General features: G+C 64.4%; 55 protein-coding genes and 2 pseudogenes (2 of these 57 only partly in view). 32 read left to right on the forward strand and 25 right to left on the reverse strand.

What is annotated here, in order from left to right; all coding sequences use genetic code 11:
- The 3 genes from BHD06_RS04425 to BHD06_RS04435 form a co-directional block, all read left to right on the forward strand.
- A protein-coding gene (locus BHD06_RS04425) for a helicase HerA-like domain-containing protein (RefSeq protein ID WP_080455781.1) crosses the window boundary here: on the forward strand, window positions 1-1,185 show its 3' portion. It extends 354 nt beyond the left edge of the window; the window shows 1,185 of its 1,539 coding nt (coding positions 355-1,539); its start codon lies beyond the left edge, outside the window; it ends in the stop codon at window positions 1,183-1,185.
- 103 nt (window positions 1,186-1,288) lie between these two features.
- Entirely contained in the window at window positions 1,289-2,455 is a 1,167-nt protein-coding gene (locus BHD06_RS04430; protein ID WP_080455782.1) for an RsmB/NOP family class I SAM-dependent RNA methyltransferase, read from the forward strand.
- Window positions 2,456-2,557: 102 nt separating this feature from the next.
- Window positions 2,558-4,888 (forward strand): ATP-binding protein, encoded by a 2,331-nt coding sequence (locus BHD06_RS04435; RefSeq protein ID WP_254892310.1) that lies wholly within the window; start codon window positions 2,558-2,560, stop codon window positions 4,886-4,888.
- On the opposite strand, the gene BHD06_RS04440 is transcribed toward BHD06_RS04435, so the two are convergent.
- The gene (locus tag BHD06_RS04440) at window positions 4,885-5,529 is read right to left on the reverse strand and encodes a sulfotransferase family 2 domain-containing protein (RefSeq protein WP_080455783.1); all 645 of its coding nucleotides are present in this window, start codon (window positions 5,527-5,529) and stop codon (window positions 4,885-4,887) included. The genes BHD06_RS04435 and BHD06_RS04440 overlap by 4 nt on opposite strands.
- A gap of 194 nt (window positions 5,530-5,723) precedes the next feature.
- Here BHD06_RS04440 and recA point away from each other — a divergent pair, with 194 nt between their 5' ends.
- The 4 genes from recA (at window position 5,724) to BHD06_RS04460 (ending at window position 10,194) form a co-directional block, all read left to right on the forward strand.
- Window positions 5,724-6,803, forward strand: coding sequence for a recombinase RecA (recA, locus tag BHD06_RS04445; RefSeq protein WP_080455784.1), 1,080 nt, complete (start codon window positions 5,724-5,726; stop codon window positions 6,801-6,803).
- A gap of 126 nt (window positions 6,804-6,929) precedes the next feature.
- On the forward strand, window positions 6,930-9,593 hold the full coding sequence (gene alaS / locus BHD06_RS04450; protein WP_080455785.1) for an alanine--tRNA ligase: 2,664 nt from the start codon (window positions 6,930-6,932) through the stop codon (window positions 9,591-9,593).
- A 9-nt stretch (window positions 9,594-9,602) separates the two neighbouring features.
- Complete coding sequence (locus tag BHD06_RS04455; RefSeq protein ID WP_080455786.1) at window positions 9,603-9,887, forward strand: DUF1330 domain-containing protein; 285 nt, start codon at window positions 9,603-9,605, stop codon at window positions 9,885-9,887.
- 19 nt (window positions 9,888-9,906) lie between these two features.
- Window positions 9,907-10,194, forward strand: coding sequence for a DUF1330 domain-containing protein (locus tag BHD06_RS04460; protein ID WP_080455787.1), 288 nt, complete (start codon window positions 9,907-9,909; stop codon window positions 10,192-10,194).
- 5 nt (window positions 10,195-10,199) lie between these two features.
- Here the strand turns inward: BHD06_RS04460 and BHD06_RS04465 are convergent, their stop codons facing one another.
- Window positions 10,200-10,877 carry a hypothetical protein gene (locus tag BHD06_RS04465; protein ID WP_139784630.1) on the reverse strand — a complete coding sequence of 226 codons (678 nt, stop codon included), beginning with the start codon at window positions 10,875-10,877 and terminating at the stop codon, window positions 10,200-10,202.
- Between the two features lie 168 nt (window positions 10,878-11,045).
- Between BHD06_RS04465 and BHD06_RS04470 the strand changes: the two genes are divergently transcribed.
- Window positions 11,046-11,237, forward strand: coding sequence for a hypothetical protein (locus BHD06_RS04470; protein WP_254892311.1), 192 nt, complete (start codon window positions 11,046-11,048; stop codon window positions 11,235-11,237).
- 115 nt (window positions 11,238-11,352) lie between these two features.
- On the opposite strand, the gene BHD06_RS04475 is transcribed toward BHD06_RS04470, so the two are convergent.
- Window positions 11,353-12,606, reverse strand: a complete 1,254-nt coding sequence (locus BHD06_RS04475; protein ID WP_080455957.1) for a DNA polymerase IV — start codon at window positions 12,604-12,606, stop codon at window positions 11,353-11,355.
- Window positions 12,607-12,711: 105 nt separating this feature from the next.
- On the opposite strand from BHD06_RS04475, the gene ybgC reads away from it, so the two are divergent.
- The 13 genes from ybgC to folD all read left to right on the forward strand — a co-directional run bounded on the left by ybgC (window position 12,712) and on the right by folD (window position 25,776).
- Window positions 12,712-13,101 (forward strand): tol-pal system-associated acyl-CoA thioesterase, encoded by a 390-nt coding sequence (gene ybgC / locus BHD06_RS04480; protein WP_080455790.1) that lies wholly within the window; start codon window positions 12,712-12,714, stop codon window positions 13,099-13,101.
- A 113-nt stretch (window positions 13,102-13,214) separates the two neighbouring features.
- Complete coding sequence (gene tolQ / locus BHD06_RS04485; protein WP_080455791.1) at window positions 13,215-13,910, forward strand: protein TolQ; 696 nt, start codon at window positions 13,215-13,217, stop codon at window positions 13,908-13,910.
- Window positions 13,911-13,913: 3 nt separating this feature from the next.
- Window positions 13,914-14,387, forward strand: a complete 474-nt coding sequence (gene tolR, locus BHD06_RS04490) for a protein TolR (protein WP_050663678.1) — start codon at window positions 13,914-13,916, stop codon at window positions 14,385-14,387.
- A 13-nt stretch (window positions 14,388-14,400) separates the two neighbouring features.
- Window positions 14,401-15,531: an energy transducer TonB gene (locus BHD06_RS04495; RefSeq protein WP_080455792.1), complete on the forward strand. Its 1,131-nt coding sequence runs from the start codon at window positions 14,401-14,403 to the stop codon at window positions 15,529-15,531.
- An 8-nt stretch (window positions 15,532-15,539) separates the two neighbouring features.
- Window positions 15,540-16,853: a Tol-Pal system beta propeller repeat protein TolB gene (gene tolB / locus BHD06_RS04500; protein WP_376764838.1), complete on the forward strand. Its 1,314-nt coding sequence runs from the start codon at window positions 15,540-15,542 to the stop codon at window positions 16,851-16,853.
- Between the two features lie 77 nt (window positions 16,854-16,930).
- Complete coding sequence (pal, locus tag BHD06_RS04505; RefSeq protein ID WP_080455794.1) at window positions 16,931-17,440, forward strand: peptidoglycan-associated lipoprotein Pal; 510 nt, start codon at window positions 16,931-16,933, stop codon at window positions 17,438-17,440.
- 20 nt (window positions 17,441-17,460) lie between these two features.
- Window positions 17,461-18,294, forward strand: coding sequence for a tol-pal system protein YbgF (gene ybgF / locus BHD06_RS04510; RefSeq protein ID WP_080455795.1), 834 nt, complete (start codon window positions 17,461-17,463; stop codon window positions 18,292-18,294).
- Entirely contained in the window at window positions 18,291-19,544 is a 1,254-nt protein-coding gene (tilS, locus tag BHD06_RS04515; RefSeq protein WP_139784631.1) for a tRNA lysidine(34) synthetase TilS, read from the forward strand. The genes ybgF and tilS overlap by 4 nt, the downstream gene beginning before the upstream one ends.
- A gap of 77 nt (window positions 19,545-19,621) precedes the next feature.
- Window positions 19,622-21,544, forward strand: a complete 1,923-nt coding sequence (gene ftsH, locus BHD06_RS04520) for an ATP-dependent zinc metalloprotease FtsH (protein WP_080455796.1) — start codon at window positions 19,622-19,624, stop codon at window positions 21,542-21,544.
- Between the two features lie 62 nt (window positions 21,545-21,606).
- Window positions 21,607-22,326 (forward strand): methyltransferase domain-containing protein, encoded by a 720-nt coding sequence (locus tag BHD06_RS04525; RefSeq protein ID WP_376764840.1) that lies wholly within the window; start codon window positions 21,607-21,609, stop codon window positions 22,324-22,326.
- 53 nt (window positions 22,327-22,379) lie between these two features.
- Entirely contained in the window at window positions 22,380-22,985 is a 606-nt protein-coding gene (locus BHD06_RS04530; protein WP_080455798.1) for an MOSC domain-containing protein, read from the forward strand.
- 155 nt (window positions 22,986-23,140) lie between these two features.
- Window positions 23,141-24,817, forward strand: coding sequence for a formate--tetrahydrofolate ligase (locus BHD06_RS04535; RefSeq protein ID WP_080455799.1), 1,677 nt, complete (start codon window positions 23,141-23,143; stop codon window positions 24,815-24,817).
- 68 nt (window positions 24,818-24,885) lie between these two features.
- Entirely contained in the window at window positions 24,886-25,776 is an 891-nt protein-coding gene (folD, locus tag BHD06_RS04540) for a bifunctional methylenetetrahydrofolate dehydrogenase/methenyltetrahydrofolate cyclohydrolase FolD (protein WP_080455800.1), read from the forward strand.
- Window positions 25,777-25,793: 17 nt separating this feature from the next.
- On the opposite strand, the gene BHD06_RS04545 is transcribed toward folD, so the two are convergent.
- Entirely contained in the window at window positions 25,794-26,927 is a 1,134-nt protein-coding gene (locus tag BHD06_RS04545) for a carboxylate-amine ligase (protein ID WP_080455959.1), read from the reverse strand.
- 568 nt (window positions 26,928-27,495) lie between these two features.
- Complete coding sequence (locus BHD06_RS04550; RefSeq protein ID WP_080455801.1) at window positions 27,496-27,951, reverse strand: iron-sulfur cluster assembly scaffold protein; 456 nt, start codon at window positions 27,949-27,951, stop codon at window positions 27,496-27,498.
- Between the two features lie 67 nt (window positions 27,952-28,018).
- Here BHD06_RS04550 and hisI point away from each other — a divergent pair, with 67 nt between their 5' ends.
- Complete coding sequence (gene hisI, locus BHD06_RS04555; RefSeq protein WP_080455802.1) at window positions 28,019-28,387, forward strand: phosphoribosyl-AMP cyclohydrolase; 369 nt, start codon at window positions 28,019-28,021, stop codon at window positions 28,385-28,387.
- 70 nt (window positions 28,388-28,457) lie between these two features.
- Window positions 28,458-28,565 (forward strand): annotated as a pseudogene (locus tag BHD06_RS24705) (hypothetical protein); the annotation flags it as partial.
- Here BHD06_RS24705 and gluQRS read toward each other — a convergent pair.
- From gluQRS to BHD06_RS04570, 3 genes and pseudogenes are all read right to left on the reverse strand, one after another.
- Window positions 28,542-29,303: pseudogene (gluQRS, locus tag BHD06_RS04560) on the reverse strand (tRNA glutamyl-Q(34) synthetase GluQRS); the annotation flags it as partial. The pseudogenes BHD06_RS24705 and gluQRS overlap by 24 nt on opposite strands.
- Before the next feature lie 12 nt (window positions 29,304-29,315).
- On the reverse strand, window positions 29,316-30,674 hold the full coding sequence (gene trmFO / locus BHD06_RS04565) for a methylenetetrahydrofolate--tRNA-(uracil(54)-C(5))-methyltransferase (FADH(2)-oxidizing) TrmFO (RefSeq protein WP_080455804.1): 1,359 nt from the start codon (window positions 30,672-30,674) through the stop codon (window positions 29,316-29,318).
- A gap of 42 nt (window positions 30,675-30,716) precedes the next feature.
- Window positions 30,717-31,502 (reverse strand): enoyl-CoA hydratase, encoded by a 786-nt coding sequence (locus BHD06_RS04570; RefSeq protein ID WP_080455805.1) that lies wholly within the window; start codon window positions 31,500-31,502, stop codon window positions 30,717-30,719.
- 58 nt (window positions 31,503-31,560) lie between these two features.
- Here BHD06_RS04570 and BHD06_RS04575 point away from each other — a divergent pair, with 58 nt between their 5' ends.
- Entirely contained in the window at window positions 31,561-31,980 is a 420-nt protein-coding gene (locus BHD06_RS04575) for a PaaI family thioesterase (RefSeq protein WP_080455806.1), read from the forward strand.
- A 60-nt stretch (window positions 31,981-32,040) separates the two neighbouring features.
- Here the strand turns inward: BHD06_RS04575 and speE are convergent, their stop codons facing one another.
- Together speE and speD are read right to left on the reverse strand one after the other, a co-directional pair.
- Window positions 32,041-32,886 carry a polyamine aminopropyltransferase gene (speE, locus tag BHD06_RS04580; RefSeq protein ID WP_080455807.1) on the reverse strand — a complete coding sequence of 282 codons (846 nt, stop codon included), beginning with the start codon at window positions 32,884-32,886 and terminating at the stop codon, window positions 32,041-32,043.
- Window positions 32,883-33,407 (reverse strand): adenosylmethionine decarboxylase, encoded by a 525-nt coding sequence (speD, locus tag BHD06_RS04585; protein ID WP_080455808.1) that lies wholly within the window; start codon window positions 33,405-33,407, stop codon window positions 32,883-32,885. Before speD ends, speE begins: the two co-directional genes overlap by 4 nt.
- Window positions 33,408-33,766: 359 nt before the next feature.
- Between speD and rplM the strand changes: the two genes are divergently transcribed.
- Complete coding sequence (gene rplM / locus BHD06_RS04590; protein WP_080455809.1) at window positions 33,767-34,231, forward strand: 50S ribosomal protein L13; 465 nt, start codon at window positions 33,767-33,769, stop codon at window positions 34,229-34,231.
- Window positions 34,231-34,722, forward strand: a complete 492-nt coding sequence (rpsI, locus tag BHD06_RS04595) for a 30S ribosomal protein S9 (RefSeq protein ID WP_080455810.1) — start codon at window positions 34,231-34,233, stop codon at window positions 34,720-34,722. Before rplM ends, rpsI begins: the two co-directional genes overlap by 1 nt.
- A gap of 67 nt (window positions 34,723-34,789) precedes the next feature.
- Here the strand turns inward: rpsI and BHD06_RS04600 are convergent, their stop codons facing one another.
- The 12 genes from BHD06_RS04600 to BHD06_RS04655 form a co-directional block, all read right to left on the reverse strand.
- Window positions 34,790-35,158 (reverse strand): DUF2852 domain-containing protein, encoded by a 369-nt coding sequence (locus BHD06_RS04600; protein ID WP_080455811.1) that lies wholly within the window; start codon window positions 35,156-35,158, stop codon window positions 34,790-34,792.
- 88 nt (window positions 35,159-35,246) lie between these two features.
- A complete protein-coding gene (locus BHD06_RS04605; protein ID WP_080455812.1) occupies window positions 35,247-35,864 on the reverse strand; it encodes a TetR/AcrR family transcriptional regulator in 618 nt (205 codons plus the stop codon).
- Window positions 35,857-36,726 (reverse strand): polyphosphate kinase 2, encoded by an 870-nt coding sequence (ppk2, locus tag BHD06_RS04610; RefSeq protein ID WP_080455813.1) that lies wholly within the window; start codon window positions 36,724-36,726, stop codon window positions 35,857-35,859. Before ppk2 ends, BHD06_RS04605 begins: the two co-directional genes overlap by 8 nt.
- Before the next feature lie 37 nt (window positions 36,727-36,763).
- Window positions 36,764-37,738 (reverse strand): alpha/beta fold hydrolase, encoded by a 975-nt coding sequence (locus BHD06_RS04615; RefSeq protein ID WP_080455814.1) that lies wholly within the window; start codon window positions 37,736-37,738, stop codon window positions 36,764-36,766.
- A complete protein-coding gene (metA, locus tag BHD06_RS04620; protein WP_080455815.1) occupies window positions 37,728-38,651 on the reverse strand; it encodes a homoserine O-succinyltransferase in 924 nt (307 codons plus the stop codon). Before metA ends, BHD06_RS04615 begins: the two co-directional genes overlap by 11 nt.
- 27 nt (window positions 38,652-38,678) lie before the next feature.
- Window positions 38,679-39,551: an ATPase gene (locus BHD06_RS04625; RefSeq protein ID WP_080455816.1), complete on the reverse strand. Its 873-nt coding sequence runs from the start codon at window positions 39,549-39,551 to the stop codon at window positions 38,679-38,681.
- A 127-nt stretch (window positions 39,552-39,678) separates the two neighbouring features.
- Entirely contained in the window at window positions 39,679-40,833 is a 1,155-nt protein-coding gene (locus BHD06_RS04630) for a hypothetical protein (RefSeq protein WP_080455817.1), read from the reverse strand.
- Between the two features lie 131 nt (window positions 40,834-40,964).
- Window positions 40,965-41,873, reverse strand: coding sequence for a DMT family transporter (locus BHD06_RS04635; RefSeq protein WP_080455818.1), 909 nt, complete (start codon window positions 41,871-41,873; stop codon window positions 40,965-40,967).
- Window positions 41,861-42,550: a hypothetical protein gene (locus BHD06_RS04640; protein ID WP_080455819.1), complete on the reverse strand. Its 690-nt coding sequence runs from the start codon at window positions 42,548-42,550 to the stop codon at window positions 41,861-41,863. Before BHD06_RS04640 ends, BHD06_RS04635 begins: the two co-directional genes overlap by 13 nt.
- Window positions 42,550-42,822 (reverse strand): putative quinol monooxygenase, encoded by a 273-nt coding sequence (locus BHD06_RS04645; protein ID WP_080455820.1) that lies wholly within the window; start codon window positions 42,820-42,822, stop codon window positions 42,550-42,552. The genes BHD06_RS04640 and BHD06_RS04645 overlap by 1 nt, the downstream gene beginning before the upstream one ends.
- A complete protein-coding gene (gene guaA, locus BHD06_RS04650; RefSeq protein ID WP_080455821.1) occupies window positions 42,813-44,384 on the reverse strand; it encodes a glutamine-hydrolyzing GMP synthase in 1,572 nt (523 codons plus the stop codon). Before guaA ends, BHD06_RS04645 begins: the two co-directional genes overlap by 10 nt.
- Window positions 44,385-44,444: 60 nt before the next feature.
- Complete coding sequence (locus tag BHD06_RS04655; protein ID WP_080455822.1) at window positions 44,445-45,707, reverse strand: OmpP1/FadL family transporter; 1,263 nt, start codon at window positions 45,705-45,707, stop codon at window positions 44,445-44,447.
- A gap of 323 nt (window positions 45,708-46,030) precedes the next feature.
- Here BHD06_RS04655 and BHD06_RS04660 point away from each other — a divergent pair, with 323 nt between their 5' ends.
- Window positions 46,031-47,578: a trimethylamine methyltransferase family protein gene (locus BHD06_RS04660; RefSeq protein ID WP_080455823.1), complete on the forward strand. Its 1,548-nt coding sequence runs from the start codon at window positions 46,031-46,033 to the stop codon at window positions 47,576-47,578.
- Window positions 47,579-47,600: 22 nt separating this feature from the next.
- Here the strand turns inward: BHD06_RS04660 and BHD06_RS04665 are convergent, their stop codons facing one another.
- Window positions 47,601-47,897 carry a DUF6477 family protein gene (locus BHD06_RS04665; RefSeq protein WP_080455824.1) on the reverse strand — a complete coding sequence of 99 codons (297 nt, stop codon included), beginning with the start codon at window positions 47,895-47,897 and terminating at the stop codon, window positions 47,601-47,603.
- Between the two features lie 238 nt (window positions 47,898-48,135).
- Between BHD06_RS04665 and BHD06_RS04670 the strand changes: the two genes are divergently transcribed.
- The 5 genes from BHD06_RS04670 (at window position 48,136) to BHD06_RS04690 (ending at window position 53,655) form a co-directional block, all read left to right on the forward strand.
- Window positions 48,136-49,254 carry a DUF6456 domain-containing protein gene (locus BHD06_RS04670; protein ID WP_080455960.1) on the forward strand — a complete coding sequence of 373 codons (1,119 nt, stop codon included), beginning with the start codon at window positions 48,136-48,138 and terminating at the stop codon, window positions 49,252-49,254.
- A 153-nt stretch (window positions 49,255-49,407) separates the two neighbouring features.
- Window positions 49,408-50,862, forward strand: coding sequence for a glucose-6-phosphate dehydrogenase (gene zwf, locus BHD06_RS04675; RefSeq protein ID WP_080455825.1), 1,455 nt, complete (start codon window positions 49,408-49,410; stop codon window positions 50,860-50,862).
- Entirely contained in the window at window positions 50,859-51,530 is a 672-nt protein-coding gene (pgl, locus tag BHD06_RS04680) for a 6-phosphogluconolactonase (RefSeq protein ID WP_080455826.1), read from the forward strand. Before zwf ends, pgl begins: the two co-directional genes overlap by 4 nt.
- A gap of 5 nt (window positions 51,531-51,535) precedes the next feature.
- On the forward strand, window positions 51,536-53,125 hold the full coding sequence (gene pgi / locus BHD06_RS04685; RefSeq protein WP_376764841.1) for a glucose-6-phosphate isomerase: 1,590 nt from the start codon (window positions 51,536-51,538) through the stop codon (window positions 53,123-53,125).
- Window positions 53,126-53,376: 251 nt separating this feature from the next.
- Entirely contained in the window at window positions 53,377-53,655 is a 279-nt protein-coding gene (locus BHD06_RS04690) for a glucose-6-phosphate isomerase (RefSeq protein WP_080455827.1), read from the forward strand.
- 62 nt (window positions 53,656-53,717) lie between these two features.
- Here BHD06_RS04690 and eno read toward each other — a convergent pair whose 3' ends face one another.
- Both eno and BHD06_RS04700 read right to left on the reverse strand, forming a co-directional pair.
- On the reverse strand, window positions 53,718-54,995 hold the full coding sequence (gene eno / locus BHD06_RS04695) for a phosphopyruvate hydratase (protein ID WP_080455828.1): 1,278 nt from the start codon (window positions 54,993-54,995) through the stop codon (window positions 53,718-53,720).
- 75 nt (window positions 54,996-55,070) lie between these two features.
- Window positions 55,071-55,769, reverse strand: the 3' portion of a protein-coding gene (locus BHD06_RS04700) for a DMT family transporter (RefSeq protein ID WP_080455829.1). The gene runs 201 nt beyond the window's last position; the window shows 699 of its 900 coding nt (coding positions 202-900); its start codon lies beyond the right edge, outside the window; it ends in the stop codon at window positions 55,071-55,073.

The following is a 55,769-nucleotide window of genomic DNA, read 5'->3' on the forward strand; positions in this document are numbered from 1 at the left end:
ATTGCCGAGATGGGGCCGCTCTTGCTGTCGCGTCTGCTGGGCCTGTCGGATGCACAGGAGGGCGTGCTCAACATCGCGCTTCGCGTGGCCGATGAAGAGGGCCTGCCGCTGCTCGATCTCGATGACCTGCGGGCGCTGCTGCTCTGGGTGGGCGAGAATGCAGATGCGTTGTCGCTGCGCTACGGCAATGTGGCGGCGGCCTCGGTAGGGGCGATCCAGCGGTCGCTGCTGGTGCTGGAAAACCAGGGGGCGGCGTATTTCTTTGGCGAACCGGCGCTTGATCTGGCCGATCTGATGCAGGTCACGCCCGAGGGGCGCGGCCATGTCAATATCCTTGCCGCTGACCGACTGGTGCAATCGCCGCAGCTTTATGCGACCTTCCTGTTATGGCTCCTGTCGGAACTCTTCGAGACGCTGCCAGAGGTCGGCAACCCCGACAAGCCGAAGCTGGTGTTCTTCTTCGACGAGGCGCATCTTTTGTTCGATGACGCGCCCAAGGTGCTGGTGGACAAGGTCGAGCAGGTGGCGCGGCTGATCCGCTCCAAGGGGGTGGGTGTCTATTTCATCACCCAGAATCCCGATGACGTGCCCGAGGATGTGCTGGGGCAATTGGGCAACCGCTTTCAGCATGCGCTGCGGGCCTTTACCGCGCGCGATCAAAAGGCGCTGCGCCGCGCCGCCGAGACCTATCGCCCCAATCCGCAGTTTGATACCGGCGACGCAATCCGTGACGTGGGCGTGGGCGAGGCGGTGACCTCGATGCTGGAGGGCAAGGGGGTGCCGGGCGTGGTCGAGCGCACGCTCATCCGACCGCCCGCGACACAGCTTGGCCCCTGCGATCCAGAGATCCGGCGCGCGCTCATTGCCGCCTCGCCGGTGGCGGGCAAATACGACACCGCGATCGACCGGCATTCGGCGCATGAAATGCTTGCCGCGCGGGCCGAGGTGGCAGCCCAGGCGGCCGAGATGGCCGAGGTGGAGGCAGAGGCCGAAGCGGAGAAAGCCCGCGAATTCAACACCGCGCGCCGCTATTCCGGCGGCGCCAGCCCGGGCCGTGCGCGTCGGATCTCGGGCGGGGACGGAATCGGCGGGGCGCTCGCCTCGGCGCTGGTCAAGGAACTCAAGGGCACCACTGGGCGGCGCATCGTGCGCGGCATTCTCGGCGGGCTGTTCAAGGGCCGCTGAGGCTGGCATAGGTGCGGTGCTGATGGGTCCCCGACGCCCATTGCGGCGTGATGACTGAACGGACCAGAGAGATCCCGATGCAATTTGATACCAAGGTGACCGCATGACCCCCGGCGCACGCGTCGCCGCTGCGATTGAGGTGCTTGATGTGATCCGCGCGGGCGGCGCGGCGGAACAGGCGCTGACCGGATGGGCGCGCGGCGCGCGCTATGCCGGGTCAAAGGACAGGGCGGCGGTGCGCGATCACGTGTTCCACGTGCTGCGCCGCTGGCGCTCCTGTGCGGCGTGCGGGGGCGGCGAGACCGGGCGCGCCTTGATTATCGGCGCGTTGCGCGACGGCGGCACGGATCCGGCGCAACTGTTTACCGGCGAAGGTCATGCGCCCGCCCCGCTCGGGCCGGATGAGTTGCAGCAGGGCCGACCAGCGACCGAGGCCGAGGCGCGCGACCTGCCGGACTGGCTCTGGCCGCATTTCGAGCGCTCTCTCGGCGGGGATGCCGGGCGCGTGGCCAAGGCGCTTCGCCACCGTGCACCGGTGATACTCCGGGTCAATCTGCAGCGCCTCTCGCGGGCCGATGCGCGGGCCCGACTGGAGGCGGAGGGCATCGTCACCGAACCGGTCGAAACGACCCGATCTGCCATGCATGTCCTCGAAGGAGAACGGAAAGTCGCCCAATCGACAAGCTATGCCGAGGGGCTGGTGGAGTTGCAGGACACCAGCAGTCAGGCGGCGATGGAGCAGCTAGATCTGCCACGCGGGGCACGTGTGCTCGACTATTGCGCCGGGGGCGGCGGCAAGGTGCTCGCCCTTGCCGCGCGCGCCGAGGCGGCGTGGTTCGCGCATGACATCGCGCCGCAGCGTATCGCCCATCTGCCCCCCCGCGCGGAGCGGGCCGGGGTCGAGGTGACTGTGCTCGCGACCGCGGCACTCGGCCGCGCCGGGCCTTTCGATCTGGTGCTCTGCGACGTGCCCTGTTCTGGAAGCGGAACCTGGCGGCGTAGCCCCCAGGCGAAGTGGCGTCTGACGCCCGAGCGTCTAACGGAACTGACCCGGCTGCAGGCCGAAATCCTCGCGCGCGCGGCCGCACTGGTGGCACCGGGCGGGCGGCTCGTCTACACGACATGCTCTGTGCTCGATATTGAAAATCAAGAGGTTACGGGAGATTTCACCGCCGCGTTCCCGTCCTGGAGAGTGACAGACAGCTGCACTTGGCCAGTCTGCGACACCGGCGACGGCTTCTATTTGGCACAAATTGAGCGGGAAGCGTAAAGCATCCAGCAATCTTGACGTGTTTTTTGCGCTACCGTTAAACTTGGCTTAATGAAATTGCGCCAGTCTCGGCGCGACCTGCATCGAGAGAAAGGCGCGTCATTGGCATTCATCACCGTTCCTGGCGGGCGCTTTCAGCAGGCCGCGCAGCGTCTTGGGCCGCGCAGAGGGGTCGTCATGGTAGCGGCGCTGCTGTTCGGCGGGGCGGCGATGGTGGTGGCCGATGCACGCATGCAGGGTCTGCTAGCGCTCATCGCTGCGATCCTGATGGGGTGCAGCGTCTGGATCGTGGTGCTGCGACGCCATGCGGCGGCGCGAGAGCGCGATCTCGTCGCACAGGCCGAGATCATGACCGAGGCAGATCTCTCGCCTCGTATGCTCACAACTGCAGAGGGGCGGATTCTTTTTGCCAATGCTGCGGCGCGGCGGCATCTGGTGCGGCCCGGCGCAGGCACGCTCGCCGGGGCCTTGCGCGAAACTCTCGCCAATCCCGTCGCCATTCTCTACCGTATGGAAAGCCGCGCCGCCGTCAAGGGGGCTGCGGCGGAACATATCGTCACCCGTGCGGGACATCTGCATCTCGACGTGCACCGCGCCGGGGATGGGCTCTATCTGTGGCGATTTGATCAGACCGGCGCGCGTGGTCATCGCGACGCCGACGGTCATGCGCTGCCGATGCTGACCGTGGGGCGCAACGATGCGGTGCTTTTCATGAACCCGGCGGCGCGCAATCTGGTTGGCGAACGGCCCCGAACGCTGGCGCAGATCTGTCCGGATCTGTCATCACGCTCGGGCGAAATTTGTCCGGTGACCACGCCGGACGGGCCGGTGGACTGTCTGCTAGTTGAACGCGAGGGGCTGGCGGGACGGCGCGAGGTCTACCTGCTGCCTGATGTCGCCGCGCCGGATCGCGTCGGGGACGGATGTGTGTTTTTTGATTCCCTGCCGGTGCCGTTGCTCAAGCTGGGGCGCGATGGCACGATCACATTGTCGAACGGTCCCGCGCGCGCTCTCCTCGGGGTCGCGACGACGACGGGGCTGCGGCTCGGCGATGCGCTCGAGGGGCTCGGGCGTTCGATCTCCGACTGGCTGGACGACGCGGCGGTGGGGCGCGGCACCGTCCATGCCGAGTTTTTGCGCGTCCGCCGTGACGACCACGAAGTGTTCGTGCAGGTGACGCTCAACCGCGCCACCGACGCGGGCGAGGTGGTGCTGATCGCCGTCATGACAGATGCAACCGAACTCAAATCGCTTGAGGCGCAATTCGTCCAAAGCCAAAAAATGCAGGCGATCGGGCAGCTTGCCGGGGGCATCGCGCATGATTTCAACAACCTTCTGACCGCCATCAGCGGGCATTGCGATCTGCTGCTTCTGCGCCACGACCAGGGCGATCCGGATTATGCCGATCTCGTGCAGATCAACCAGAACGCCAATCGCGCGGCGGCCCTGATCAACCAGCTGCTGGCCTATTCAAGAAAGCAGACGCTGCAGCCACAGCTGCTCGACCTGCGCGACACGCTGTCGGATCTGACGCATCTGCTGAACCGTCTGGTGGGCGAGAAGGTATCGCTCACGCTGAGCCACGATCCCGGGCTTAGCGCGATCCGTGCCGACAAGCGCCAGTTGGAGCAGGTTATGATGAACCTCGTGGTCAACGCCCGCGACGCCATGCCCGAGGGGGGCGCGATTCGCATCGTGACGGAAAACCTCGCGCTCGAGCAGCCGCTGCGCCGCGATCGAGCGCTGGTCGCGCCCGGGCGCTATGTCTCGGTCAAGGTCATAGACGAGGGCGAGGGGATCGCGCCCGATAAGCGACAGAAGGTGTTTGAGCCGTTCTTTACCACCAAACGCACCGGCGAGGGGACTGGGCTCGGCCTGTCGACAGCGTACGGCATCGTCAAGCAGACGGGTGGTTTCATCTTCGTCGACAGCAGTCCGTGCGAGGGGACCACGTTTCAATTGCTTTTCCCCTCCTATGCCGGGCCGCAGGCGGTCGAACCCCGCCAGTCGCCCGACGAGATGCCGCCCGGGCGGAGCGGCGGCGTGGTACTGCTGGTTGAGGACGAGGCCCCAGTCCGCGCCTTTGCGAGCCGGGCGCTGCAGATGCGGGGCTTTTCCGTGCTTGAGGCCGAGACGGCCGAGGCCGCGCTCGAGATCCTTGCCGATGCGGCGCTGCAGGTGGACGTCTTCGTCACCGATGTGGTGATGCCCGGCCTGGACGGGCCAAGCTGGGTGCAGCAGGCTCTGACGACGCGTCCGGATGTCAAGGTGGTGTTCATGTCGGGATATGCCGAGGAAACCTTCGGTGAGGCACAGCGCAAGATCGCCAATTCGGTTTTCCTGCCAAAGCCCTTCTCTCTCGACGAGCTCACTCAGGTCGTGCAGCGGCAATGTCCCTTAGCGCAGAGTGACGGAGACAACGGCCGCGCCTAACCGTCGGCGGGCTTGGCGCGCACTGGCAGCGGAGTATAGGCACCGCCGCCCGCGATGCTCTGCCACAGGGTGAAATCGTCGGCATATTTTCGGCGCAGCCGCGCCTCGGTCCTGTCGGACAGCTCTAGTCCCAGGCTGGGCGAGGCGTTGTGTTGTGCGGTCTTGGGGCGGATGCCCAACCGCTCCGCGAGAAAATCCATCAGATCATCCTGCTCCTCGTAACGGAAGAGATGCGTAACCTTTGTGCCATTGCGCTGCGGCTCGAGAAATTTCGACTGTGCTCCGACATTGGCAAACTCTTGCGGCTTGCCCTGGCAATAGGACGAGACGAACGCGTCGAAGCTGATCCCCTGCGTGCTGTTGGGATGACCAGCGAGCGCCGCGCGGTGCCGATAGCGATACCAGCTACCGAGCCAGCTCACCGGCTCGCGCATCACCGCCACGACGGCCACCTCGCCACCCGCGAAGCGCTCGATCATGGGACGAAAGAAGCGATTGTATCGATAGACCGGTGCGTGCTTGAGCTCAGGCGGGCCGCGCACGATCATCGACGCCAACGGTGCAAGCGCGACCTCAAGCGCGGTGCTTCCGGTCTTGGGAACCGCGAGTAACACCAGGCGTTGATTTGAAAAGACAAGCATTTTCAGCGCCTTCCACGTTAACAATTGCAATTAGGTACGACGTAAACCTTTTTTCAAGGTTTAGCAGGAAAACTGAAATCGCCAATAAAGAACTTGAAATGTTCTCGTTATACCCTCATAGAAGTTGAGAACAGGTCGTGAACACAGGCAGTCATTGCCGCCCCGGGCCGGGTATGGGATAAGGAAGTGAATGAATGGCAACGGCAGATCTTCTCTCCATGAATAACAAGCGCAGCGCAGACAAGCAGAAGGCGCTCGACAGCGCCCTCGCCCAGATCGAACGGCAATTCGGCAAGGGCTCGATCATGAAGATGGGCGGCGACAATCCGGTGGCCGATATCGAGGCGACCTCCACAGGGTCGATCGGGCTCGATATCGCGCTCGGAATCGGCGGTATCCCAAAGGGACGGGTGGTCGAGATTTACGGCCCCGAAAGCTCTGGCAAGACAACCCTTACCTTGCACTGCGTGGCCGAGGAGCAGAAAAAAGGCGGGGTTTGCGCCTTCGTCGATGCCGAGCATGCGCTCGATCCGGTCTATGCGCGCAAGCTTGGGGTCGATCTTGACGAGTTGCTGATCTCGCAGCCCGATACCGGGGAGCAGGCGCTCGAGATCGTCGATACGCTGGTGCGTTCCGGCGCGGTCAGCCTCGTGGTGGTCGATTCGGTGGCCGCACTCACCCCGAAATCGGAGCTTGAGGGCGAAATGGGCGACAGCAGTGTCGGCGTTCAGGCCCGCCTCATGAGCAAGGCCATGCGCAAGCTCACCGGCTCGATCAGCCGCACGAAATGCACTGTGATCTTCATCAACCAGATCCGCATGAAGATTGGCGTGATGTTCGGAAGCCCCGAAACCACCACGGGCGGCAACGCGCTAAAGTTCTACAGCTCGGTGCGGCTCGACATCCGCCGCATCGGCTCGATCAAGGACCGTGACGAGGTCGTCGGCAATGAGACCCGAGTAAAGGTGGTCAAGAACAAGGTGGCTCCGCCTTTCAAGGAAGTCGTGTTCGACATCATGTATGGCGAGGGGATCAGCAAGATGGGCGAATTGCTCGACATGGGCGTAAAGGCCGGGATGGTGGCCAAATCCGGCAGTTGGTACAGCTACGGTGACGAACGCATAGGCCAAGGGCGCGAAAACGCCAAAACCTATCTGCGCGATAACCCCGAGACCGCCTACGACATCGAGGACAAGATCCGCGCCGCACACGGGCTGGACTTCGACAGGCCGACAGCCTCTGCGCGCGACGGAGACGACATCCTCGAAGGCTGATCACTGACATTGGTGGCATCGGGCCCGGGGGTAGCCCGGGCCTTATTTCTTGCGGTGGACATGGCGCGGCGGCCCGGCTAAATCTGCACGAATGCTGGCCAAACCCATGCCCGAAAAGAGATACCCATGCCCACGCTGAATGAAATCCGGTCGACCTTTCTCAATTTCTTCGAACGCAATCACCACCGGATCGTCGACAGCTCACCTCTCGTGCCGCGCAACGATCCGACGCTCATGTTTACCAATTCCGGCATGGTGCAGTTCAAGAACTGCTTCACGGGGGTGGAGCATCGCGACTACACACGTGCCGCGACCAGCCAGAAATGCGTGCGCGCGGGCGGCAAGCATAACGATCTGGACAATGTGGGCTACACGGCGCGGCACCATACGTTCTTTGAAATGTTGGGGAATTTCAGCTTCGGCGACTACTTCAAGGAACAGGCGATTCCCTATGCCTGGGATCTGCTGACCCGCGATTTCGGGATCGACAAGTCGAAGCTGCTCGTGACGGTCTACCATACTGATGATGAAGCGGCGAATATCTGGAAAAAATATGCGGGCCTGAGCGACGACCGGATCATCCGGATCGCGACGGATGACAATTTCTGGTCGATGGGGCCGACCGGCCCCTGTGGCCCTTGCACCGAGATCTTTTATGATCACGGGCCGGATATCTGGGGCGGCCCGCCGGGCAGTCCTGAAGAGGATGGCGACCGCTTCATTGAGATATGGAACCTCGTCTTCATGCAGAACGAGCGCTTTGCGGACGGCACGCAGCGCGATCTCGACATGCAGTCGATCGACACGGGCATGGGCCTTGAGAGGATCGGAGCCCTGTTGCAGGGCAAGCATGACAATTACGACACCGATCTGATGCGCCATTTGATCGAGGCGAGCGCGCATGCCACAAGCGCCGATCCCGATGGGCCGGGCAAGGTGCATCACCGGGTGATCGCCGATCACCTGCGCTCGACCGCGTTTCTGATCGCCGATGGCGTGATGCCCTCGAACGAGGGGCGCGGTTATGTCTTGCGGCGGATCATGCGCCGCGCGATGCGCCATGCGCATATGCTTGGCTCAAAGGATCCGGTCATGCATCGGCTCGTGTCGGCGCTGGTGGTGCAGATGGGGCAGGCCTTTCCCGAATTGGGCCGCGCACAGGCGTTGATCGAGGAGACGCTGCGCATCGAGGAGACGCGGTTCAAGCAGACGCTCGACCGTGGCTTGCGGCTGCTTGACGATGAACTGGCACAGTTGCCCGAGGGCGCAGCGCTGCCGGGTGAGGCGGCGTTCAAGCTCTACGACACGTTCGGATTCCCGCTCGACCTGACGCAGGACGCGTTGCGCGAAAAGGGTCATAAGGTCGATACTGACGGGTTCGATGCGGCCATGGCCGAGCAGAAAGCCAAGGCGCGCGCCGCGTGGTCCGGCTCGGGCGAGGCGGCGGATCAGGCGATCTGGTTCGACATCGCCGAGGACAAGGGTGCGACCGATTTCCTGGGCTATGACACCGAAACCGCCGAAGGCCAGATCGTGGCCATTGTCTCCGAGGGCGCTGGCAGCGATGCGGCGGCCGCGGGCGGGAGTTGCCAGATCGTGCTCAACCAGACCCCGTTCTATGCTGAATCGGGCGGGCAGGTGGGCGATTCCGGCACGCTGGAGACCGAAACCGGCTGCGCACGCATCAGCGATACCAAGAAGGTTGCAGGTGTTTTCATCCATTTCGCAGAGGTTGAAAGCGGCGAGATCAAAAGCGGACAGGCGGCGAAACTGGCGGTCGATCACGACCGCCGAAGCGGCATTCGTGCCAATCACTCGGCCACGCATCTGTTGCACGAGGCGCTGCGACGGGCACTTGGCGATCACGTGGCGCAGCGCGGCTCGCTCAATGCCTCGGATCGGCTGCGCTTCGACTTCAGCCATGCCAAGGCGCTCAGCCCCGAGGAATTGACCGGTGTCGAGGCCGAGGTGAACGCCTATATCCGCCAGAACGCGCCGGTCGAGACGCGGATCATGGCCCCGGACGACGCGCGCGATCTGGGGGCACAGGCGCTCTTTGGCGAGAAATATGGCGACGAGGTGCGGGTCGTCTCGATGGGCACGCTTGACGGCTCGGGCAAGGGGACCGACGGGCGTACCTATTCGATCGAGCTTTGCGGCGGGACCCATGTGCGCCAGACCGGCGATATCGGTGTCTTTGTGACGCTCGGCGATACTGCGTCGAGTGCCGGCGTGCGCCGGATCGAGGCGTTGACCGGGGCGGCGGCATTTGACTATCTCAGCGGGCAGAGCGCGCGGCTTGCGCAGGTCGCGGGTGACCTCAAGACCCGCGCCGAGGATGTGCCGGAGCGGGTGAAATCGCTGATGGATGAGCGCCGCGCATTGGCCAACGAGGTGGCGCAACTGCGCCGCGATCTGGCAATGGCGGGCGGTTCGGGGCAGGGCGAGGCCGTCGCCGCGCGAGATGTGGGCGGGGTCGCTTTTCATGCTCAGGTACTTTCGGGCGTGCAGGGCCGCGACCTGCCGCCGCTGATTGACGAGCACAAGGCGCGGATGGGCAGCGGTGCGATCTTGCTTATTGCCGATACCGGCGGCAAAGTGGCGGTTGCGGCAGGTGTCACCGATGACCTGACGGCGCAGCTTTCGGCGGTCGATCTTGTTCGGGTGGCGGTGGCGGAACTGGGCGGCAAGGGCGGCGGTGGCCGGCCCGACATGGCCCAGGGCGGCGGCAGGGATATCGGCGGGGCCGAGGCCGCGATCAAAGCGGCGGAGGGGGTTCTGACCGCCTGAGGAGGTTGAATGAGTGCCTATCTTATCGGACGGATCACGGTGAATGACCCGCAGGATTATCAAGCCTATGCCGAGCAGACCGCAATGCTCGCCGAGAAGTTCGGCGGGCGGTTTCTGGTCAAGGGCGGCGCGCAGACAGCCTTGGAGGGCAATTGCCCGGAGCGGCATGTGATCGTCGAATTTCCGGACCGGCAGGCGGCGCTCGACTGGTATCGCTCGGACGACTACCGCCGCATCCTGCCGCTTGCGCTTTCGTCGAGCAGTCGCGATATCGTCATCGTCGATGGCATCTGAAACAACAGGAGACCACCCCATGCCCGCCCTCTGGATCGCCCATGTGACAGTCACCGACGAGGCCGCCTATGGCCGGTATGCCGCCCTTGCCGGGCCCGCCATCGCCAAGCATGGCGGCGCGTTCATCGCGCGCGGCGGGCGGTATGTGCAACTTGAGGGGAAGGAGCGGGCGCGCAACGTGGTTGCGCGCTTTCCCAGCCTTGAGGCGGCGGAGACTTGCTATCGCAGCCCCGAATATCAGGAGGCGCTCGACCATGCGCGCGGCGCGTCGGAGCGCGAACTGGTGATCGTCGAAACCACTGAGTGATCCGGTCAGTGACGTTCGTAATCCATGCGGATCCGGCCCTGCATGACATCGCCGATATAGGCGCAGGGGTCGGACCTTTGGTGCAGGTGAATCCACGCCAAGCTGAGAAAAATGTCCGGGTTCATGTAGAGAGTGATCGGATTCAACGCGTCGCGTGAGATCTTCTTGTGCATTTTGAGACCGGACTCGAATGTCGCGATATCCGCAGCTGGCAGCGACATGATCTGCATCGTGTAAGCGATATATTCGCTGGCGGTGATGCAGCTTTCAAACGGGCAGGGCTGTGCATCAAACGCCGCATGGGCCAGCTCATGCGTGAGGATGCCGCGAAAGAAGGGTTCGGGCGGCACATGCGACAGGCTGCTGTCGGCTGCCCTCATCGACTGCATCGTGTCGGGGGTGGGGATCTGAATGAGATCCTTGCCGCAATGATAGAGACCGAGGCAGGCCTCGAGCATCTCGGGCATGAGCTCGATGCGAATCCGCCGGGTATCGGAGAGCGGAACGTTGCAGGCTGCCAGCCGCTCTGCCGCCTCTTGCGCGATGCGGCAGACACGGTGCGCGGGGGTGCCGTCGTCGCTCAGGATCACGAAGCGTGGATCGGGGCAAACGACGCTTTGAGCATTGGCCGGGAGGCCGCCGAGCAATATCGCGATCAGGATGGATTCGAGGGGCTTCAGCATCAGCATCTCCAGTGCGCATTGCTTGACCATGTCCCGCGCCACGTGCCGGTGACAAGGTTTTCCGCTGGTCAGAGCGGTGGTCTGCCCTGACTGACCGGTCGGGATATACGGGGCAAGGCAATGCGGACACTTCTGGTTTTCTTGATACTGACATGGCCGGTTCCGGTCATGGCCGACGCACTCGGCGCGCTGAAACAGCCCGGTGTGGTCGCGCTGATGCGGCATGCACTGGCCCCGGGCACGGGTGATCCGGCGCGGTTCGATGTCGAGAAGTGCGGCACGCAGCGCAATCTCGATGCGCGGGGCCGCGCACAGGTGCGCCGCACCGGCAAGGTGCCGCGCGCGAGATACCCGCCCTAGATTTGGTCCTGACCCGGGTATCGCGGGCGCCAATGCCCAGTGCGGGCCTTTGTTCCATAGACAGGGCGCGGTTGCCCTCAGCGGCAGCAAGACACCGGTCCCGGCCCCGTGCCCGCTATCTCAACGCCCTCCCTTTCAGGATCGCGTCCGGTCCGAATTTCGAGCGGATTGCGTCCGTGGCGCGTTCCGCCCCGGCGCGGCGCGCCGCCTGCGGGTCGAGCAGGTCGCCGGAGCGGTCCGCGCCGTCCTCTGGCACGAGTTCGGACAGCCCGACACCAATCAGCCGGTAGGCCGCGCCCTGCGGCACCTGACCCATCAGCGCGCGTGCCGCCCGGTAGAGCGTGTCGGCCATTTGAGTGGCGTCGCGCAGGCTCTGGCGGCGGGTCAGCAGTGAATGATCGGCGCGCTTGAGCTTGAGCGTGACGACGCGGCCGGCGATGCCCTTGGCCTTGGCGCGGTCTGCCACCTTTTCCGACAGCCGCCACAGGTGCCCGTCGAGCAGGTCAAGATCGGCGGTATCCTCGGAAAACGTGGTCTCGTTGGAGATCGACTTGACCGGTGCGTTGGCCGCGACGCGGCGGCGGTCCTGCCCGCGCGCGAGATGCCAGAGCCGGTTGCCCATCGACCCGAAGCGTGCGATCAGGTCGCGCTGTTCCCATCGCAGCAGATCGGCGAAGGTATGGATACCCGCACCGTTGAGCGCCTTCAAGGTCGATTGGCCGACCCCCCAGATCAGGCTGACGGGCTTGTCGCGCAGGAAATCGTCCGTTTCCCCCGCGCCGATCACCGAAAATCCATGCGGCTTGTCGAGATCCGAGGCGATCTTGGCCAGGAACTTGTTATGGCTGAGGCCGATGGAGCCGGTCACGCCCAACTCATCCCGCATCCGCCGGACGAGACGGGCGAGCATCACGGCAGGCGGCGCGCCATGTAGCCGCGCGGTGCCGGTGAGGTCGAGAAATGCCTCGTCGAGCGAGAGTGGCTCTACCGCGGGCGTCAGATCGAGCATCATCGCGCGTATGGCGCGCGAGACCTGCGAGTAGACCTCCATCCGGGGGCGGATCACCACCGCCTCGGGGCAGAGCCGCAGCGCCTGGAACATCGGCATCGCCGAGCGCACACCGCGTATGCGGGCGATGTAACAGGCGGTCGAGACCACGCCGCGCCGCCCGCCGCCGATGATCAGCGGCTTGTCGGCGAGACCCGGATTGTCACGTTTCTCGACGCTGGCATAGAAGGCATCGCAATCCATATGCGCGATCGACAGATCCCAGAGTTCGGGATGCGATACAATGCGCGGGCTGCCGCAGGCGGGGCAGCGGCGGGCATCCTCGAATCGGGTCAGGCAATCGCGGCAGAGGCTGGGCATGATGCGGGCAGGATATCTCAGTTCGGTCGGCTTGGCAGCCATTTGATGGTGCTTGTCAGTTCTGGATGCGCGGCATAGGGTCCGCTCGACCAAGGAGCGTGCCCCATGACCCACCGTTTCCCCCTCCGCGTCTATTACGAGGATACCGATATGGGCGGTATCGTCTACCACGCCAATTACCTCAAGTTCATCGAGCGTGCGCGCAGTGCGTGGGTGCGTGATCTGGGGATAGACCAGAACGCGATGCGCGAGCGCGACGGCGTGATCTTTGCCGTGCGCCGCATCGAGGCGGACTATCTTGGGCCTGCGAAATTTGACGATTCGCTCGAGGTCGAGACCCGGACCATGCAGGTGACGGGCGCGCGGTTGGTGATGGAACAGGTGGTCATGCGCGGCGCGACGCGGCTGTTTCAGGCGCTGGTGACGGTGGTCTGCGTGAATGAGGCGGGGCAGCCGGCGCGGCTTCCGGCGAATATCCGCCTGCAACTGCACTGACCGGGGCGATCACGCCGGTTTTGATGCGGTTATGTTGGCTTTCCCTCTGGAAATAGGGTAGGTTCGCCCCCAATAAGGCGGGAAAACCGGCCAAACCTATAAAGAGCAGGCAGATGGAAGCAGAAACCCTGGCATTGGCACAGGAGATGGATTTCTCCATGTGGGCGCTGTTCGCGCGCTCCACCCTCGTTGTGAAACTCGTGATGCTGATGCTGATCGTGGCCTCGTTCTGGGCCTGGTCGATCATCATCCAGAAACTGATCACCTATCGCAAGGCGCGACGCGAGGCCGAGATCTTCGACCGGCGGTTCTGGTCGGGCGAGCCCTTGGATGGCCTCTTTGACGAAATCGGGCCGGAGCCCGACGGCCGTTTCGAGCGGATTTTCGCGGCGGGCATGATGGAATGGCGGCGCAGTCACCGCACCGATGGTGCGCTGATCGCCGGGGCCACGGCGCGGATCGACCGCAGCATGGACGTGGCGATTGCCAAGGAATCCGAGAGCCTGCAAAGCGGCTTGCAGGTGTTGGCGACAGTGGGCTCCACCGCGCCGTTCATCGGGCTGTTTGGCACGGTCTGGGGCATCATGCATGCCTTCATCAATATCGCCGAGCAGCAGAATACCAACCTTGCCGTCGTGGCGCCGGGAATCGCCGAGGCGCTGCTGGCGACGGGTCTGGGCCTGCTCGCGGCGATTCCGGCGGTGATCTTCTATAACAAGCTGAGTGCTGACGCGGACCGTATCGTGGCCAGCTACGAGGCCTTTGCCGATGAGTTCGCCACCATCCTCAGCCGTCAGTTGGACAGCTAGGCCATGGGCGCAGGGGTCGTTCAGAAATCCGGCGATCAGGGGCGGCGCAGGCGGGGGCGGGGACGCTCGCGCCCGATGGCCGAAATCAACGTCACGCCGTTTGTCGACGTGATGCTGGTGCTGCTGATCATCTTCATGGTGGCCGCGCCGCTGATGGTGGTGGGCGTGCCGGTGGAATTGCCCGAAACCGCCGCCAATTCCTTGCCGAGCGAGGAAGAAGAGCCGCTGACCGTGACGGTTACGGCGGATGGCACGGTGATGATCCAGACCACCGAGGTGCCGCGCGGCGATCTGGTGGCGCGGCTGCGCGCCATTGCGACCGAGCGCGACAGCACGCGGGTATTCCTGCGCGCCGATGGCGCGGTGCCTTATTCCGACGTGATGCAGGTGATGGGCGCGCTCAATCGCGGCGGTTTCGGCAATATCGGGCTGGTGACGGATGCCGGCGGGCCCGCGCTTGACGGGCAGGGCGGCTAGGGGCGCGACTGGTGTGAATACCGGGCAGATCATATCGGGGGCGGGTCATCTGACATTGATCGGATGGGCCCTCATCGGGGGTGTGTTCCAATCCGCGCCGCCGCCCTTTGAGGTGGTGCAGGCGACGGCCATTTCCGAAGAGGAGTTCGCGGCTATCATGGACCGCCAGAGCGCGCCCGATGCGGTGGCCGATGTCGACACGCCCGAGCCGCCGGCACCCGGCGAGGCGGCCCCGAGCCTGAGCTCTGAAGCCGATACGCCGCCCGAGGCGGCGCAGCCCGATGTCAGCGAGGTCTCGCCGCCCGATCCCGCGCCCGATGTGTCCCAGATTACGCCGCCCGCGCCCGCCGAGGTCGAGGATGCACCGCCAGTCATGGAGGTGCCGCAGGAGGATATGGCCGTCATGGTGCCCGAGATTTCGCCCCGCCCGCAGGCGCGCCCCGCGCCGCGCGTCGCCCCCGAAGCGGTGGCCCGTCCCGAGCCGGATGTGCGCGTCGATGACGTGACAAGCCCCGAGGTGACGCCCGACGAGGGGGCGAAGAGCGCGGAAGAGCCGTCGGAGGCGACCGCGCCGGAAGAGGCTGCGACCGAGATCGTGACCGAGGCGGAGGAGCCAGCGCAGGCTGCGCCCACGGCCTCGGTGCGTCCGCGCTCGCGCCCCGCGCGCCCGGAGGCTACGGCAGAGGCTGCCCCGGAGGACACACCGCAGCCCGAGGCGACACCGCAGCCCGAAACACCCGCCACCGATCAAAGTGCCGTCAACGACGCGCTCGCGGCGGCCTTGGGCCAGGGGCAGCAAGGCACCGAAGCCCCGAGTGGCCCGCCCCTGACCGGGGGCGAGAAGGACGCGCTGAGGGTGGCCGTGCAGCGCTGCTGGAACGTCGGCAGCCTGAGTTCCGAGGCGCTACGCACCACGGTTGTGGTGGGGGTGCAAATGGCCGAGACTGGCAAGCCCGAGATTGGCACCATCCGCATGATCAGCGCCTCGGGTGGCGGCGATGCGGCGGCGAAACAGGCGTTCGAGGCCGCCCGGCGGGCGATTATCCGCTGTGGCAATGGCGGGTTCGACCTGCCGGTCGAGAAATACGCGCAATGGCGTGACATCGAAATGACATTCAATCCGGAGAATATGAGGATCAAATGATACGGTATATGATGAGCCTCCTTGCGGCGCTGATGCTTTGGGCGCTGCCCGCGATTGCGCAGGATAGCGGCCCGCTTCGGATCGAGATCACCGAGGGTGTGATCGAGCCGATGCCCTATGCGGCGCCCGATTTCGTGGGAGAGAGCGCCGAGGCCGCCGAGATGGGGCGCAATCTGGCACGCGTCGTTGCCTCGGACCTGACCGGCACCGGGCTTTTCCGGGAAATCCCGGCGCAGGCGCATATCAGCCGGATCACCAGCTTTGAAAGCCCGGTGCAATATGCCGACTGGCGCGCGGTCAAGGCGCAGGCGCTGATCACCGGCGCGGTGAGCGTCGACGGGTCGGGGCGTCTCGTGGTCAAATTCCGCATCTACGATGTGTTTGCCGGCCAGGAACTGGGCAACGGGCTGCAATTCGTGGGCACGCGGGACGGCTGGCGGCGGATCGCGCATAAGGTGGCCGATCAGGTCTATTCCCGGATCACCGGCGAGGGCGGGTATTTCGACAGCCGGGTGGTCTATGTCGCTGAAAGCGGCCCCAAGGATCAGCGCGCCAAGCGGCTGGCGATCATGGATTATGACGGCGCCAATGTGCAGTATCTCACCGACAGTTCCAGCCTTGTGCTGGCACCGCGCTTTTCGCCCTCGGGTGACCGGGTGCTTTATACCAGCTACGAAACCGGCTTTCCGCGCATCTACGTGCTGGACGTGGCCAGCGTGGGCCGCCGTGTGCTGCCGACGATTGATGGCACGATGAGTTTCGCGCCGCGTTTCGCGCCGGATGGGCGCACGGTGGTCTATTCGCTGACGCAGGGCGGTAATACCGATCTCTACCGCATGGATGTCTCCAGCGGGGCGAGCACGCGGCTGACCAATGCACCCTCGATCGAGACCGCCCCCAGCTATAGCCCGGATGGCCGCCAGATCGTGTTCGAGAGCGACCGCTCGGGCACGCCGCAGCTTTATATCATGTCCGCAGGCGGCGGCGATGCGCAGCGCATCAGTTTCGGGCAGGGCCGCTATGGAACGCCCGTGTGGTCGCCGCGCGGCGATCTGATCGCTTTCACCAAGCAATCCAAGGGCCGCTTTCACATCGGCGTGATGCGCACCGATGGCAGCGAAGAGCGGCTGCTGACCGCCTCGTTTCTCGACGAGGGGCCGACATGGGCCCCCAATGGCCGGGTGATCATGTTCACCCGTGAGACACAGGGCGCACAGGGGCAGGCGCGGCTTTATTCGGTGGACATCTCCGGGCGCAATCTCAAGCAGGTGCAGACCAGCGGCGGCGCGAGCGATCCATCCTGGGGGCCGCTTCAGAACTGACGACGCACGGCCTGCGTTTCCTTGGGGCGCGGGCTGTGGTAAACAGGACCCGAGGCCATGAAACGAATGGGGCAAGAATGACCTATCTGAGCAAGACACTGATCCTGTGTGCGGGGCTGGCGCTGGCCGCCTGTACCAATCCCGACCGGTTTGAAGACCAGAATTCGGCCGGTCTTGATGGCGTCGGCGCGGGCCTGGCGGGTTCGGCGCAGGACCCGACATCGCCGGCTTATTTTCAACAGGCGATCGGCGACCGGGTTCTCTTCGCCGTCGATCAATCCACCCTGAGCAACGCGGCACAGGTAACGCTGGACGGGCAGGCGAACTGGTTGATGACCAATTCCGATTACATCGCGACGATCGAAGGCCATGCCGATGAGCAGGGCACCCGCGAATACAACCTCGCACTTGGCGCGCGCCGCGCCAATTCGGTTCAGGAATACCTGGTCAGCCGGGGCGTTGCGCCGAACCGTCTGAAGGTGGTGAGCTATGGCAAGGAGCGCCCGATCGAGATTTGCAGCGAGGAAAGCTGTTACGCGAAGAACCGCCGCTCGGTGACGGTGCTTACCGCCGGTCTGGGTAGCTGATCCGACGATTTGGGGGCCCTATGCGCTATCTCGCTGTCACACTTGCCGCCACGTTGACCCTTGCCCCGATCGGGGCTGGGGCACAGGGCACCGAAACCCTGGCCGATATCCGTCAGGAACTGTCGGTGCTTTTTGTCGAACTCAAGAAGCTGCGGCGCGAGCTGAGCACCACCGGTGGGGCGAGCCAGCTTTCGGGCGGTGGTTCGACCCTTGACCGGGTGAATGCAATCGAGGGCGAGGTGCAGCGCCTGACCGCCAAAACCGAAGAGCTTGAGTTTCGCATCGACCGCGTGGTGAGTGATGGCACCAACCGCGTCGGCGATCTGGAATTCCGGCTGTGCGAGTTGGAGCCTGATTGCGACATTGCCAATCTTGAGCCCGGCAGCACGCTGGGTGGGGTAGAGCCGGTGACAACCGGCGGCGGTGCGGTGGCCGCGCCTGACGAGGGCAGCGGTGACGGACCGCAGCTTGCCGTGGGTGAGCGCGACGATTTCGAGCGCGCGCGAGCGGCGCTTGAAGCTGGTGACTTTGCGGCGGCAGCGGAGCAGTTCGCGGCGTTTCGACAGGCCTATCCCGGTAGTCCGCTGAGCGGGCGGGCCGGGTTGCTGCGCGGTGAGGCCCTCGACGGCGCGGGCCGCAAGAGCGATGCCGCGCGCGCCTATCTGGAGACGTTCAGCGCGGCCCCCGACGGTGAGGACGCCCCCGAGGCTCTGTTTCGTCTGGGGCGCTCGCTAGGGCAGCTTGGCCAGACCGACGAGGCCTGTGTGACGCTTGGACAGGTGGCGGCGCGTTATCCGACCGCCGCGGCAGTCGAGGGTGCGCAGGCGGAAATGACCCGGCTCGGCTGTTCGTGAGGACGGACGGATCGGACATCCGTAACAGTCTCACGCGCCACTTCACGCCGCCTGTGCCGGGGGTGATCGGCGTGGCGGTGTCGGGCGGCAGCGATTCCCTTGCTTTGTTATACCTGCTGCATGAGTGGCAACGGGATGGTGGCCCGGATGTGCGGGCGGCGACGGTGGATCACGGGCTGCGGGCCGAGGCGGCGGCGGAGGCGGCGGACGTTGCGCGCCTGTGTGCCGGTCTGGGTATCGCTCACGACACATTGACATGGCGGGGCCATGACGGGACCGGAAACCTGCCGGATCGTGCCCGGCGCGCACGCTATGCGTTGCTGGCGAACTGGGCGCGGGGGCAGGGCATCGCGGATGTCGCCGTGGGCCATACCGAGGATGATCTGGCCGAGACCTTTCTGATGCGCCTTGCGCGTGGGGCCGGAGTGGATGGGCTGGCAGCGATGCGGGATTTCTGGCACGAGGCCGGTGTAACCTTTCATCGCCCTTTGCTTGGGCTGGGGCGCGAGCCTCTCAGGAAATTGCTGCGCGCGCGCGGTGTGGCCTGGGTAGAGGACCCGACCAACAGTGACACTGCATATGAACGCGCGCGGACCCGTGCCACGCTTGGCGCGCTGGCCCCGCTTGGGATCGATACGGCAATGCTGGCCGCCACGGCCCGGAAAATGCTCGGGGCCCGCACAGCGCTTTATCATCAGGCGCATGCTCTGGCGCAGGATCATGTGCGGATCGAGGCGGGCGATGTGGTGATTGCGCGTACTGCGCTCCGGGACATGCCGGACGAGGCGGCGCGACGCATCCTTCAGACGGCGCTGCGCTGGATCAACGGGGCGCAGTATCCGCCGCGCGGACCCGCCATGACGCAGTTTCTGGCGGCGGCGCGGGGCGGAGAGGCGATGACCTTGCAGGGCTGTTTGCTGCACGGCGATGGCGAGAGACTGCGCATCGGGCGGGAATATAATGCGGTGGCCAAGCAGCGCGTGCCGCAAGGGCAGATCTGGGACGGGCGCTGGTGCATTGACGGGCCGACGGTGCCAGGGGCGGAGGTTGCCGCACTTGGCCCCGGAGGCCTGCGCGCCTGTCCCGATTGGCGCGAGGGCGGGCTGCCGCATGGCGCGGCGATGGCGAGCCCGGCGCTATGGCGCGGTGAGGAATTGCTGTCCGCGCCGCTTGCGGGATGGCCGAACGGCTATGACACAAGGCTTGTCCGCGACGGTGCGTTCTACTTCGACACGTTATTATCCCATTGAACATAGGGGTGTGATGTCTATTTAAGAACGGTGCACCCCGTGCTATGAGCGGGGAACCGAAATTTGGGAGAAAACTCTTGGGCAACGCAAGAAACATCGCCTTCTGGCTGGTCCTGTTCCTGTTGATCCTTGCGCTGTTCAACCTGTTCAGTGGCTCGGGCAACACGCTGCAAAGCCGCTCTGTCGCCTATTCCGAGTTTGTGGCGGCAGTCGATGACGGCGCGGTGAGCCAGGTCACGCTGGATGGCGAGACCGTGCGCTATCGCGGGGCCGACGGGCAGGATTATACCACGATCAAGCCGCAGGATGCCGAGATCACGCAGCAGCTGATCGACCAGGGCGTGCCGGTCAAGGCCGAGAGCCAGGAGCAATCCGGTTTCCAGACCTTCCTCGTGTCGCTCCTGCCCTTCCTGCTGCTGATCGGGGTGTGGATCTATTTCATGAACCGCATGCAGGGTGGCGGCAAGGGCGGGGCCATGGGCTTTGGCAAGTCCAAGGCCAAGATGCTGACCGAGAAACATGGCCGCGTGACATTCGACGACGTGGCGGGCATCGACGAGGCCAAGGAAGAGCTGGAAGAAATCGTCGAATTCCTGCGCAACCCGCAGAAGTTCAGCCGCCTGGGCGGGCAGATCCCCAAGGGTGCGTTGCTTGTTGGTCCTCCCGGCACCGGTAAGACGCTGCTCGCGCGCGCCATCGCGGGCGAGGCGGGCGTGCCGTTCTTCACCATCTCGGGCTCCGACTTCGTCGAGATGTTCGTCGGTGTGGGTGCCTCCCGTGTGCGCGACATGTTCGAGCAGGCCAAGAAGAACGCGCCATGTATCGTTTTCATCGACGAGATCGACGCCGTGGGCCGTCATCGTGGCGCGGGTTATGGCGGCGGCAATGATGAGCGCGAGCAGACGCTCAACCAGTTGCTGGTAGAGATGGACGGGTTCGAGAGCAACGAAGGTGTGATCATCATCGCCGCGACGAACCGCAAGGACGTGCTCGATCCGGCGCTGCTGCGCCCGGGCCGCTTTGATCGTCAGGTCACTGTGCCCAACCCCGACATCAAGGGCCGCGAGAAGATTCTGGGCGTGCATGCCCGCAAGACACCGCTGGGGCCCGATGTGGACCTGCGCCTGATCGCGCGCGGCACGCCAGGGTTCTCGGGGGCCGATCTTGCCAACCTGGTGAACGAGGCGGCGCTGATGGCCGCCCGGGTGGGCCGACGCTTTTTGACCATGGTCGATTTCGAGAACGCCAAGGACAAGGTGATGATGGGGGCCGAGCGTCGCTCGATGGTGCTGACCGACGACCAGAAGGAAAAGACCGCCTATCACGAGGCCGGGCACGCGGTGGTGGGTCTTGCCCTGCCGAAATGCGATCCGGTCTACAAGGCCACGATCATCCCGCGTGGCGGTGCGCTCGGCATGGTGGTCAGCCTTCCAGAAATCGACCGGTTGAACTGGCACAAGTCCGAATGCGAGCAGAAGCTGACCATGACCATGGCCGGGAAGGCGGCGGAAATCCTCAAATACGGCGAGGAGAACGTCTCGAACGGCCCGGCGGGTGACATCCAACAGGCCAGTGGGCTTGCCCGCGCGATGGTGATGCGTTGGGGCATGTCCGACAAGGTGGGTAACGTCGATTACGAGCAGGCGCATGAGGGCTACATGGGCAACGGGGCCGGTGGCTTTTCGATTTCCGCCCATACCAAGGAGTTGATCGAGGACGAGGTCAAGCGCATGATCGACGAGGCCTATCAGGAGGCCAAGAAGATCCTCGAAGACCGGCACGACGAGTGGGAGCGGCTGGCACAGGGCCTTCTGGAATACGAGACCCTGACCGGCGAAGAGATCAGCCGCGTCATTCGGGGCGAGCCGCCCGAGCCGGGCGACGGCGACAGAGGGGCCGCAGAGGCGGCAAAACCGTCGGTCACCGCCATTCCCAAGACCAAGCCCAAATCCTCGCCCGGTTCGGGCGAGGGCGGGCTGGAGCCCGAGCCCTCGACGTGAGCGCGACGCTCGCAAAAGCAGACTGGAATCCCGGGGCCTATGCAAGGTTCCGGGATCAGCGTTTGCGCCCCGCTCTCGACCTGCTGAATGCGGTCGGGCAGATGGGGGCCGGGGATGTGGTTGATATGGGCTGCGGCAACGGCACGATGGCCGAGGCACTGCGCGCGCGCAGTGCGGGGCGGCGCCTGACCGGTGTCGATGCCAGCCCCGCGATGCTGGAGAAGACCCGCGCCAGTGGCGCTTATGATGCCCTGCAACAGGCAGATATCGCCGACTGGCACCCGCGTCATGCCCCTGGCCTGATCTATTCCAACGCTGCTCTGCATTGGGTGGGCAACCACGAGACGCTGATGCCCCGGCTTGCCGCGATGCTGAGCAAGGGCGGCACGCTGGCCGTGCAGATGCCGCATCAGAACAAGGCGCCGTCGCATCGCGTCTGGCTGACGCTGGCCGAGGAATTTTACCCCGGGCGGGTCGAGAAGATGGGCACGCCCGGTGTCATGGCCCCGGTGAAATACGAGGAATTGCTTGCCCCATTGGGGCAGTTCCGCCTGTGGGAAACCGATTACTACCAGCGCCTGACCGCAGAGCCGGGCAGCCACCCGGTGCGCCGCTATACCGAGAGCACCTATGCGCGCCCGGTGCTGGCGATGCTGGAGCCCGAGGAAAAGGCTGACATCATCCGCCGCTACGAGGAGGTGATGCACACCGCCTATCCGGTGCGCGCCGATGGCACGGTGCTGTTCCCGTTCCGGCGGATGTTCTTTACCCTCACGGTCTGAGCCTGTGGCCGCCGTTGCATGGATATTTCTGGCAAGATGAATCGGGGGCAGGCATGCCGGCTTTGAAACCTACGCTGTATGCGGGGCGGATCACGTGGATTGGGCGAGTCGCGGATCGGGCGGCAAGCCTTGCGGCGGAGCCATTGAGCGAGATTTCCGTCAGCTTTGCCGGGATCGCGGGTGAAGAGCATGCAGGTCTGACGCGCCCGTCGTGCAGCCGGGTCGTGGCGCAGCATCCCAAGGGGACGGAGATCCGCAACGTGCGGCAGTTTTCCGTGCTCTCGGTCGAAGATCTTGATGCAATAGCAAGGAAAATGGGCGTGGACCGGCTTGATCCGGCCTGGGTCGGGGCCTCTCTGGTGGTCGATGGCATTCCGGATTTCACCCACCTTCCGCCCGCGTCGCGGTTGCAGGGGCCGGACGGGGTGACGCTGGTGGTGGATATGGAAAACCGCCCCTGTCACCTGCCCGCCAAGGTGATCGACGCACATTTGCCTGGGGTTGGCGGGCGGTTCAAGGCGGCAGCAAACGGTCGGCGCGGCGTGACCGCCTGGGTCGAGCGTGAGGGCGTGTTGCGGCTGGGTGAGACGCTGCGCCTGCACATTCCCGATCAGCCCGCCTGGGGCGAGCTGGCGCGGGTGCGCGGCGAGATGCTTTGATCCCGCACCTGTGGTTTCCGATCAGAAACCATGCCGCGACAGGCCGCCGCAAGCGGGGCGGGATGTGTCGGATTCACATGCTGCGGGATGCCGCAAACTGGCTATAGCCGGATCAGACCCACCCCTTGCCTCCGGGCAACGCAAAAGGACCGATCATGAGCTACAAATCTGATATCGAGATCGCACGCGAGGCGCAGAAGCGCCCCATTCAGGAGATCGGTGAAAAGCTGGGGATTTCCAGCGATCACCTGCTGCCCTATGGCCATGACAAGGCCAAGGTGAGCCAGGAGTTCATCAACTCGGTTCAGGGCAACAAGACCGGCAAGCTGATCCTCGTGACCGCGATCAACCCGACGCCTGCGGGCGAAGGCAAGACCACCACCACCGTGGGTCTGGGCGACGGCCTGAACCGCATCGGCAAGAAAGCCACCGTTTGCATCCGAGAGGCGAGCCTTGGGCCGAATTTCGGCATGAAGGGCGGGGCCGCGGGTGGTGGCCATGCGCAGGTTGTCCCGATGGAGGACATGAACCTGCATTTCACCGGCGATTTTCACGCCATCACCAGTGCGCACAGCCTGCTGTCGGCGATGATCGACAACCATATCTACTGGGGCAACGAGCTTGATATCGACGTGCGCCGGGTGCAGTGGCGGCGGGTCGTGGACATGAATGACCGCGCGCTGCGTCACGTCAACGTGAGCCTCGGCGGCGTCGCAAACGGCTTTCCGCGCGAGGGCGGGTTCGACATCACCGTGGCCTCGGAGGTCATGGCGATCTTGTGTCTGGCGCGCGATCTCAAGGATCTCGAAGAGCGTCTCGGCGCGATGATCGTCGCCTATCGCCGCGACAAGACGCCGGTTTTCTGCCGTGATATCAAGGCCGAAGGCGCGATGACCGTTCTGCTCAAGGACGCGATGCAGCCCAACCTCGTGCAGACGCTGGAGAACAACCCCGCCTTCGTGCATGGCGGACCGTTTGCGAATATCGCGCACGGCTGCAACTCGGTCATCGCTACCACCACCGCGCTCAAGCTGAGCGACTACGTGGTGACGGAAGCCGGGTTCGGGGCAGATCTCGGGGCCGAGAAATTCATGAACATCAAGTGCCGCAAGGCGGGGCTCGCGCCCGATTGCGTCGTGCTGGTCGCGACCGTGCGCGCGATGAAAATGAACGGTGGCGTGGCCAAGGTCGATCTGGGGGCCGAGAATGTCGAGGCCGTCAAGGCGGGCTGTCCGAACCTCGGGCGGCATATCGAGAACGTCAAATCGTTCGGCGTGCCGGTGGTCGTGGCGATCAACCATTTCGTCACCGATACCGATGCCGAGGTGGCTGCCGTCAAGGAGTATGTCGCCAGCCACGGGGCTGAGGCGGTGCTGTCGCGGCATTGGGAGCTGGGCTCGGAAGGCTCCGAGCCGCTGGCCAAGAAGGTGGTCGAGATGGCAGAGGCCGGCACCGGCGATTTCGCCCCGCTCTATCCCGACGAGATGCCGCTGATGGAAAAGATCGAGACCATCGCCAAGCGCATCTACCGCGCCGACGAGGTGCTGGCCGATCAGAAGATCCGTAACCAATTGAAGGATTGGGAAGAGCAGGGCTATGGCCATCTGCCGGTCTGCATGGCCAAGACGCAGTACAGCTTTACCACCGACCCCAGCCGTCGCGGTGCGCCGACAGGCCATTCGGTGCCGGTGCGCGAAGTGCGGATTTCGGCCGGTGCGGGCTTTATCGTTGTGGTCTGTGGTGAGATCATGACCATGCCGGGCCTGCCCTCGAAACCGGCGGCCGAGTCGATCCGGCTCAATGACGAGGGTCAGATCGAAGGGCTGTTCTGAGCCAGGACGTGGTGGCCCGCCCGGTCTCGTGCCGGACGGGCCAATCCGTTGCAAAGAAGGGGAAAGACATGACGGCAGACATCATCGACGGCAAGGCTTTCGCGGCCACGATCCGCGACAAGGTGACGGGCCACGTGGCGCGGCTCAAGGACGAGCACGGGATCACGCCCGGCCTTGCGGTGGTGCTGGTGGGCGAGGACCCGGCGAGCCAGGTCTACGTGCGCTCAAAGGGCAAGCAGACGGTCGAAGTGGGGATGAACTCCTACGAGCACAAGCTGGACCCTGAAACCTCGGAGGCGGATCTGCTGGCGCTGATCGAGCAGCTCAATAATGACCCCGCCGTGCATGGCATCCTTGTGCAGTTGCCCCTGCCGGATCATCTCGATTCCGATCTGGTCATCAACAGCATCGACCCGGCCAAGGACGTCGACGGCTTTCATATCTCCAATGTCGGCCTGCTCGGGACCGGGCAAAAGAGCATGGTGCCCTGTACGCCGCTCGGCTGTCTGATGATGCTGCGCGACAAGCTGGGCAATCTCAGCGGGATGGATGCCGTGGTGCTGGGTCGGTCGAACATCGTGGGCAAGCCGATGGCGCAGCTTTTGCTGGGTGACAGCTGCACCGTGACGATCGCGCATAGCCGCACCAAGGACCTGCCCGAGGTGGTCCGCCGGGCCGATATCGTTGTGGCCGCCGTGGGACGTCCCGAAATGGTGCCGGGTGACTGGATCAAGCCGGGGGCGACGGTGATCGACGTGGGCATCAACCGGATCGAGCGGGACGGCAAGACCAAGCTGGTCGGCGACGTGGATTTCCCATCGGTGCACGCGGTTGCCGGGGCCGTGACGCCGGTGCCGGGGGGGGTGGGCCCGATGACCATCGCCTGTTTGCTGGCCAACACGGTGACCGCCTGCTGCCGGGCCAACGGGCTGGCGGAACCCGAGGGGCTGACGGCCTGATCGCGGCGCGCCGGGGGCTATAGATCGGCGTGATATTCCGCGATCAGGTGGCGCACCACCGATTGAAGCGCCTCGGCCTCGGTCTGCCCGGTGTCGCGCGCGGCGATGAATACCGCGCGCTGCCGCTCTGAACTGGTGCCGCGCGCGAGCATGTCGCGCGCGTTCCCGGCCTCGGCCACCGCGTCGAAGAATTGCGCGTCCTCGGCGATCAATTCGAGAATTTCCTCGACCAGCACACCCATCTCGACAATCTCGTTGCGGCCAAAATCAATCAGCCCCTCGGTGGTGCCGTAACGCTGCGCGCGCCAGCGATTTTCCGAGACCAGAAAGCCGTCATAGATGCGCCAGCGCTGATTATGGATCGCCAGCCGCCAGAGCATCCGCGCCAGCGATTGCGTCAGCGCGGCCAGCGTCAGCGCATCCTCGAGCCGGGGCTGCACGTCGCAGATCCGCGATTCCAGTGTCGGAAAGCGCGACGAGGGGCGCAGATCCCACCAGATCTTGCTGGCATCCTCGATCACGCCCAGATCGACCAGCGCCTGAACCGAGCGGTCGAACTCGCCAAAGCTCTCCATCCGGGGCGGCGGGCCGGTGCGCGGCAGGTTGTCGAACACCGTCAGCCGATAGCAACTGAGCCCGGTATCCTGCCCCTGCCAGAACGGCGAGGAGCAACTGAGCGCCAGCAGATGCGGCAGGAAATAGCTCAGCTGGTTCATCAGGTCGATGCGCCGGTCGGGCGGCTCGATCCCGACATGCACATGCATGCCGCAGATCAGCATCCGTCGCACAACGCCCGCCAGATCGTGCTGCAAGTCGTTATAGCGTTGCTTGTCGGTATGGGTCTGGCTGCGCCAGTCGGAAAACGGGTGGCACGAGGCGGCGATGGGGGCGAGATTATGCGCCTTGGCATGTTTCGCGACGGTGCTGCGCAGGCGTTTGAGGTCCTCGCGCGCCTCACTGATGTTGCGGCAGACACGGGTGCCGATCTCGATCTGGCAATTGAGGAATTCCGGACTGACCTGATCCTGCAAGTCCTGTGCACAGGCGCGCATCAGAGCCTCCGGTGCCGGGCTGAGCGCCAGGCTGTCGAGATCAACGAGAAGGTACTCCTCCTCTACTCCGATGGTGAATTCCGGGCTGATATAAGCCATGCGCGTCGCTCCCCCGCCGTGATCGGTGCCGTCGAGGTACTTCAGCACGGTTTTCCGCGCGCGGGCAAGGAAAACGGGGGCGGGGCCTGCTACTCGACGCTGTCCACCGGGCGTATGCGCTGCACCAGCACGCTGCCCATCTCGACGATGCCTTCCATGCGCTCCTCCAGCCGGATCATCTCGGCCATGGCGCTGAGCATGGCAGAGCACTCCAGCCACCGGCCCGCCCTCGTTGCGCATGATCGAGCGCTCATTGTTGAGCAACGCCCTCGGCCGCCTCCCGCCTTTTCGCTCTGGCGCCGAGATGCGGAATTTGTAATAGACCGGCGCGGCCTTGAGAGTGAATTCCAGCACCTTTACCGCCACCAGGATTACGAAGAAATCGCGGATCATGTGGATGAGAAAGCATTGATCGAAACGTCCAATCAGGGGCTGTTCTGGTCAAGTTTCTGGCGTGCCATGCGCGCTGTCCTTGCGAGCCCTGGACGCAAGGCAGGGCGTTTTGTCGCGATGGATAGGGAGCCGGCCCTCACAACCCTTATCTTTGGCGCGACGGGGCTGCCACATGTCAGGCACAGGAGGTTTGCGCCTGCACCTCTTCCATGGCCTCGACCAGTGCCTCGAGCGTGAGCAGGATCGAGGCGTGACGGTTCTTGTAGTCGCGCGCCGGGCGCAGCACCTCGAGCCCGTCGAACGGCGCGGGTGGCGTCGGGCCGTCGGATTTGAGCATCTCCTTGAGTGCGTCGCGCGCCGCGCGGACCTGCGACAGATCGCAGCCGATGATATTGGCACCCACCACGCTGGCCGCTGCCTGACCGAGCGCGCAGGCCTTGACCTCGGCGGCATAGTCACAAATCCGGCCCTCGTTGCAGGCGATATCCACCGTCACCGTCGAGCCGCAGAGCGGCGCGCGGCGCTTGACGCTGGCCTGCGGCGCGTCGAGCCGCCCGTGATGCGGGATGTCAGCCGCGAGCTCGAGGATGCGCGCGGAATAGAGCTTGATCAGGTCGGTCTCGCCGGACATGGCTTTCCCTTTCGTGTCGTCCCCCCTAAATAGGCCCGCACGCGCCAGATGCAAAAGGAAATCCGTCATGGACTTCGATCCGAATCGACTAAAGTATGATGCCAACGGGCTGATCCCGGCAATCGCGCAGGAGGCGGAAACCGGCGAGGTGCTGATGATGGCCTGGATGAATGCCGAGGCCGTCGCGCGCACGCTGGAAACGGGGCGTGTGACCTATTGGAGCCGCTCGCGACAGTCCTTCTGGATAAAGGGGGAAACCTCGGGCCATGTGCAGGAACTGGTCGAGATGCGCATAGATTGCGACAGCGATTGCCTGCTCTTGCTGATCCGCCAGACCGGGCCCGCCTGTCACACCAACCGGCGGTCATGCTTTTACCGGGCGGTGCGCGAGGGCGCGGAGATTGAGATCATGGCACCGATGGCGGCGTCGGATTGAGTATTTCTAGAACGATGAAACGCTAAAGCATGTTGCTCAAGAGTGGGAACCGGTTTTGAGCTTGTCGAGCATGCGACATACTCTAAAGCCCGACGATTTTGCGGATGTCTTGCGGGCTGGCCCCCTCGGCGCGATAAGTGGCGATAGCGCGGGCGTCGTCGCGTTTGGCGAGGCGCTTGTCGTGGTCGTCGCGGATCAGCCGGTGGTGGTGATAGGCGGGGGTGGGCAGACCAAGCAGACGTTGCAGCAGGACGTGGATCTGTGTGGCGTCGCGCAAATCCTGACCACGGATCACATGGGTGGTCTGCTGGTCGGCATCGTCGAGTACCACTGAGAGGTGATAGGAGGCCCCCATATCGCGACGGGCAAGCACCACGTCGCCCACGGTGGCGGGCAGGTTGCGGGGCGTGATGATGTCGTCTTTTTCTTTGTATGTCAGAGGGCTGGAGAGTGTTTTGCAGGCGCGGCTTATGTCAAGGCGCAGGGCGGTGTCTTGCGGCATCGCGCCCTTGGGCGGGGTGTCGGGGCGGCAGGTGCCGGGGTAGATTACCCCGTCGGGGCCATTGAGCGGCGCACCTTCCTGCGGGGCGGCGGCGGCGGCGCGGATATCGCTGCGACTGCAGGAACATGGGTAGAGAAATCCCTGATTCCAAAGTGTTTTCAGGGCATCCCGATAGTGTGAAAGTCGGGTGGATTGACGCAGGACCGGGGCAGGCCAGCTGAGGCCGAGCCACGTCAGGTCATCGAAAATCTGCGCTTCCCACTCTGGGCGGCTACGGCTTTGGTCCAGATCGTCGATGCGCAAAAGGAAGGTGCCGTTCGCCGCTCGCGCCATGTCATGCGCCAGCATCGCCGAGAAGGCGTGCCCCAGATGGAGCGGGCCGGTAGGTGAAGGGGCAAAGCGCGTTATGAACATTTAAGCAATTGGTTAGGGTGCGAAGCTCATGCATTGCGCCTGCAACCAATCGGTCCATGCCGCCTTGGCCCTGTCGGTATAGGCCTTGTAGCGATGCACGCGCCCGCGCCGACCTCCCTTGAGCCCCTCCACCGGGCGGAAGAGGCCGAAATTCACGTTCATCGGTTGAAAGGTCTTGGCCTCGGCGCCGCCCGTGATGTGGTGGATGAGCGCGCCCATGGCACTGTCTTGCGGGACGGGTGGCAGAGGTTGGCCCATGATTTCAGCGGCGGCGAGGCGGCCCGCGAGCAGGCCCATGGCCGCTGACTCGACATAACCCTCGACGCCGGTGATCTGCCCGGCAAAGCGGATATGCGGGCGCGAGCGCAGGCGCAGCTGATCATCGAGCAACGTCGGAGAATTCAGGAAGGTGTTGCGGTGGATGCCGCCAAGGCGGGCGAAATTGGCGTTCTCCAGTCCGGGGATTGCCTTGAAAACAGCGGCTTGCGCGCCATATTTCATCTTGGTCTGGAAGCCCACCATATTGTAGAGCGTGCCGAGCGCATTGTCACGGCGCAGTTGCACCACCGCATGCGCCTTGATGTCGGGCTGATGCGGGTTGGTCAGGCCGACGGGCTTCATCGGGCCGTGGCGCAGGGTTTCGCGGCCGCGTTCGGCCATCACCTCGATAGGCAGGCAGCCGTCGAAATACTTGGCCGTTTCGCCCTCGTGAAACTCGGTCTTGTCGGCGGCGAGCAGCGCATCGATGAAGGCCTCATACTGGTCGCGGTCCATTGGGCAATTGAGATAGGCGGTGCGTTCCGCCTCGGTCTCGCCCTTGTCGTAGCGCGATTGCATCCACGCCTTGGACATGTCGATGCTGTCGTAATAAACAATTGGGGCGATGGCGTCGAAGAAGGCGAGCGCGTCGCTCCCGGTCTCGCGTGCGATGGCCTGGCCCAGCCCTTCCGAGGTCAGCGGGCCAGTCGCGACGATCCAGTGGCCATCCGTAGGAAGCTCCGTGATTTCAGCATGTTGCACGGTGATCTTTGGGTGATCCATGAGGCGCTGCGTGACCGATTGCGCGAACGGGTCGCGATCCACGGCGAGCGCGCCCCCGGCGGGCAGACGGTGGCGGTCGGCCATCGCCATGATCAGGCCATCTGCGGCCCGCATTTCCCAATGCAGCAGGCCCACGGCGTTCTGCTCATGGTCATCCGAGCGGAAGGAATTGGAGCAGACCATTTCCGCCAGATCGCCCGTGCGATGCGCGAAGGTCTTCACCTTGGGGCGCATTTCGTGGAGGACCACGTTGATGCCGAGATTGGCGGCCTGCCAAGCGGCCTCGGACCCGGCCATGCCGCCGCCGATGATGTGCAAACTCTGTGTCATGGGCTGCGATCTAGGGGATTGCGCGGGGTTTGGAAAGGGGCGTCACTGCTGCCAGTCCGGCGGGCGCTTGGCGAGAAAGGCATTGATGCCCTCGTCGGTGTCGCGGTCGAGCATGTTCTCGACCATCACCGCGCCGGTATGGGCGTAGGCGGCGTCAATGTTCAGTTCCAGTTGTTCGTAGAAGGCGCGCTTGCCGATGCGCACCGCCGAGCCGAGCTTGGCCGCCACGGTCTCGGCAAGGGTCATGGTCTCGGCCTCCAGATCCTCCATCGGCACGGCGCGGTTGATCAGGCCCAGCTCCTGCGCGCGGTTGGTCTCGATGAATTGCCCGGTGGTCAGCATCTCGAACGCCTGTTTGCGCGGGATGTTGCGGCTGAGCGCCACCATGGGGGTCGAGCAGAAAAGTCCGATATTGACGCCGTTGACGCCAAAGCGGGTACCGTGGGCGGCGACCGCCATGTCGCAGGACGCCACAAGCTGGCAGCCTGCGGCGGTGGCGATGCCATGCGGCGCGGCGATCACCGGCTGCGGCAGGTCGCGGATTGCGGTCATCACCTCGGTGCAGCGCGCGAAGAGATCGGCGAAATAGGCGCGGCCATTGTCGGGCGATTGCCGCGCGGCCTGCATTTCCTTGAGATCGTGGCCCGCGCAGAACGCCTTGCCGGTGCCCGCGAGCGTGACCACGCGAATGCGGCGATCCTCGCCGAGCCGCGCGAATTCGGATTTGAGTTCCGCCAGCATCGCGTCGGAGAGCGCGTTGAGATTGCCCGGTGAGTTGAGCGTAAGACGCGCGATTGCGCCTTCGTCTGTGCGGTCGAGAATTGGCATCTTGTCACCCCTTTTGCGTTATGGCCATTCTGGCATGGATAAGGGCAGGGAGGAAAGCATGAGCCTGAAGATGGGTGCGGAAGACTTGATGGGATTCCTGGAGCGGGAATTTCCGCAGGTCATGGGCGAGTTTGCCATCGAGGATGTGGGCGAGATGCGTATTCGCACGCGGCTTTTGGTGGGGGAGCGGCATTTGCGGCCCGGCGGCACCGTGTCGGGCCCGTCGATCTTTGCGCTGGCGGATGTGTCGGTCTACCTCGCCGTGCTGGCGATGATCGGGCCGCAGGGGCTGGCGGTGACGACCAATTGCAGCATAGATTTCATGCGCAAACCGGCGGCGCGCACCGATCTGATCGGAGAATGTCGGCTCTTGAAGCTGGGGCGCGTGCTGGCGGTCGGCGAGGTGCTGGTGTTTTCCGACGGCGTGACGCAGCCGGTAGCACGGGCGAGCCTGACCTATTCGATCCCGCCGGCCTGAGCGCCGGGGGGCTGTCTGCCCCCCGGACCCCCCCCGAGAGTATTTTTCGAACGATGAGGCTCAGGGCAGGAGCTTGGCGACATAGCCGGGCAGGGCGAAGGCGGCTTGATGGACCTGCGGGGTGTAGTATCCAGGCGTGATGCCGGTGGCATCGAACCGGCCTTGCAGCACATCCAGAGGTGTGGCGCGCGACGGGCCATCGGTGCCCCAGCCAAAGGCCATCGGCCCGCCCGCATAGGTGGGGACGGTCGCAAGATAGCAGGTGGCATCGACGAAAAGGGCGCGAAAGGCGCGCATGGTGTTGTGCAATTCCTGACCTTGCAGGAAGGGCACGCCGTTTTGTGTCACGAGTATGCCGTCCTCGGTCAGGGCGCGCTTGGCGTGCCCGTAGAACGTGTCGGAAAAGAGCACCTCGCCCGGGCCGATGGGATCGGTCGAATCGACGATGATCACATCATAACCGCCCGCGGTCTGGCGGATGAACTCGGCGCCGTCGGCGATCACCAGATCGAGGCGCGGATCGTCGAACGCGCCGTCGCTCAGCATCGGCAGGAATTCTCTCGAGAAGTCCACCACGCCCGCGTCGATTTCCACCATCGTCACATGCGCGACCGTGGCGTGGCGCAGCACCTCGCGGGCCATGCCGCCATCGCCGCCGCCGATGATCAGCACGCGCTTGGCCGCACCATGCGCCAGGATCGGCACATGAGTCAGCATCTCGTGATAGATGAAATTGTCGCCCTCGGTGGTCTGTACCACATCATCAAGCGTCAGCACCCGGCCGAAGGTGCCGTTCTGGAACACCTTCAACCGCTGATGCTCGGTCTTGCTGTCATAGAGCATCTCGTCCACGCGCAGGGCTTGCGCATAGTCGGGATGCAGGCTCTCGCGAATCCAGTTGCTCATGCCGCGATTCCGGCCTCGGTCACGACATCCTCGCCGCGCAGCAGTTCCTTGATGCGGACATCTGCTGTGCCGAACGCGGATTTCAGCACATCAACGGCCAGCCAGGGCCGGGCCTCGCCGCACATGAACACGTCGAACGCGCCATAGCCGATTTCGGGCCAGGTGTGGACCGAGATATGGCTTTCGGCCAGCACCGCCACGCCCGACACGCCCTGCGGGCTGAACTTGTGGGTATGGATATGCAGCAGTGTTGCGCCACAGGTATCCACGCAGTCGCGGAACGCCTGTTGGATGCGGCCCTCGTCATCGAGCCCGTGGCCGTTCACCACCTCGATGATCAGATGGGTGCCCGCGAACACAGCGCCGTCGCGCCGGATGAAGTGATCATCGCGGCTCTCGTCCAGCACATCGCGGGGTAAAATGGTGTCGTCGTTCGCGGGGGTGATCCCGCGGGTGGTGTCTTCCTCTTGGGCGCCTGTCTCCAGACCGATCCCCAGTTGGAAGAGGTTGGCGTCTTTCATGGCGCTCCCCTTCGTTCCAGCAGATTGAATCCAGTCGGTCCCTTAGCGCCCCCCCAGAAAGACATCCGAAGTTGGGATCGGTCCCGATCAAGTGAATCGGCAATTAGGGGCGTAGCCTGAGTCGTGCAAGGTGTTTCCGCAGCGCGGCGAGATTTCTCGGCGGAAATGCCACGGATTGCGCAGAGGATTATGGGGTATAATAATACCTAATTTACAAGTCATTGAAATTACGAATTTTATTGGAAATAATGCCTGTTGACCCGGTCGCGTCACTGACTATAACCCGCCCATCGCATCGGCGTGCCACGCATGGCCCGCCGGGACCAAGACCAAAGATCAAGCACAAGGTTTTGCCTGACATGAAAACATTCTCTGCAACGCCTGCAGATATCGACAAGAAATGGATCCTGATCGACGCCGAGGGCGTTGTTCTGGGCCGTCTCGCCTCGATCATCGCAATGCGCCTGCGCGGCAAGCACAAGCCGAGCTTTACGCCCCATATGGACACGGGTGACAACGTGATCGTCATCAATGCCGACAAGGTGCAGCTTACCGGCAACAAGCGCAACAAGCCGAACTATTGGCACACTGGCCACCCGGGCGGCATCAAGTCGCGCACCACGGCTGAGATCCTCGAGGGCAAGTACCCCGAGCGCGTCGTGATGCAGGCCGTCAAGCGCATGCTGCCGGGCAACCGCCTGAGCCGCACGCTGATGACCAATCTGCGCGTCTATGCCGGCACCGAGCACCCCCACGAAGCCCAGAGCCCCGAGGTGCTGGACGTCAAATCCATGAACTCCAAGAATACGCGGGTGGCTTACTGATGGCTGAAGAAATCAAATCCCTCGAAGGTCTGGAAGCCGTCGCAGGTGACGTAGGCGTTGCCCCCGAGGCGATGGAAGCCCCGCGCGAGCCCGTCCGCGACGATCTCGGTCGCTCCTATGCCACCGGCAAGCGCAAGGACGCGGTCGCCCGCGTCTGGATCAAGCCCGGCTCGGGCAAGGTTGTCGTCAACGGCAAGCCGATCAACGAGTATTTCGCGCGCCCTGTGCTCCAGATGATCCTCAAACAGCCGTTCACCGTGTCCGGCACCGAGGATCAGTTTGACGTGATGGCGACCGTCAAGGGCGGTGGCCTCTCGGGGCAGGCGGGTGCGGTCAAGCACGGCGTGTCCAAGGCGCTCCAGCTTTATGATCCCAGCTTGCGCGGTGCGCTCAAGGCCGCCGGGTTCCTGACCCGCGACAGCCGCGTGGTGGAACGCAAGAAATATGGCCGGGCCAAGGCGCGCAAGAGCTTCCAGTTCTCCAAGCGTTAAGCCTCGATCCGTTCAAAAACACGAAGGGCCGTCCCAAGGGGCGGCCCTTTTGTATTTGTGCGTCGCATCAGCCGGTCGCCCGATCCGGGGTAGGGTCGCGCCGCTCGGCCATGAACTGATCGAATTCGGCCTTGTCACGCGCGTCGCGCAGGCGTTGCAGAAAGCTCTCGAACTGCTCCTGTTCCTCTTCGAGGCGGCGCAGCGTGTCGGCTTTGTAAGCGTCAAAGGCGCTGTTGCCCGAGGGCGCGTTTCGGGTGTGGCGGGTGGATGTGCGGCTGCAGGACATGCGATTGCTCCAGATCATGTAACCCAAGAGGGCGAGGCCAATCGGCCAGAAGACGATGAAGCCCAGAACCATGGCGATGATCCAGGCGGGTTTGCCCTGCCGGTCGAGCCAGGTTTCGGCCCGTGCGGGCCATGCGGCGATGGTGGACATGGGTGCTCCTCTTACAGTGTGAATGTTATTTACATTTACATAGATGGGAATGCCTTGGCCGCATGCAAGGGGGCCGGGCGGGAAATTTTCAGCTGTCGGGCGGGATCAGGCCGAGGCCGCGCAGGTAGACCGCGATGCCCGACTCGAGCAGGTCGTCGGGCGGAAAGGGTGAACGGGCCCCGGGATTGCCGCGCGCGAAGAGTTCCACGACGCCGTGGCTCATGGCCCAGACATGGGCTGCGAACATTGCCGCAGGGGGGCGGCGGTCAGGCGGCAGGTGGGCCGAGAGCGCCTCGGCCGCGCGATTGAGAATGGCCTGCGCGCGCCCGGCTGCATCGGCCAGTTCCGGGCTGCAATTGACCGAGAGGTTGGATTCGAACATCGCCACGTAATGCCCGGCATTGCTGCGGGCAAACTCCAGATAGGCGCGGCCCGTCGTCATGAAGGCCGCCAGCGGATTGGGCTGGCCGCCGTCAAAGGCCGCCTCCATCCGCGTCACGAAAATCTCGTAGCCCTGGCGCGCGGCCTCGGCGATCAGTGCCTCGCGCCCCGAAAAATGCCGGTAGGGGGCGGCGGGCGAGACGCCCGCCAGCTTGGCGGCCTCGGCCATGGTAAAGCCCTGTGGCCCGCGCTCGGCAATTAGGTCGAGCGTCGCCTCGACCAGCGCCTGCCGCAGGTTGCCGTGGTGATAGCCCTGCTTAGCCATTCCAGATCTCGGGCCCGCCCGCGATCCCGGCGTCGCACGTGCCGACGGCGCGGGGGTCCTTGCGGGCGTAGTCGAGGCTGCTGAGCACCTGCCGGATCGCGGCCAGCCGGGCGCGGCGCTTGTCATCGCTGCGGATCACGGTCCAGGGCGCGTGGCTGCTGTGGCTGCGCGCGAGCGTTTCCTCGATGGCGGCGCTGTAGGCGTCCCATTTGCGCAGGCCCTCGACGTCGATTCGGCTTAGTTTCCATTGCTTGAGCGGGCTTTGCTCGCGCTTGAGAAAGCGGCGCAGCTGTTCGGCACGACCCACATTCAGCCAGAACTTGAAGAGGTGAATGCCCTCATCGACCAGCATCCGCTCGAAATCCGGCACCTGTTTGAAGAACGACTCGCGCTCGGCCTCGGTGCAAAAGCCGAAGACATGTTCGATCACGCCGCGATTGTACCAGCTGCGGTCATAAAACACGATCTGTCCCCCGGCGGGCAGATGGTCGATATAGCGCTGGAAATACCATTGCGTGGCCTCAGTATCCGAGGGTTTGGGCAGCGCCACGACCCGCGCGCTGCGAGGATTGAGGTTCTCGCGGAACCGCTTGATGGTGCCGCCCTTGCCGGCCGCGTCGCGCCCCTCGAAGACGATGACCACGCGCGCGCCGGTTTCGCGCGCCCAGTGCTGCAGCTTCACCAGTTCGATCTGGAGGTGCTCAAGTTCCTTTTCATAGACCTTCTTGGCCATGCGCTCGGAATAGGGAAAGCTAGGGTCGAGCACGTCGTCCTTGTCAGCCCGGCGGATGGCGTCGCGCACCTCGCGGGGGGCGTCGTTCTCGAAAAAGGCGCTGATCGCGCCATCAAAGGGGAGCTCCATGCCGGGCCTCGTTCTTGTGATGCCCCACTATGGCGGCTCACTCCGGCGGGCGCAATCCGGCGCGGGTGGCGACGCGGTGGATGGCGGCGATGACCGCATCGGGGGCGGCATGGTGCGGCATATGGCCGATGCCGTCGAGAGCAGTGAGATTGGCACCGTCCACCTGATCGGCGAGGGGGCGGGAATGGATAGAGAGGCCGACGGTGGTGTCAGCGGTGCCGTGGACGATCTCGACCGGGAGTGCGAGTTCGTCGTAGCGGGGGTGCAGCGCCTCGATCTCTGAGAGCAGGTTGGCGCGTTGCAGGGCGTTGGCGCGCATGCTGTGCCGCCGCAGGGTCAGCCCCGCGCCGATATGATCAAGATAGCCCCCGGGCGGCGCTTGCGGCGTGAAAATCTCTGATACCGCCTGTTCGACGCGGGCGTCATCGACAAAAGCGGTAATGAAAGGGATCACGAGAGGCCCAAGCACCGGGTGCGAGAGCACGCGGTAATAGGTGGAGAGGCCACTCTTCCACGGCTTGGCCGCACCCGCCAGATCGACGAGGGCGGCGATATGGTCGGGTTGTGTGACCGCCCAGGCGAGCGCCACCGCGCCGCCGTAGCTGTGGCCGAGCACGATGGGTTTCTCGGCACCGAACTGCGCGGCGGCCTTTTGCATCAGCGCGGCCTGTTGGGTGATCGTGGCCCCGGTGCGGTTGATCCGGTCGGTATAGCCGAGGCCCGGACGGTCGAGCACGATGACGCGGTAATCGCCTGCGAGGCGCGGAGCGAGATCAAAGGTCATATCGCGGGTGTTGCCAGAGGCCCCGTGAATGAGCACCAGATCGGGGGCCGAGCCGTCATCAGGCCCCATCACCACGCCGTGCACGCGGTGGCCGTCGACCTCGATGATCTGGCCCTCGGGGGGAAAGGCGGCCTCGGCCCGTGCCTCGTGCAGGCGCGCGCGGTGCAGTGTCCAGCCCCAGAGGCCGGCGATGACAATCGCAATGACTATCAGAGATTTAATGGCCAATGTTCATCTGCTCGAACGGGGTCGTCTGGTAGATCTGGTTGATCCAGTTGCCATAGAGCAGATGCGCGTGGCTGCGCCAGCGGTTCGAGGGCGGGCGCGCGGGATCGTCGCCCGGATAGTAGTTGCACGGCACGTTGATCGGGGTGCCGGTCGCGACGTCGCGGTCATATTCCTGTTTCAGCGTGTCGCTGTCATATTCGAAATGGTTGAAAATATAGAGCGCACGGCGCGCGGTATCCTCGACCAGACAGGGGCCGACCTCGTCACTGTCGAGAAGGATGCGAAGTCCCGGCACCGCCTCGATCTCGGCGCGTTTCATCTCGGTCCAGCGGCTGACAGGGATGACGCAATCATCCGAAAACCCGCGCAGATAGGGCGAGGCGGGATCCATGTTGCGGTGCCGGAAGCAGCCGAAGGCCTTGTGATCCAGCTTATGTTTCTTGACGTCGTGGAAATGGTTGATCATCGCCATCCCGCCCCAACAGACGCCGAAGGTGGAATGAACATGGGTCTGGGTCCAGTCAAAAACGCGGGCCAATTCGCCCCAATAGGTGACGGCGTCGAAGTCGAGATGTTCGATCGGCGCGCCGGTGATGATCAGCCCATCATATTTATCGCCCGAGGCTGCGACCTCCTCGAAGGGGCGGTAGAAGCTTTCCATATGCTCGGCGGCGGTGTTCTTGGTCTGATGTTCGGACATGCGGATCAGGTCAAGCTCGATCTGCAAGGGCGTGGCCCCGATCAGCCGGGCGAACTGGTTCTCGGTCTGGATCTTCTTGGGCATCAGGTTCAGCAGGCCGATGCGCAGCGGCCGGATATCCTGCCGCGCCGCTTGATCCGGGTCCATGACCATCACACCCTCGCGCGTCAGCACGGAATAGGCGGGCAGATTGGCGGGCATCTTGATGGGCATGGGGCAGGGGTCCTTGTTTGACTGGGGTCAGATAGGCGTATCGGTCCGGCGCTCAAGGGCGGTCGCGATCAGGTGATCGAAATCTGCGCCGTTGCGGATTTGCGCCACTTCGTCTGCGCTGACTGAGATACCCCATTTGATCATGGCCTCGTAGCGTGGTTGACGATGTGCGAGGGCGCGGGCATAGGTCCAGCGAATAAAGCTGTCTGGATCAACGTCGTCCACTTGGCAATTGTTTTCCCTCAGATATTCATCCCATGCGGTAGCGAGGAATTCGGGTTGATAGGCCATCGGCTTGGGCGCGCGGTCAAAGCGGCGGATCAGTTCGGCGGTATGCGCATCGGAGCCCTCGATATAGATCAGCAGGCAATGGCGGGAGAGCTCCGAAAGCAGCGGATCATTCGGGTCGTCGCCATCCACCCATTCGCAGATCGACCCGCCGGTGTCGCAGATGAAATGCGGATAGCCGTAGAGCCGCTCGGCGCGCTCGATGAAATAGCCGGTATCCATCAGCGCGTTGATCTCGGCCTGACGGAATTGTTCCTGACGGCGGCAGTAGTCGTCGATGGGCATGCCGCCCTTTGCCGGGTCGCCCGGCTTGCCCAGATAGGTCGAGACCGGGGCGAGATTGTGAAAGGTGATGTTGGAGCCGATATAGATCGAATCCGACAGCAGCAGGTCGCGTAGAAAGGGCACCTGCATGGCGTGCGCCTTGGCGTTGTCGACAATGAGCTCGCCCATGTAGCGGGTGCCGATACGGTAGTCGATCGAGTAGTGGAACCACCCGCCCTGATCGCGCAGCAGGTTGGAGACATGGGTCTTGCCCAGGCCCGACATGCCGTAGAACAGCACCCGTTTATGCGTCGCGTCACGCCAGTCCTGCGCGGTCTGATAGATCATTGCCTGTCCCCTTTGGTCACGGTGCTACAAAGCGCGCGCGGGGGCGTCAAATGGCAAAATGTCCGTGCCCACGAAAAAACCCCGCCCGGATGAGGGGCGGGGTCATGATGTTTGGCGGCTCTGTCGCTCAGTAGCGATAGGCCACCTTAAAACCGACGCCGATCGCGTCGTTGTTCTTGAACTGCGTTCTGGGCAGCGCGCCGATCGTGGTGACTGCGTCGCCTACGAAGGTGTAGTTCACGCCTCCGGACAAGATCATGCCGTTCTCATTCTCGTAGCGTGCGCCGACGGTAAAGCCGAGCTTGCCTGATGTCGGCCCGAGGTTCGAGACCGGCGAGCCATCGTCGTTATCCTCGTAGGTTGCCGAAAGGGAGCCCGAGAAATTTTTCGTGAATTGCCGACCGACCCCGAGCGTGTAGGTATAGGTGTCGCTTGTGTAAGACAGGAAGGGACCACCGGTCAGGATCTGGTAATCCCGGGGCGAGATCGTGAAATCGGACCAGTTGACCCACCGCACGCTGCCAAACACGAGCGTATCCTTGGCGATGCCGGATTGGAAGTTCAGGTTGATCGACTCGGGTGTTTCGATCTTGGTCTTGCTCGTCCGGGTGCCGAAGACAACCGTTGTTTCCGTGGTCCGGTGCGTGGTCTCGATGGTTGAGTTGTAGGTCAGCGACACGCGCAGCGCGATCTCGGGCTTCTCGTAGGACAGGCCCGCCACATAGCCGAGACCTTCGTCGCCCTGACCGTCCACCGAATATCCCGCGACGAGCGGGACATTGGAATCGGCAGTGACAGTTTGCACTCTGAAACCGCCATGAACGCCAAAACCATTCGTGAAGCGATAATTCAAAAGACCGGTGATGGCATCCGCGTCGAGACGCGCATCGGTCCCTGCGATCGGCCAGGCTCCGGCGGCAATATTGCCGATGGCCGTTGCGTCAGGGGTCCCTGCGAAGGGAACGGATCCGCCACTGTATTTGACATCGGCACCGAAGGGCTGGTCATAGATGATCGCAAAGCTTAGCTTTTCGGTGGCCTGATGTTTGTAGGCGGCCCCGACCTGAAAATACGAGTCCGCTATGTCACCCGAACTGCGTTGGCCAAGCGGTGTCGCGACTGTCCCCGAGACAGACGGAGATACCGCGCCAAAGCTGAATTCCGCGTAATTGCCGCGTTCGAACAGCACCTCGATGGATTGCCCCGAACGGTCGATGCCGCCAGCCTGAGCGCTCCCTGTCGCGACGACCGTAACGATCGCAGCGCGTGCGAGATTTTTCATAAATGTCCCTCCTCCAGAGTTATTGGAGGTCACATTACTGTTACGCAATGACCGGTCAATATTTGACGCGGCGTCACAGCTGTCCAAGGATCCGGCGGTGGCGTGGGGGACACACTTTTGACGGGAAAAGCCTAGGTTCTGGGTCTTTTGCGGGTTTCGTGCCAAAGGTTGAGGTAATTCCCGCCAAAGATCACCGCCGCGCCGATCAGTACAAGCGCATCCACAGACTCGCCATAGACCATGAGGCCGATCACCGCGATCAGCGGCAGGCGCAGGAAATCTACAGGCGTGATCACCGTCGCGGGCGCGATGGAGAGTGCCGTGGTCAGGCACAGATGCGCCATCAGCCCGGCGCAGCCGATCAAGAAGAGCCAGGGCAGGGACGCGGCTGAGGGCAGGGCGATATCGCCGTCGAACCCGGCGCATATGAGGCCAAAGACGATCTGCGTTCCGGTCATCCAGAAGAGGATGCAGGTTAGCGTCTCGGTGCGCGTGAGCCGCTTGGTGGCGAGGATCGACCCGGCAAAGCCGATGGCGGCGGCGGCGGCGGCGAGCGTGCCCGCGTTCAGCGTCTCGGGGCTGGGCCGCGCGACGATCAGGATGCCGGAAAAGCCGATGATCGCGGCGAGTGCGCGCACCCGTGTCATCCGTTCGCCCAGCACCAGCGGCGAGAGCACCAGCACCCACAGCGGCGAGGTGAATTCCAGCGCAAAGACCTGCGCCAGCGGGATCATCGTGATCGCGTAGAACCACAGGTTCTGGCCGGTGAAATGGCTGATGTTGCGGATCAGGTGGAGCCCGGGAGAGCGCGTGGTGATGCCGCGCATATGCCCGGTCAGCCGCGCCACCGCGATCACCAGCACAAAGCCCACGATGCTGCGATACATCATGATCTCGAAGGTATCGAGCTCGAAACTGACCGCCCGGCCCGCCACCGCCATTGACGAGAACGACACCACCGCCCCCAGCATCCAGAGCGCGGCGCGCAGCACCGTGGCACCCGAGGGGGCGGGTGTTCCGGGTGGGGTCAGGACAGACATGCGCGCGCCTCGGGCGAAAAGGCCGGATCATCGGGGATGTCGCGGACATGTGGCTGCATTTCGGGACCCGCGACAAAGGCATCGGGAAGCCGGTCGAGGATCGCGTCGAGCGGGCGATAGACCGCCTCGGCCCTCTGTCTCAGGCTCTCGGGCAAATCGGGGGTGGCGCGCGGCGTTTTCGGGGGCAGGTGGAGCGGGTAGCCGGTGAACCGGGCGATCCGGGGCACGCTGTCCCACAACGCCTCGTAGCGCAGGCACAGCACTGGCAGCGCCTCGGTAACCGTCCAGGCCTTGACCTGCTGCGCCATGCCGAGCGCATCGCGCGCGAACAGATCGTCGGGGCTGGCCGTGCTTTTGCAATTGGCGAAATGCTGCGCCACCCAGACCGCGCCGTCGCGCGTCCGGCAGACATGGAGCGAGAGCGCCGCCGCATAGGTGGAGCCGAAGATAAACAACGCCTTGCAGGGCGCGCGCCGCGCGGGTAGCGCGTCGGGGTAATCATGGGTCTTGACGATCTGGCCACGGCGCAGGCGCGCGCGGGCAAGGCTTGGCGCGAAATAGGCCGGATCGCGCCCAAACCGTCCCATCGCCGCCTCACGCAGCGCCGCGTAGCACAGCGTGCTGCCCGAACGCCCCATGCTCGCGACGATGATGGCCGGTTTACGCCGCCAGAGCATCAGGCCTCGCTCGGATCGAAATCCCGCGTCATGTGGCCGGTGACCTGCCACCAGTCGCTGGCGCGGGTGCGCTGCTGATGCGCGTCAAAGGCGGCGCGGTCAGCAAAGCACTCGACGACGGAAAAGACCCCCGGCGCGGTCTCGGTCATGTCAAAGGACAGACAGCCCGGTTCCGCCCGCGTCAGGCTGACATGCGCGCAAAGCGCGGCGCGCACGCGCTCGACCTCGTCGGGCGTTGAGGTCAGCGTTCCGGTCAGCCGGATCACTCCCATTCGATGGTGCCCGGCGGCTTCGAGGTGATGTCATAGGTCACGCGGTTGATGCCCTTGACCTCGTTGATGATCCGGGTTGCGGTCTCTCCAAGGAAGTCGTGGGAGAACGGGTAGTAATCCGCCGTCATGCCGTCGACGGAGGTCACCGCGCGCAGCGCGCATGCGAAATCATAGGTGCGCCCGTCGCCCATCACGCCGACGGTGCGCACCGGCAGGATGGCCACGAAGGCCTGCCAGATCTCATCGTACAGCCCATGCTTGCGAATCTGGTCGATATAGACCGCGTCGGCCTTGCGCAGGATCTCCAGCTTTTCGCGGGTGATCTCGCCGGGGCAGCGAATGGCGAGGCCGGGGCCGGGAAACGGATGCCGCCCGATGAATCGCTCGGGCAGGCCCAGCTCGCGGCCCAGGGCGCGGACCTCGTCCTTGAAAAGCTCACGCAGCGGCTCAACCAGTTTCAGGCCCATCTTTTCCGGCAAGCCGCCCACGTTGTGGTGCGACTTGATCGTGACGGACGGGCCGCCCGAAAAGCTGACGCTTTCGATCACATCCGGGTAGAGCGTGCCCTGCGCCAGGAATTCCGCGCCCTCGATCTCGTTGGCATGTTTCTGGAACACGTCGATGAACAGCCGCCCGATGATCTTTCTCTTGGTTTCTGGGTCACTTACGCCGTCAAGCTCACCCAGGAACAGCTCTGATTCATCGGCATGGATCAGCGGGATGTTGTAATGGTCGCGGAACATCGAGACCACTTCCACCGCCTCGTTCTGGCGCAGCAGGCCATGATCGACGAACACGCAGGTCAACTGATCGCCGATGGCCTCGTGCAGCAGCATGGCTGCGACCGAAGAGTCGACCCCGCCCGAAAGGCCGCAGATCACGCGCTTGTCGCCGACCTGCGCGCGGATCTTGGCAATCGCCTCCTCGCGGTAGGCACCCATCGTCCAGTCGCCCTTGAACCCCGCGAGTTTCACGAAATTCTCGTAGAGCCGTTTGCCGTCGGGGGTGTGGTGCACCTCGGGGTGGAACTGCACCGCGTAGAAGCGTCGCGCGCGGTCGGCGGTGATCGCGAAAGGCGCACCGGGCGAGGTGCCCAGAACCTCGAATCCCGGAGCGATTTCAGAGACATGGTCGCCGTGGCTCATCCAGACTTGCGCGCGCCCCGCGCCATCGGTGAACCAGCCCTCGATCACTTCGCTCTCCAGCCCCGTGGGCGTGACCCAGGCGCGGCCGAATTCGGCGGTGGCGTGTTCGCCCGCCTCGACCTTGCCACCCAGGTCCTGCATCATCACCTGCTGGCCGTAGCAGATGCCGAGGATCGGCACCCCCAGATCGTAGACTGCCTGCGGTGGGCGCGGGCTGCCCGCGCGGGTCACGCTGTCGGGGCCACCCGAAAAGATCACCGCGCGCGGCGCGATCTCTTTCAAAAGCGCATCGGTCACCTTCTGATAGGGGTGGATTTCGCAATAGACGTTCAACTCGCGCAGGCGGCGGGCGATCAGCTGCGTCACCTGGCTGCCGAAGTCGATGATCAAAAGGCGGTCATGGGATATCTGGCTCATGCGCTGCCTAGTAGAACGCGCGCCGCCTCTGCGCAAGGGCAAGCGGCGCGCGCTCTGCCACTACCAGCGATAGCTGAAGCCGGTGGTGACCTCGTGTTGATGCATGCGTATGCGCACCGTCTGCGGCACGCCGGTCAGCGTCGGGTTGGCCCCGGTAAAGCCGTTGGAAAAGGCGTGTGTATAGGCGAATGTCAACTCCCACCGATCGTTGATCGCATAGCTGGCACCCGCCGAGAGATGCCATTGCGGCGTGCCGGGGGCGATGGTGTTGATCACCACGTCGCCGGTGTTTCCGATGAAGTCGCTCGAATAGCTGACGCCGGTGCGCAAGGTCAGTTGCTCGGATTTACGCCAGATCGCGGCGAGGCGCAGGATGTCCACATCGTCCCAGCCAAAGCCGATGCCTCCCGCCGATCCGAGCGGGCCGCCAGGGGTGACGCTTGAGTTGGCGATGGCGTTGATATTGCTGTAGAAAATCCGCTGATACTCGCCGGTGATGGTCCAGTCCGGTGCGGCGGCCGGGGTATAGGCCGCGCCAAGCGTGACCATTGCCGGAATGTCGAAATCGCCGCCCTCCGCGAAGAGGCCGCGATATTTGTCGAAGCTGGACATCTGGATGCGGCTGCGAAACGCGGCGCCCAGGGTCCATTCCGGGCTCGCCTCATAAAGCAGCCCGAGATTGACGCCAAAGCCGGTGGACCAGTCATGCCCGCGATTGGTCACATTGCCCGGGCTGACTGAGAGGGGTGCGAAAGCCTCCAGCCCCTCGGCCTTGAAGCGCTGCACGGCGAGGATGGGAGAGACCCCGATGCTGAGCCGGTCGCTGACCTGCCGTGCGTAGTTGAGAGAAAAGAACGCCTGCTCCAGATTGACCCCGAGCGGTGCCGATCCGGCCCCGAATCCGGCAAAGAAATTGCTGTCGAATTCGGTATTCATGCCGCCGTTGCCAAAGACAAAAAGCCCGAGCGACGATTGGTCGTCCAACTGCCAGTTGGCACCGCCGCAGGGAATGAAGAACACGTCGTTGTCGCTTTTGAACTTGCCGGGGGTCAGCGGGCCGCCGGGCTGGATGGTCACGTCGCGGTCGGGCGCGAAGGTGGTGAGGCAGAACGCCGCCTGATTGCCGACCTTGACGCCCATCGCCGGGTTCTGCGCCATGCCCAGAACGCCGGTGGACACCGCGACACCCGCGCCCGCCATGCCCTTGGATTTCCCGCCGTATCCGTTGGCGAAATAGCCGTTGGTCGCCTGTGCCGGGCTGGCCAGCAGGCTGGCCCCGACAAGGGCGCAGGCCGCCGCGCGGCGCGTCCATGAATTGATCATGCAAATGTCCCTTTTCAATCTGCGTGGTTTGCACGCCAGTGTCAGATAACGGTGGCCCGTGCCAGACCCGAGAGCGTGTTTCAGGACGGCTGCACCATCAAATCCACAGATTAGCTTTTGAGAATATCAAACGTCAGTCACATTCTCGTGTGGTCCGGGCGGTCAGCAACCGCCGCAGGACGGGGCGGGTCATGTCGCTTTTCCCCCCCATGCGACGGAATCCGCGCCTGTCCAGACGGCGTGAGACGTTAAAACGACGCAAATGCCTGCCAGAAAGCGGGCAAAAAGGCGACTCAGAAACCACGCAATCAAAGGGTGCATCCATGGCAGAAGCAGCAGCGCGCAGCAGACGGTCCCGGGGCGGCGGCGGGGCCGCGCGTCGTGCGGAACGCACCGCCGTCAGCGTCGAGACCGCGCGTTACATCGAGCGCAACATCCCGAATTTCGAGATCCTCAGCGAAGAGGCGCTCGACATCATCGAGACCAATGCCGAGACGATTCTCGAAGAGATCGGGGTGAATTTCGTGGAGAACCCCGTCGCGCTGGAGCGTTGGCGCGAGGCCGGGGCCGATGTGACGGGTGAGCGGGTGCGTATACCGCGTGGCCTAGCGCGCAAGTTGATCTCGACGGCCCCCTCGCGGATCACGCAGCACGCCCGCAACCCCGAGCGCACGGTCGAGATCGGCGGCAAGTCCCTCGTGCTGGCCCCGGTCTACGGCCCGCCCTTCGTGCATGACATGGAAAATGGCCGCCGCTACGCGACGCTGGAGGATTTCCACAATTTCGTGAAGCTGGGCTATATGTCCAAATGGCTGCACCATTCGGGCGGCACCGTGTGCGAGCCGACCGACGTGCCGGTGAACAAGCGCCATCTCGATATGCTGCTGGCGCATATGACGCTGTCGGACAAGCCGTTCATGGGCTCGGTCACGGAGCCGAGCCGCGCGCAGGACAGTGTCGATATGTGCGGCATCCTGTTCGGCGAGGAGTTCGTGCAGCAGAACACGGTGATGACCTCGCTGATCAACGTCAACTCGCCGATGACCTTTGACGATGTGATGATGGGGTCGCTCGAAGTCTATGCGAAGAACAATCAGGCCTGCATCCTGTCACCCTTCATCGTCGGCGGCGCGATGGCCCCCACGACGGTGGCAGGCACGCTGACGCAGGTTCTGGTCGAGGTGCTCGCGGGCATCGCCTATTCGCAGATCATCCGCCCCGGCGCGCCGATGATCTTCGGGGCGTTCGTGACCTCGATCGACATGAATTCCGGCGCGCCTACCTTTGGCACGCCCGAGGCCGCGCATATCACCTATGGCGCGGGGCAACTGGCGCGGCGCCTGGGGCTGCCCTATCGGTCGGCGGGCTCGTTCAACGGCTCCAAGCTGCCCGACGCGCAGGCCGCCTACGAGACCGCCAACAGCCTCAACATGGGCCTGCTGGCGGGCGTGAACTTCATGCTGCATTCCTGCGGCTGGATGGAGGGCGGTCTGGTCGCCTCGTTCGAGAAATTCGTGATGGATGCCGATCAGCTGGGCACGTTGCATCATCTCGCAAAAGGCGTCCAAATGGACGAGAACGGCCAGGCGATGGATGCCATCCGTGAGGTCGGACCGGGCGGGCACTACCTGGGCTGCGCGCACACCCAGGCCAACTTCAAGACCGCCTTTTGGCGCTCGGATCTGCTCGATTACAAACCGTACGAGACATGGTCGGAAGAGGGCGGGCGCGATACCATGTCACTGGCCAACACACGCTACAAGAAGCTGCTCAACGACTATCAGCAGCCCGCGCTCGACCCCGGCATTCACGAGGCGCTCAAGGCCTATGTCGCCAAGCGCAAATCGGAAATGCCGGACGCCTTCAGCTAAGCCCCGGGCAGACCGCGCCCGTTCAGGCGGGCGCGGTCTGCCCGGCGCGCAATAGCCGGGCCTCGCCGAGAATGGCGATCAGCACCTCCACGTGGCGCGCCGCCCGATAGCCGGTGGCGCGCTCCGTGCGGTCCCGCTCCAGACCTGCCTCGATTTCCATCAGCCGCGCCAGCGCCTCGGCCGGGCGGGGTGCTGCCGCATGGCCCAGATGGGGCGGCAGATGCACCGCTCTTTTGTAGTCGCCGACCCCGATCCGCGCCGCGCGGATCAAGAGGGGCGGGCGGCGCAAGGCGTCGAGGTTGCTGAGAATATCCTGCATCACGAAACTCCTGTCTTTTGTGCAAGCCCGGTTTTTGCACGGCTTCGGCCCCGTTGCGCGCTGCGCCGGTCTTGCGCACGCAGCGGGTCGAAATTGTTTACCGTTTGTCAACGAAGGTTGATTTTGTGGAAACAGTTAACGAACCGGTAATCTTTGCACGCTTAAGTTGTGGATTATTCTGTGGATAAAATGCGTCGATGGGACCGGCGCCCTGTTCACGGCAAACTGGGGGTTGGTGATGCGCGATCAGATCATGAGCAAACCGAACATGCAGATGGTGCCGTCATGGGTGCCCGAAGCGGCGCTGCATTACCTTGCCCATATCGAAAGCGGCATGCCGATCCGGGCCCTTGCGCGGCGCTCGGGGCGGCATGCCTCGACCGTGTTGCGCCAGATCCGGGCCTGCGAGACGCGGCGCGACGATCTCTTGATCGACGAGGCGCTGCGTCGGCTTGGTCAACGTGTCGGCGGTGCAAAGAAAATCGGTTCTCCTGTCAAGGAGGCCAAGATGACAGTTCAGACCAATCCCGAAAGGACCGAAGACGATGACGGCACGCTGAGCAATGCGCGCCTGCAGGCCGAGGCGCGACGCGTGTTGCGGCGGCTGTGCGAAACCGGCGCGCTGCTGGCGGTGTCGGTGGACATGGACAAGGCGGTCGTGGTGCGCGACGGCGGCTCCGGCCAGCCCTCGCGCACGGCGGTGGTTGATCGCGAGGTGGCCGAGGCGCTGGCGCTCAAGGGCTGGATCGCCTGCGAGGATCCGGGCCGCATCGCGCGCTATCACATCACCGGCAAGGGGCGGGCGGCGCTGGGCGAAATGCTAGCCGCCGCCGAGAACGCGGCCAACGGTCTGCGCGAGCCACCGGTGGTGCTGCGCGGCACCGCAGATGTCGAGGGCCCCGAGTCGCGCCGACGGATGCGCTACGGGTTGGCCGAAAGCCCGCTGATCGCGCTCGCCCGGCGGCGCGACAGGGACGGTAGCCGCTTTCTGTCGCCCGATCTTGTGCGCGCGGGCGAACGACTGCGCGAGGATTTCGAACTGGCGCAGATGGGGCCGCGCGTCACCCAAAACTGGGACCGGTTCCTCAGCCATGTGGATGACAGCAGCCCGGCCCCCGGCCCCCTGGCCTATAATGCCGAGGCGGCGCGCGCCCGCGTCATCGCCGCGCTGCGCGATCTGGGGCCGGGTCTGGGCGATGTGGCGCTGCGCTGCTGCTGCTACCTGGAGGGGTTGGAGCGCGCCGAAAAGAAAATGGGCTGGTCGGCGCGGTCGGGCAAGATCGTGCTGCGTATCGCCCTGCAACGGCTCAGGCGGCATTACGAAGGGCTGGGCGAGGCGGGCAACATGATCGGCTGACGCACGGGCACCAACACGCCATACCCGAGACTCCGAAAACTCTGACGGCCGAGGCGCGCCGAGGCCATTGTGCCGCCGCAGCGACATGTTACAGTTGCCGCGAAACGCGCACCGCCCGAGAGATGGGCGCGCGGCAATCTGAGGAGACAGGGCATGGCGTCTCGGGTGATCCCGGTCGATCCGTTCGATCTGGTGGTGTTCGGCGGCACAGGCGATCTGGCGCGGCGCAAGATATTGCCCGCCCTCTTTCGCCGCTTTGTGGCCGGTCAGATCGAGGGCGACGTGCGCCTGATAGGTGCGGCGCGCAGCGAGATGGACGCAAAGGCGTATCGCCAGATGGTGCGCGAGGCGATCGTTGAATATGGCGGCGAGGAGGCGGGCCGCAAGAAGGATCTCGCGGCGTTCCTCAAGATGCTCGATTACGTCACGCTCGATGCCAAGGGCACGCAGGGCTGGGCGGATCTGGCCGACAAGATGCGCGCCGACCGCATTCGCGCCTTCTATTTCTCGGTCGCCCCATCGCTCTTTGGCGATCTGGCCAAGCGGCTGCACAAGCACGGAATGGCCGATGACGACAGCCGCATCGTGGTGGAAAAGCCCTTTGGCCGCGATCAGGAGACCGCGCACGCGCTCAACCAGACGCTGGCGCGGCATTTCGACGAGGGGCAGATCTACCGGATCGACCACTACCTCGGCAAGGAAACCGTGCAGAATCTGATGGCGATCCGCTTTGGCAATGTCCTGTTCGAGCCGCTGTGGAACAGTCAATATGTGGATCATATCCAGATCACCGTCGCCGAGAGCGTGGGCGTCGGCGGGCGCGGCGATTACTATGACACGTCGGGCGCGATGCGTGACATGGTGCAGAATCACTTGATGCAGCTTTTATGCCTCATCGCGATGGAGCCGCCCGCCAAGTTCGAGCCCGACGCGGTGCGCGACGAGAAACTCAAGGTCATTCGCGCGCTCGATCCGGTGGAGCCGGAAAACGTGGTGCGCGGCCAGTACGAGGGCGATGATGCGCAGCCGGGCTATCGCGAGCAGATCGGCAATGCCGACAGCCTGACCGAGAGTTTCGTGGCCCTCAAGGCGCATATCAGCAACTGGCGCTGGGCCGGCACGCCGTTCTACCTGCGCACCGGCAAGCGCCTCAAGGACCGCGCGAGCGAGATCGCGGTGATGTTCAAGGACGCGCCGCATTCGATCTTCGGGGCCGATGCCGGGCGGCATCACAACATCCTGACCATCCGGCTCCAGCCCAATGAGGGGATCGAACTGGGTGTCACCATCAAGGAACCGGGGCCCGGCGGCATGCGTTTGATCGACGTGCCGCTCGACATGACCTTCGCCGAGGCATTGGGGCCCGAGGAGGCGGATTTCCCGGATGCCTATGAGCGGCTGATCATGGATGTGATCCGGGGCAACCAGACGCTCTTCATGCGCGGCGACGAGGTCGAGGCCGCCTGGGCCTGGACCGATCCGATCATTGCCGCGTGGGACGCGCAATCAAACGCGCCGCTGCCTTATGCAACCGGCTCTTCGGGGCCGGATGATGCGCTCATGCTGATGCATCGGGACGGGCGGCGCTGGCGGGAGATACGACCATGAAAATCATCGACTATCCCGATGCCGACATGCTGGCCATCGGCCTTGCCGACACTCTGGCCAGTGCCCTGCGCACCGTGCTTGCCAATGAGGATCGCGTGCTGTTCGTGGTGCCCGGCGGCACCACGCCTGGCCCGGTCTTTGACGCGCTCTGCGACACCGGCCTCGATTGGGACCGGGTTGATGTGCTCTTGAGTGACGAGCGCTGGCGGCCCGAGGTGCATGTGCGCTCCAACACGCGGCTCCTGCGTGAGCGGCTGCTGACTGGGCGGGCGGCGGCGGCACGCTACCTGCCGCTATATGCCAAGGCACCGGAGCCCGAAGAGGTGCTGGCGGAACTGGAAGCCAACATCTCGCCCGCGTTGCCCATTGATGTCTGCCTCCTGGGCATGGGCGAGGACATGCACACCGCCTCGCTCTTTCCCGGGGCCGACAATCTTGAGGCGGCGCTGGAGCGGCGCGCGCCGCTCCTCGTGCCGATGCGCGTCGATGGGGCCGAAGAGCCGCGCGTGACGCTGTCGGCGCGGGTGCTGAACGGCGCGGTGGCCAAGCATCTAATGATCACCGGCGAGAAAAAACGCCGCGCGCTGGAGCGCGCGCAGCACATGCGCCCGGCTGAGGCCCCGATCGCCGCCGTGCTGGATGACATGACGGTGCATTGGGCACCATGACGAGCATATGCGAGATGTGGACCGAGGTTGAGTGTGCGGCCGAGGCCGCGGCAGGGCGCAGCATCGCGGGGCTGTTCGAGAAGGCGGGGCGCGCCGAGGCGTTTTCCGTGCACTTTGACGGGATGCTGCTGGATTATTCCAAGACGACGCTGGACGAAGCCGCGCGCGCGGCGCTCTTGCGTCTGGCCGGTGCGGCGGGGGTCGCGGAACGCGGCGCGGCGATGTTCGACGGGCAGCCCATCAACGAGACCGAAGGGCGCGCCGTCCTGCATACCGCGCTGCGCAACCTTTCGGGCGGGGCGGTCACGGTGGACGGCGTGGACATCATGCCCGGCATCCACGCCACACGCGCCCGGATGGCGGCCTTTGCCCAAGAGATCCGGCAGGGGCCAATCACCGATGTGATCAATATCGGCATCGGCGGCTCGCATCTCGGCCCCGAGATGGTGGTGCGCGCGCTCAAGCCTTATCACGACGGGCCGCGCTGTCATTTCGTGTCGAACGTGGATGGCGCGGATATCGCCGACACGCTGCGTGGGCTTGATCCCGCGACCACGCTGGTGATCGTCGCCTCCAAGACCTTCACCACCATCGAGACGATGACCAATGCCGCGACCGCGCGGACGTGGATGGAGCGTGCGGGCGTAGAGCCGGGGCCGCAATTTACCGCCGTCTCCTCGGCGCTGGACAAGACCGCCGAATGGGGGATCGACCCGGCGCGCGTGTTTGGCTTTGGCGATTACGTGGGCGGGCGCTATTCGGTCTGGGGGCCGATCGGGCTGCCGCTGATGATCGCCATCGGGCCGGAGCGGTTCGAGGAGTTTCTTGCCGGGGCCGAGGCGATGGACCGGCATTTTCGGGATGCCACGCCGCAGGAGAACATGCCCTTGATGCTGGCGCTGGTCGGGCTCTGGCATCATCAGGGCATGGGATATGCCACCCGCGCGGTGTTGCCCTATGATCAGCGTCTGGCGCGGTTGCCTGCCTATCTTCAACAGTTGGAGATGGAGAGCAACGGCAAGCGGGTGAGCATGGCGGGCGCGCCGCTCGCACGCCCGGCGGGCCCGGTTGTATGGGGCGAGCCGGGCACCAACGGGCAGCACGCGTTCTATCAGCTGATCCATCAGGGCACCGATGTGGTGCCTTGTGAATTTCTGGTGGCCGCAAATGGGCACGAGCCAAACCTGGCGCATCATCACCGGCTGTTGGTGGCCAATTGTCTGGCCCAATCCGAGGCGCTGATGCGCGGGCGGAGCATGGACGAGGCCCGCGCGTTGATGCGCGCGGCAGGGCTCACCGGCGCGGAACTGGAACGGCAGGCCGCACACAGGGTGTTTCCGGGCAATCGGCCGTCGGTGACGCTGGCCTATGACCGGCTGACGCCCCGGCGTCTGGGGCAGGTCATCGCGCTTTATGAACACCGGGTCTTTGTCGAAGGGGTGATCCTCGGGATCAACTCCTTCGATCAGTGGGGGGTGGAACTGGGCAAGGTGCTGGCCGGCGAGATGCTGCCGTTGCTGGAGGGGGAGGACGCCTCGGGCAAGGACGGCTCCACGCGCGCGCTGGTGGCACATGTGCGCGCGCGGACGGGCTGAAAACTGCACGCCCGCGTCCGCCCGCGGAGGCACGCGGGCATCGCGGATCTGATCGAGGTTCTCTGCGCTGTCCTGTCAGAAGGTCGTGGCAAACCGGCAGCGGCTGCGCTGCGCGTGATTATTTTTTCCGGGCTGGAACAACGGCCGGCGACTGAACGTTGAACAGTTGTGAAACAAACTGAGGCGCTGTCCCGGCGGCCATCATTCTTTTGTGTGGTGCTGAGCAGGCGTCCGACATCAAGGAGAGAATTATGAGGATTTTGATGATGCCCGCAGCAGGTCTTTCGATGCTGGCCCTCGGGGCCTGTCAGGGCATGTCGCCGGAAGGGCGCACGGTGGCCGGTGCCGCAGGCGGGGCCGCCGCAGGTCTGATCACTGCCGAGGCCCTGGGCGCCGGCGACGAATGGCGCCTGATTTCCGCCCTTGGTGGCGCCGCTGCCGGGACGGTCGTGGCCCAGAACCAGCAGACCGGATCCTGCGCCTATTCGCGCGGCGACGGCACCTATTACCGGGCCGCATGTCCGAATTGATCGGGTCGGCCAGACACCGGAAAGGTGGGGCGCATCGGTCGATGCGTCCCGTTTTCGTCTGATCAGCTGCGCAGGATCGAGCGGCCCGCATAGGTCGCGGTCTCGCCCAGCATTTCCTCGATCCGGATCAGCTGATTGTATTTCGCCAGCCGGTCCGAGCGCGCGAGCGAGCCGGTCTTGATCTGCCCGCAATTGGTGGCCACGGCCAGATCGGCGATGGTGGCGTCCTCGGTCTCGCCCGAGCGGTGCGACATGACATTGGTCATACGCGCGCGATGCGCCATCTCGACCGCCTGAAGCGTTTCCGTGAGTGTGCCGATCTGGTTGACCTTGACCAGCATGGAGTTGGCCGCGCCCTTCTCGATCCCCATGGCGAGGCGCGCGGGGTTGGTGACGAAAAGATCGTCGCCGACCAGCTGCACCCGGTCGCCGATGGCCTGCGTCAGCGCGACCCAGCCATCCCAGTCATCCTCGGAACAGCCGTCCTCGATCGAGATGATCGGGTAGTCGTTCACCAGGCTTTGAAGATAGGCCACGTTCTCGTCGCTCGAAAGGCTCAGCCCCTCGCCGGACAACTCGTATTTGCCGCCCTTGTAATACTCGGTCGCGGCACAATCGAGCGCGAGGCAGATATCGTCACCCGGTGTGTAGCCCGCCTTTTCGATGGATTTCAGGATGAAGTCGAGCGCGTCACGGGTCGAGGACAGCGCCGGGGCAAAGCCGCCCTCGTCGCCCACTCCAGTCGCAAGGCCCGCCGCCGACAGTTCCTTTTTCAGGGTGTGGAACACCTCGGCCCCCATGCGCACCGCGTCGCGGATATCGCCCGCGCTGACCGGCATGATCATGAATTCCTGAATGTCGATCGGATTGTCGGCATGTTCGCCGCCATTGATGATGTTCATCATCGGCACCGGCAGGGTGCGCGCCGAGGTGCCGCCGACATAGCGATAGAGCGGCTGGCCTGAATAATCCGCCGCCGCCTTGGCGATTGCCAGGCTGACGCCGAGGATCGCGTTCGCCCCCAGTCGCCCCTTGTTGGGGGTGCCGTCCAGTTCGATCATCGTCATGTCGACGGCCACCTGCTCGGTGGCGTCCATGCCGAGAAGTTCCTCGGCAATCTCGCCGTTGACCGAGGCACAGGCCTCCAGCACGCCCTTGCCGAGATAGCGCGCGGCGTCGCCGTCGCGCCGCTCCACCGCCTCATGCGCGCCGGTCGAGGCCCCCGAGGGCACTGCCGCGCGGCCCATCGTGCCGTCCTCAAGGGTCACGTCCACCTCGACCGTGGGGTTGCCCCGGCTGTCTAGAATTTCGCGGGCGTGAATGTCGATGATGCTGCTCATGGGCGGGAATCCTTGGACCAAATTGCGTTGCGCGTGGCTTAGCAAGTTTTGCGGCGGCTGCAAACTGCGCAATGCTCAGCCGCGCGGGCTGATCGGGGCCGAGGGCGCGGGGCTGCGCCGCGTTAGTCGCCTTTCGCGCCAGAACGTGTAGATGCCAGAGGCGATGATGATCGCGGCCCCGGTCAGCGTCCAGATATCCGGCCGCTCGTCAAACAGCGTCACCCCGATGATCAGCGCAAAGATCAGCCGCGAGTAGCGGAACGGTGTGATCACCGCGACATCGCCCAACCGCATCGCCGCGACGATGGCGTAATAGGCCGCCACCGCACAGAGAAGCGCCAGCACCAGATCGCGCCAGTTGAGGCCCGAGGGCAGGGCGGGCGTGCCGCTGAACGCCAGCAGGATCAGCCCGGTTGGCACCAGCGAGGCAAAGGCATAGGTCGAAAGCTGCATCGAGGAGATGCTGCGCGGCACCGCGCGGGTGGCCAGGTCGCGGATCGCCAGACCGACCACGCCCTGCACGGCGAAAAGCGAGGCGGGCTCAAAGCCCTCCAGCCCCGGGCGGATCACCATCAGCACGCCCATGAAACCCACCAGAATGGCGCTCCACCGCCGCCAGCCCACGGCCTCGCCCAGAAAGAGCGCGGCGCCGAGCGTGACCGCGAGCGGCGTGGCCTGAAGGATCGCCGAGGCCGACGACAAGGGCGTGAGCGCAATCGCGGTGACAAAGCCCAACGTGCCGACGATCTCGCCGAAATTGCGCAAGAGCACCGG

This window comes from Roseovarius sp. A-2 (assembly GCF_002072155.1).
In the GTDB taxonomy this organism is placed as follows: domain Bacteria; phylum Pseudomonadota; class Alphaproteobacteria; order Rhodobacterales; family Rhodobacteraceae; genus Roseovarius.

Excerpts from the sequence above, each read along its gene's own strand:
- BHD06_RS04470 (WP_254892311.1), top strand. The coding sequence starts at position 11,046 with ATGGCCGACGCACTCGGCGCGCTGAAACAGCCCGGTGTGGTCGCGCTG.
- ybgC (WP_080455790.1), top strand. The coding sequence starts at position 12,712 with ATGACCCACCGTTTCCCCCTCCGCGTCTATTACGAGGATACCGATATG.
- BHD06_RS04690 (WP_080455827.1), top strand. The coding sequence starts at position 53,377 with ATGAGGATTTTGATGATGCCCGCAGCAGGTCTTTCGATGCTGGCCCTC.
- BHD06_RS04475 (WP_080455957.1), bottom strand. The coding sequence starts at position 12,606 with ATGCCCAGCCTCTGCCGCGATTGCCTGACCCGATTCGAGGATGCCCGC.
- BHD06_RS04570 (WP_080455805.1), bottom strand. The coding sequence starts at position 31,502 with ATGCCAATTCTCGACCGCACAGACGAAGGCGCAATCGCGCGTCTTACG.
- BHD06_RS04625 (WP_080455816.1), bottom strand. The coding sequence starts at position 39,551 with ATGATCTATCAGACCGCGCAGGACTGGCGTGACGCGACGCATAAACGG.
- hisI (WP_080455802.1), top strand. The coding sequence starts at position 28,019 with ATGGACTTCGATCCGAATCGACTAAAGTATGATGCCAACGGGCTGATC.
- guaA (WP_080455821.1), bottom strand. The coding sequence starts at position 44,384 with ATGAGCCAGATATCCCATGACCGCCTTTTGATCATCGACTTCGGCAGC.
- rpsI (WP_080455810.1), top strand. The coding sequence starts at position 34,231 with ATGGCTGAAGAAATCAAATCCCTCGAAGGTCTGGAAGCCGTCGCAGGT.
- BHD06_RS04605 (WP_080455812.1), bottom strand. The coding sequence starts at position 35,864 with ATGGCTAAGCAGGGCTATCACCACGGCAACCTGCGGCAGGCGCTGGTC.
- folD (WP_080455800.1), top strand. The coding sequence starts at position 24,886 with ATGACGGCAGACATCATCGACGGCAAGGCTTTCGCGGCCACGATCCGC.
- pgl (WP_080455826.1), top strand. The coding sequence starts at position 50,859 with ATGAAAATCATCGACTATCCCGATGCCGACATGCTGGCCATCGGCCTT.
- BHD06_RS04630 (WP_080455817.1), bottom strand. The coding sequence starts at position 40,833 with ATGAAAAATCTCGCACGCGCTGCGATCGTTACGGTCGTCGCGACAGGG.
- ybgF (WP_080455795.1), top strand. The coding sequence starts at position 17,461 with ATGCGCTATCTCGCTGTCACACTTGCCGCCACGTTGACCCTTGCCCCG.
- recA (WP_080455784.1), top strand. The coding sequence starts at position 5,724 with ATGGCAACGGCAGATCTTCTCTCCATGAATAACAAGCGCAGCGCAGAC.
- alaS (WP_080455785.1), top strand. The coding sequence starts at position 6,930 with ATGCCCACGCTGAATGAAATCCGGTCGACCTTTCTCAATTTCTTCGAA.
- BHD06_RS04645 (WP_080455820.1), bottom strand. The coding sequence starts at position 42,822 with ATGGGAGTGATCCGGCTGACCGGAACGCTGACCTCAACGCCCGACGAG.
- speE (WP_080455807.1), bottom strand. The coding sequence starts at position 32,886 with ATGAGCAACTGGATTCGCGAGAGCCTGCATCCCGACTATGCGCAAGCC.
- tolB (WP_376764838.1), top strand. The coding sequence starts at position 15,540 with ATGATGAGCCTCCTTGCGGCGCTGATGCTTTGGGCGCTGCCCGCGATT.
- BHD06_RS04455 (WP_080455786.1), top strand. The coding sequence starts at position 9,603 with ATGAGTGCCTATCTTATCGGACGGATCACGGTGAATGACCCGCAGGAT.
- tolR (WP_050663678.1), top strand. The coding sequence starts at position 13,914 with ATGGGCGCAGGGGTCGTTCAGAAATCCGGCGATCAGGGGCGGCGCAGG.
- tolQ (WP_080455791.1), top strand. The coding sequence starts at position 13,215 with ATGGAAGCAGAAACCCTGGCATTGGCACAGGAGATGGATTTCTCCATG.
- zwf (WP_080455825.1), top strand. The coding sequence starts at position 49,408 with ATGGCGTCTCGGGTGATCCCGGTCGATCCGTTCGATCTGGTGGTGTTC.
- BHD06_RS04670 (WP_080455960.1), top strand. The coding sequence starts at position 48,136 with ATGCGCGATCAGATCATGAGCAAACCGAACATGCAGATGGTGCCGTCA.
- eno (WP_080455828.1), bottom strand. The coding sequence starts at position 54,995 with ATGAGCAGCATCATCGACATTCACGCCCGCGAAATTCTAGACAGCCGG.
- BHD06_RS04655 (WP_080455822.1), bottom strand. The coding sequence starts at position 45,707 with ATGATCAATTCATGGACGCGCCGCGCGGCGGCCTGCGCCCTTGTCGGG.
- BHD06_RS04575 (WP_080455806.1), top strand. The coding sequence starts at position 31,561 with ATGAGCCTGAAGATGGGTGCGGAAGACTTGATGGGATTCCTGGAGCGG.
- BHD06_RS04535 (WP_080455799.1), top strand. The coding sequence starts at position 23,141 with ATGAGCTACAAATCTGATATCGAGATCGCACGCGAGGCGCAGAAGCGC.
- BHD06_RS04660 (WP_080455823.1), top strand. The coding sequence starts at position 46,031 with ATGGCAGAAGCAGCAGCGCGCAGCAGACGGTCCCGGGGCGGCGGCGGG.
- BHD06_RS04550 (WP_080455801.1), bottom strand. The coding sequence starts at position 27,951 with ATGTCCGGCGAGACCGACCTGATCAAGCTCTATTCCGCGCGCATCCTC.
- trmFO (WP_080455804.1), bottom strand. The coding sequence starts at position 30,674 with ATGACACAGAGTTTGCACATCATCGGCGGCGGCATGGCCGGGTCCGAG.
- BHD06_RS04665 (WP_080455824.1), bottom strand. The coding sequence starts at position 47,897 with ATGCAGGATATTCTCAGCAACCTCGACGCCTTGCGCCGCCCGCCCCTC.
- BHD06_RS04440 (WP_080455783.1), bottom strand. The coding sequence starts at position 5,529 with ATGCTTGTCTTTTCAAATCAACGCCTGGTGTTACTCGCGGTTCCCAAG.
- BHD06_RS04465 (WP_139784630.1), bottom strand. The coding sequence starts at position 10,877 with ATGCTGAAGCCCCTCGAATCCATCCTGATCGCGATATTGCTCGGCGGC.
- speD (WP_080455808.1), bottom strand. The coding sequence starts at position 33,407 with ATGAAAGACGCCAACCTCTTCCAACTGGGGATCGGTCTGGAGACAGGC.
- BHD06_RS04430 (WP_080455782.1), top strand. The coding sequence starts at position 1,289 with ATGACCCCCGGCGCACGCGTCGCCGCTGCGATTGAGGTGCTTGATGTG.
- BHD06_RS04545 (WP_080455959.1), bottom strand. The coding sequence starts at position 26,927 with ATGGCTTATATCAGCCCGGAATTCACCATCGGAGTAGAGGAGGAGTAC.
- pal (WP_080455794.1), top strand. The coding sequence starts at position 16,931 with ATGACCTATCTGAGCAAGACACTGATCCTGTGTGCGGGGCTGGCGCTG.
- BHD06_RS04640 (WP_080455819.1), bottom strand. The coding sequence starts at position 42,550 with ATGCTCTGGCGGCGTAAACCGGCCATCATCGTCGCGAGCATGGGGCGT.
- BHD06_RS04635 (WP_080455818.1), bottom strand. The coding sequence starts at position 41,873 with ATGTCTGTCCTGACCCCACCCGGAACACCCGCCCCCTCGGGTGCCACG.
- ppk2 (WP_080455813.1), bottom strand. The coding sequence starts at position 36,726 with ATGGAGCTCCCCTTTGATGGCGCGATCAGCGCCTTTTTCGAGAACGAC.
- BHD06_RS04530 (WP_080455798.1), top strand. The coding sequence starts at position 22,380 with ATGCCGGCTTTGAAACCTACGCTGTATGCGGGGCGGATCACGTGGATT.
- metA (WP_080455815.1), bottom strand. The coding sequence starts at position 38,651 with ATGCCCATCAAGATGCCCGCCAATCTGCCCGCCTATTCCGTGCTGACG.
- BHD06_RS04600 (WP_080455811.1), bottom strand. The coding sequence starts at position 35,158 with ATGTCCACCATCGCCGCATGGCCCGCACGGGCCGAAACCTGGCTCGAC.
- rplM (WP_080455809.1), top strand. The coding sequence starts at position 33,767 with ATGAAAACATTCTCTGCAACGCCTGCAGATATCGACAAGAAATGGATC.
- BHD06_RS04460 (WP_080455787.1), top strand. The coding sequence starts at position 9,907 with ATGCCCGCCCTCTGGATCGCCCATGTGACAGTCACCGACGAGGCCGCC.